This window comes from Pandoraea commovens (genome assembly GCF_902459615.1).
Classification (GTDB): domain Bacteria; phylum Pseudomonadota; class Gammaproteobacteria; order Burkholderiales; family Burkholderiaceae; genus Pandoraea; species Pandoraea commovens.
The window spans coordinates 1,320,565-1,378,235 of sequence record NZ_CABPSA010000001.1 but is presented as its reverse complement, the minus strand read 5'-3'; the positions used below and the strand labels follow the sequence as shown (position 1 = coordinate 1,378,235).

At 60.6% G+C, this 57,671-nt stretch carries 48 protein-coding genes and 1 tRNA gene (2 of these 49 only partly in view); 28 read left to right on the top strand and 21 right to left on the bottom strand.

Annotated elements, in window-relative coordinates:
* Both PCO31010_RS06010 and PCO31010_RS06005 read right to left on the bottom strand, forming a co-directional pair.
* A protein-coding gene (locus tag PCO31010_RS06010) for a hypothetical protein (RefSeq protein WP_150663377.1) crosses the window boundary here: on the bottom strand, positions 1–504 show its beginning. 516 nt of this gene lie to the left of the window's left edge; the window shows 504 of its 1,020 coding nt (coding positions 1–504); it begins with the start codon at positions 502–504; its stop codon lies off the left edge, out of view.
* Between the two features lie 396 nt (positions 505–900).
* Positions 901–1,767 carry a CsgG/HfaB family protein gene (locus PCO31010_RS06005; RefSeq protein WP_150663376.1) on the bottom strand — a complete coding sequence of 289 codons (867 nt, stop codon included), beginning with the start codon at positions 1,765–1,767 and terminating at the stop codon, positions 901–903.
* A 504-nt stretch (positions 1,768–2,271) separates the two neighbouring features.
* On the opposite strand from PCO31010_RS06005, the gene PCO31010_RS06000 reads away from it, so the two are divergent.
* Positions 2,272–2,481, top strand: a complete 210-nt coding sequence (locus tag PCO31010_RS06000; RefSeq protein WP_150663375.1) for a DUF805 domain-containing protein — start codon at positions 2,272–2,274, stop codon at positions 2,479–2,481.
* Between the two features lie 98 nt (positions 2,482–2,579).
* On the opposite strand, the gene PCO31010_RS05995 is transcribed toward PCO31010_RS06000, so the two are convergent.
* Positions 2,580–2,654: transfer RNA gene (locus PCO31010_RS05995), tRNA-Arg, on the bottom strand.
* Positions 2,655–2,825: 171 nt separating this feature from the next.
* Between PCO31010_RS05995 and PCO31010_RS05990 the strand changes: the two genes are divergently transcribed.
* The 6 genes from PCO31010_RS05990 (at position 2,826) to PCO31010_RS05965 (ending at position 12,551) form a co-directional block, all read left to right on the top strand.
* Complete coding sequence (locus tag PCO31010_RS05990) at positions 2,826–3,890, top strand: site-specific integrase (protein ID WP_150663374.1); 1,065 nt, start codon at positions 2,826–2,828, stop codon at positions 3,888–3,890.
* 498 nt (positions 3,891–4,388) lie between these two features.
* The gene (locus PCO31010_RS05985) at positions 4,389–7,457 is read left to right on the top strand and encodes a type I restriction endonuclease subunit R (RefSeq protein ID WP_150663373.1); all 3,069 of its coding nucleotides are present in this window, start codon (positions 4,389–4,391) and stop codon (positions 7,455–7,457) included.
* Positions 7,447–8,748, top strand: a complete 1,302-nt coding sequence (locus PCO31010_RS05980; RefSeq protein ID WP_174984380.1) for a restriction endonuclease subunit S — start codon at positions 7,447–7,449, stop codon at positions 8,746–8,748. Before PCO31010_RS05985 ends, PCO31010_RS05980 begins: the two co-directional genes overlap by 11 nt.
* The gene (locus PCO31010_RS05975; protein WP_246184456.1) at positions 8,745–9,911 is read left to right on the top strand and encodes an AAA family ATPase; all 1,167 of its coding nucleotides are present in this window, start codon (positions 8,745–8,747) and stop codon (positions 9,909–9,911) included. The genes PCO31010_RS05980 and PCO31010_RS05975 overlap by 4 nt, the downstream gene beginning before the upstream one ends.
* 49 nt (positions 9,912–9,960) lie before the next feature.
* The gene (locus tag PCO31010_RS05970; protein ID WP_150663371.1) at positions 9,961–11,580 is read left to right on the top strand and encodes a type I restriction-modification system subunit M; all 1,620 of its coding nucleotides are present in this window, start codon (positions 9,961–9,963) and stop codon (positions 11,578–11,580) included.
* Positions 11,581–11,900: 320 nt separating this feature from the next.
* Positions 11,901–12,551, top strand: a complete 651-nt coding sequence (locus PCO31010_RS05965; protein ID WP_150663370.1) for an HNH endonuclease — start codon at positions 11,901–11,903, stop codon at positions 12,549–12,551.
* Between the two features lie 176 nt (positions 12,552–12,727).
* On the opposite strand, the gene PCO31010_RS05960 is transcribed toward PCO31010_RS05965, so the two are convergent.
* From PCO31010_RS05960 to PCO31010_RS05895, 14 genes are all read right to left on the bottom strand, one after another.
* Entirely contained in the window at positions 12,728–12,964 is a 237-nt protein-coding gene (locus PCO31010_RS05960) for a hypothetical protein (protein ID WP_150663369.1), read from the bottom strand.
* Position 12,965: 1 nt separating this feature from the next.
* Complete coding sequence (locus PCO31010_RS05955; RefSeq protein ID WP_174984377.1) at positions 12,966–13,745, bottom strand: rolling circle replication-associated protein; 780 nt, start codon at positions 13,743–13,745, stop codon at positions 12,966–12,968.
* A 154-nt stretch (positions 13,746–13,899) separates the two neighbouring features.
* Complete coding sequence (locus PCO31010_RS05950) at positions 13,900–15,564, bottom strand: type II secretion system protein GspD (protein ID WP_174984374.1); 1,665 nt, start codon at positions 15,562–15,564, stop codon at positions 13,900–13,902.
* The gene (locus PCO31010_RS05945; protein WP_150663368.1) at positions 15,561–16,619 is read right to left on the bottom strand and encodes a zonular occludens toxin family protein; all 1,059 of its coding nucleotides are present in this window, start codon (positions 16,617–16,619) and stop codon (positions 15,561–15,563) included. Before PCO31010_RS05945 ends, PCO31010_RS05950 begins: the two co-directional genes overlap by 4 nt.
* Before the next feature lie 5 nt (positions 16,620–16,624).
* Positions 16,625–16,924 (bottom strand): DUF2523 family protein, encoded by a 300-nt coding sequence (locus tag PCO31010_RS05940; RefSeq protein ID WP_150663367.1) that lies wholly within the window; start codon positions 16,922–16,924, stop codon positions 16,625–16,627.
* A 7-nt stretch (positions 16,925–16,931) separates the two neighbouring features.
* Complete coding sequence (locus PCO31010_RS05935) at positions 16,932–18,740, bottom strand: hypothetical protein (RefSeq protein ID WP_150663366.1); 1,809 nt, start codon at positions 18,738–18,740, stop codon at positions 16,932–16,934.
* Between the two features lie 38 nt (positions 18,741–18,778).
* Positions 18,779–19,024, bottom strand: a complete 246-nt coding sequence (locus PCO31010_RS05930) for a hypothetical protein (protein ID WP_150663365.1) — start codon at positions 19,022–19,024, stop codon at positions 18,779–18,781.
* Positions 19,025–19,071: 47 nt separating this feature from the next.
* A complete protein-coding gene (locus PCO31010_RS05925; protein ID WP_150663364.1) occupies positions 19,072–19,611 on the bottom strand; it encodes a hypothetical protein in 540 nt (179 codons plus the stop codon).
* Between the two features lie 159 nt (positions 19,612–19,770).
* Positions 19,771–20,079: a cellulose synthase gene (locus PCO31010_RS05920; RefSeq protein WP_150663363.1), complete on the bottom strand. Its 309-nt coding sequence runs from the start codon at positions 20,077–20,079 to the stop codon at positions 19,771–19,773.
* A gap of 804 nt (positions 20,080–20,883) precedes the next feature.
* Positions 20,884–21,132, bottom strand: a complete 249-nt coding sequence (locus PCO31010_RS05915; protein WP_150663362.1) for a hypothetical protein — start codon at positions 21,130–21,132, stop codon at positions 20,884–20,886.
* Between the two features lie 422 nt (positions 21,133–21,554).
* Positions 21,555–22,592, bottom strand: coding sequence for a nucleotidyl transferase AbiEii/AbiGii toxin family protein (locus PCO31010_RS05910; RefSeq protein WP_150663361.1), 1,038 nt, complete (start codon positions 22,590–22,592; stop codon positions 21,555–21,557).
* Positions 22,585–23,181 carry a DUF6088 family protein gene (locus PCO31010_RS26905; protein WP_150663360.1) on the bottom strand — a complete coding sequence of 199 codons (597 nt, stop codon included), beginning with the start codon at positions 23,179–23,181 and terminating at the stop codon, positions 22,585–22,587. The genes PCO31010_RS05910 and PCO31010_RS26905 overlap by 8 nt, the downstream gene beginning before the upstream one ends.
* Before the next feature lie 138 nt (positions 23,182–23,319).
* Entirely contained in the window at positions 23,320–24,030 is a 711-nt protein-coding gene (locus PCO31010_RS05900) for a hypothetical protein (RefSeq protein ID WP_150663359.1), read from the bottom strand.
* Between the two features lie 8 nt (positions 24,031–24,038).
* The gene (locus PCO31010_RS05895) at positions 24,039–25,874 is read right to left on the bottom strand and encodes a 3'-5' exonuclease (protein ID WP_246184455.1); all 1,836 of its coding nucleotides are present in this window, start codon (positions 25,872–25,874) and stop codon (positions 24,039–24,041) included.
* A gap of 2,257 nt (positions 25,875–28,131) precedes the next feature.
* On the opposite strand from PCO31010_RS05895, the gene PCO31010_RS05890 reads away from it, so the two are divergent.
* From PCO31010_RS05890 to PCO31010_RS05825, 14 genes are all read left to right on the top strand, one after another.
* Positions 28,132–29,334, top strand: a complete 1,203-nt coding sequence (locus PCO31010_RS05890) for a porin (RefSeq protein ID WP_150663358.1) — start codon at positions 28,132–28,134, stop codon at positions 29,332–29,334.
* Between the two features lie 185 nt (positions 29,335–29,519).
* Complete coding sequence (locus tag PCO31010_RS05885) at positions 29,520–30,320, top strand: GntR family transcriptional regulator (protein ID WP_150663357.1); 801 nt, start codon at positions 29,520–29,522, stop codon at positions 30,318–30,320.
* A 20-nt stretch (positions 30,321–30,340) separates the two neighbouring features.
* On the top strand, positions 30,341–31,555 hold the full coding sequence (locus tag PCO31010_RS05880) for an ABC transporter substrate-binding protein (RefSeq protein ID WP_150663356.1): 1,215 nt from the start codon (positions 30,341–30,343) through the stop codon (positions 31,553–31,555).
* A 4-nt stretch (positions 31,556–31,559) separates the two neighbouring features.
* A complete protein-coding gene (locus tag PCO31010_RS05875; protein WP_150663355.1) occupies positions 31,560–32,432 on the top strand; it encodes a branched-chain amino acid ABC transporter permease in 873 nt (290 codons plus the stop codon).
* Between the two features lie 22 nt (positions 32,433–32,454).
* Entirely contained in the window at positions 32,455–33,471 is a 1,017-nt protein-coding gene (locus PCO31010_RS05870) for a branched-chain amino acid ABC transporter permease (RefSeq protein WP_150663354.1), read from the top strand.
* Positions 33,464–34,240 (top strand): ABC transporter ATP-binding protein, encoded by a 777-nt coding sequence (locus PCO31010_RS05865; protein WP_150663353.1) that lies wholly within the window; start codon positions 33,464–33,466, stop codon positions 34,238–34,240. Before PCO31010_RS05870 ends, PCO31010_RS05865 begins: the two co-directional genes overlap by 8 nt.
* Positions 34,237–34,947, top strand: a complete 711-nt coding sequence (locus PCO31010_RS05860) for an ABC transporter ATP-binding protein (RefSeq protein WP_150663352.1) — start codon at positions 34,237–34,239, stop codon at positions 34,945–34,947. The genes PCO31010_RS05865 and PCO31010_RS05860 overlap by 4 nt, the downstream gene beginning before the upstream one ends.
* A gap of 4 nt (positions 34,948–34,951) precedes the next feature.
* Positions 34,952–36,220 (top strand): 3-isopropylmalate dehydratase large subunit, encoded by a 1,269-nt coding sequence (locus PCO31010_RS05855; protein WP_150663351.1) that lies wholly within the window; start codon positions 34,952–34,954, stop codon positions 36,218–36,220.
* Between the two features lie 47 nt (positions 36,221–36,267).
* The gene (locus PCO31010_RS05850; RefSeq protein WP_150663350.1) at positions 36,268–36,798 is read left to right on the top strand and encodes a LeuD/DmdB family oxidoreductase small subunit; all 531 of its coding nucleotides are present in this window, start codon (positions 36,268–36,270) and stop codon (positions 36,796–36,798) included.
* Positions 36,792–38,492, top strand: coding sequence for a hydantoinase B/oxoprolinase family protein (locus PCO31010_RS05845; RefSeq protein WP_150663349.1), 1,701 nt, complete (start codon positions 36,792–36,794; stop codon positions 38,490–38,492). Before PCO31010_RS05850 ends, PCO31010_RS05845 begins: the two co-directional genes overlap by 7 nt.
* A complete protein-coding gene (locus PCO31010_RS05840; protein ID WP_150663348.1) occupies positions 38,489–40,540 on the top strand; it encodes a hydantoinase/oxoprolinase family protein in 2,052 nt (683 codons plus the stop codon). Before PCO31010_RS05845 ends, PCO31010_RS05840 begins: the two co-directional genes overlap by 4 nt.
* A 22-nt stretch (positions 40,541–40,562) precedes the next feature.
* Positions 40,563–41,180, top strand: a complete 618-nt coding sequence (locus PCO31010_RS05835; RefSeq protein WP_150663347.1) for a cysteine hydrolase family protein — start codon at positions 40,563–40,565, stop codon at positions 41,178–41,180.
* Positions 41,177–42,601, top strand: coding sequence for an FAD-dependent oxidoreductase (locus PCO31010_RS05830; protein ID WP_150663346.1), 1,425 nt, complete (start codon positions 41,177–41,179; stop codon positions 42,599–42,601). Before PCO31010_RS05835 ends, PCO31010_RS05830 begins: the two co-directional genes overlap by 4 nt.
* Positions 42,598–43,473 (top strand): isocitrate lyase/PEP mutase family protein, encoded by an 876-nt coding sequence (locus PCO31010_RS05825; RefSeq protein WP_150663345.1) that lies wholly within the window; start codon positions 42,598–42,600, stop codon positions 43,471–43,473. Before PCO31010_RS05830 ends, PCO31010_RS05825 begins: the two co-directional genes overlap by 4 nt.
* Before the next feature lie 168 nt (positions 43,474–43,641).
* Here the strand turns inward: PCO31010_RS05825 and PCO31010_RS05820 are convergent, their stop codons facing one another.
* Positions 43,642–44,865 (bottom strand): CaiB/BaiF CoA transferase family protein, encoded by a 1,224-nt coding sequence (locus tag PCO31010_RS05820; protein WP_150663344.1) that lies wholly within the window; start codon positions 44,863–44,865, stop codon positions 43,642–43,644.
* 288 nt (positions 44,866–45,153) lie between these two features.
* Here PCO31010_RS05820 and alaS point away from each other — a divergent pair, with 288 nt between their 5' ends.
* The 5 genes from alaS to PCO31010_RS05795 all read left to right on the top strand — a co-directional run bounded on the left by alaS (position 45,154) and on the right by PCO31010_RS05795 (position 51,580).
* Positions 45,154–47,778 carry an alanine--tRNA ligase gene (gene alaS, locus PCO31010_RS05815; protein WP_150663343.1) on the top strand — a complete coding sequence of 875 codons (2,625 nt, stop codon included), beginning with the start codon at positions 45,154–45,156 and terminating at the stop codon, positions 47,776–47,778.
* Between the two features lie 208 nt (positions 47,779–47,986).
* A complete protein-coding gene (locus PCO31010_RS05810; protein WP_150663342.1) occupies positions 47,987–49,240 on the top strand; it encodes a YbfB/YjiJ family MFS transporter in 1,254 nt (417 codons plus the stop codon).
* A 56-nt stretch (positions 49,241–49,296) separates the two neighbouring features.
* Positions 49,297–50,067, top strand: coding sequence for a class II aldolase/adducin family protein (locus tag PCO31010_RS05805; protein WP_150663341.1), 771 nt, complete (start codon positions 49,297–49,299; stop codon positions 50,065–50,067).
* A gap of 105 nt (positions 50,068–50,172) precedes the next feature.
* On the top strand, positions 50,173–50,376 hold the full coding sequence (locus PCO31010_RS05800) for a 4-oxalocrotonate tautomerase (RefSeq protein ID WP_425494998.1): 204 nt from the start codon (positions 50,173–50,175) through the stop codon (positions 50,374–50,376).
* A gap of 211 nt (positions 50,377–50,587) precedes the next feature.
* On the top strand, positions 50,588–51,580 hold the full coding sequence (locus tag PCO31010_RS05795; RefSeq protein WP_246184480.1) for a threonine aldolase family protein: 993 nt from the start codon (positions 50,588–50,590) through the stop codon (positions 51,578–51,580).
* Between the two features lie 9 nt (positions 51,581–51,589).
* Here the strand turns inward: PCO31010_RS05795 and PCO31010_RS05790 are convergent, their stop codons facing one another.
* On the bottom strand, positions 51,590–52,885 hold the full coding sequence (locus PCO31010_RS05790; RefSeq protein WP_150663529.1) for a chloride channel protein: 1,296 nt from the start codon (positions 52,883–52,885) through the stop codon (positions 51,590–51,592).
* 264 nt (positions 52,886–53,149) lie between these two features.
* Here PCO31010_RS05790 and PCO31010_RS05785 point away from each other — a divergent pair, with 264 nt between their 5' ends.
* Entirely contained in the window at positions 53,150–53,680 is a 531-nt protein-coding gene (locus PCO31010_RS05785; protein WP_150663339.1) for an NUDIX domain-containing protein, read from the top strand.
* A gap of 136 nt (positions 53,681–53,816) precedes the next feature.
* Positions 53,817–54,044 (top strand): sulfurtransferase TusA family protein, encoded by a 228-nt coding sequence (locus tag PCO31010_RS05780; RefSeq protein ID WP_039402727.1) that lies wholly within the window; start codon positions 53,817–53,819, stop codon positions 54,042–54,044.
* A 118-nt stretch (positions 54,045–54,162) separates the two neighbouring features.
* On the opposite strand, the gene galU is transcribed toward PCO31010_RS05780, so the two are convergent.
* Together galU and PCO31010_RS05770 are read right to left on the bottom strand one after the other, a co-directional pair.
* Positions 54,163–55,050, bottom strand: coding sequence for a UTP--glucose-1-phosphate uridylyltransferase GalU (gene galU, locus PCO31010_RS05775; protein WP_039397316.1), 888 nt, complete (start codon positions 55,048–55,050; stop codon positions 54,163–54,165).
* Positions 55,051–55,079: 29 nt separating this feature from the next.
* A protein-coding gene (locus PCO31010_RS05770; protein ID WP_150663338.1) for a valine--tRNA ligase crosses the window boundary here: on the bottom strand, positions 55,080–57,671 show its 3' portion. It continues 270 nt past the right edge of the window; only the last 2,592 of its 2,862 coding nucleotides appear in the window; the start codon falls outside the window, past its right edge — the gene reads right to left on this strand; its stop codon occupies positions 55,080–55,082.

Sequence of the window (57,671 nt, the reverse complement as noted above, 5' to 3'; positions counted from 1 at the left end):
GAGGCCGTGTTGTGCGGCGGCGGCCAGCCGGTCGCGCCAATGTCGTGCGGGGACGGTGGCTACGCGCAGAAACGGCCGTCCGGCGTGCGCATGTGCGGCTTGCGGGCCGAGCGTGCGCGCGAGCGAGGCGAGCGGGCAGCGCAGATCCCAGTCCGAGACGTCGCGCGGCATACGCGAAAGCACGACGACGCGCTCTCCCATCGACCATTCGACCAGACGCCGCGTGTTCACCGGTCCAACAAAGCCGACCTTGCCGAAGCGTGCGGACGCGACTTCCAGATGCCTGAGCTGGCTGACCAGATCACTGTCGTGCTCGTTGCCGATGACCAAAAGATGCTGATGGAGCGTATCGCCGCCCCCGGACCAGTTGGGCAGCGGGCAGTCTGGATGCGGGCTGAGGGCTGCGCCGACCTGAGCCCAGGCGTGGGCAACGGCGCTGGCGGCGGGGGCGTCATCGGCGTTGGGTGTCGTAAGTGGGACAGCGCGCTGCGAAGGCTTCGTCATACGAATCCTGGCATCGAGAGAGAACAAGGAATAGCGGGATTGCGCGGTCGGGCGGCGGGCGCGGCGACGCAACACCTACGAAACACCTGGGTCGTGCTAATGAATGCTTAGGTACCGCTCAGGTAGAGGCTAGGCAAACGGCTTGGGTGACGCGCAAGCGATGGCTTAGGCAAAAACGTAGGCAGCAACTTAGGCACTTTGGGGGGAGGGCACGTGCGGAATGATAGTGGAGCGGAGATTGGCGGTTAGGCGGTTGCCTTTGCCGACGAGGCCAATCCATTTGCTGGACGGCAAAATATTTGAGGTTTGAAGCGGGTGGGGCCGGGGGGACATAAAACCGTCCCTCAAACCTGCCGAGGAGACAGGTTTGAGGGACGGTCAATCGCGCAAGCGTGATTACTTCTTCCTGCGCACGGCCTTCTTGGTCGGTGCGGGTGCGTCGTCGTCCTGGACGGTGAGTTGACCGCCCGTGCCGAGGCCACCGGCGACGGTTTGTTGCTTGTAGTTCTTCACGGCACGCACGACGTTGTTGTACGAGTCGGTGAATGCGGCCACGATGACCTTGCCTTCGGCGGTGTTCGAGTAGCCGCCGAGCGAGCCACCGGCCGAGCTGCCGACGATGCGACCGAGGGCGCCGAAGTCCATGGCGGTGGCGCTGCCTTCAGCGGCGGCGATCTGGACGCTGGAGCGGTTGTCGATAACGGTCAGCATGGTGCTCGCTTCTTTCGAGTTCATGCTGCCGGCAAGCGCGCCGATGGCTGCACCGATGCCGCCGGGCAGAAGACCGGCGATGCTGGCACCGGCACCCCCGGCGTTATTGTTCGTGAAGGTGATCGACGGGCTCAGCGCGTAGTCGGCGGAGACCATCTTGCCCTTGCCGAAGTTCGACTTGTTGCGCAGTTCGCCGGACTCTTGCAGGGCGCGCTCGCCCATGATCGTGTTCATGCCGCGGCCGCGATCGACGATCACGAAGCAGTTCGACTGCTGGACGAGTAGTTTGAGTACGGGGACGGTCGAGCCGAGCTTGTACTGGCCGGTCAGCACGCCGTACCAGGGGGCGGAGGTGTCTTCGATGACCGCCATGGTGCCCAGTGGGCGATCGCACTTTTCAAGCGTTTGGTTAGCGTTTTCGGAGTTCGCGCCGCCGGCGGATCCGGTGGCGGCCGTTTTGGCGCTGCTGCTCCCCTGGTTCATGGTCGAGCAACCCGCCATGATGCCGGCTGCAAGCAGCAGGCCGGTGATTTTTACGAGATGGTGTGCCATTTTCCTAGTTCTTTAGAATGTTGTTCTGGAAATTGGCGGCGCTGCCGCACCCGCTTTTGCAACGGATTTGGCCCAGTCGGTGACGCCGCCTAATGCCAGGAGTCCAAAAAAGCAGGAGTGAAATCGATTTACGGTAGGACTCCTATGCTGAAATGCTCCGTAAGAACATTCCGCGCCGCATGCTAGCACGGGCGCAAAGTGCGTATGACCTATCAAAAATAGTGGGGATTACGAATGGATTAAGGCACTGCTTTCGTTAGTCTTAGGTAAGGATTAGGGGAAAACCATAAGGCGACGGGTTGCTGGCGAGTTGTGGGCGTGTTGGGGCATGATTTCGTATGGAATCATGACAATTCGATGGCCGAATTGGCGGCGGATGTTGCGAGCGAAGCAGGTGAGAAAAAGCGAAAAACAGGCGAAAAAATGGCCTCGCGCAGCAAATGTTCTGCGAGACAATGTGCAGCATTCACCGTAGTTTCACGACGCTAATAAACGAGGAGAGTTATGGGCCACCTAAGCATCTGGCATTGGCTGATTGCGTTGCTGCTCTCGATATTTTTCCTGTATCCCTATGCGCGCATTATTCGCCGCGCGGGATTCTCGCCCTGGTGGGTGCTGGTCGCTTTTGTGCCGCTTCTCAATTTCGTGATGATTTGGGTGTTCGCATTTGTCCAGTGGCCGGCGTTGGAAAAGAAGTCGAGCGCTCCTTACTGACGCCTTGGTACTACAGCGTTTGCGAAAGCAAAAAGCCCCGTCCGACGAACGCCGGACGGGGCTTTTTGCTAAATCTTATGAAACGTGGGACGCAAAATTGGTCCCCCCGACAGGAATCGAACCTGTATCTAGCGCTTAGGAGGCACTCGTTCTATCCATTGAACTACAGGGAGAGACTGGATTCTATCCACTGGCGAGACGTCCTTTGAAATCAAAGGCATCGCCTTATTCCACGGGGCTTTCCGGGCGGTAGTGACACCCCTACAGTATCACTCCAGATCACTCCGCAACCTGCTGTTTCACGTCGCCGTTGCTACACTTTTGCTACAGCAAGGAGGGCGACAGTGGCATCGATTGTGCAGATAGGAACGCGTTGGCGCGCTCAGGTCCGACGCGAGGGCAAGAGTATATCAAAAACGTTTCGGACAAAGGCGCAGGCCTCAACATGGGCACGCGAAATTGAGGTAGCGGTTGATGAAGGCCGGAATCTGGACAAGGTGTCGGCTAAGACGCTGGTGCCGTCGATCATTGCGCACTACCGGGTTTTGCGTGAGGAATCGAAGCGGCCGGTGCGGGCAAAGTCTACGGAGGATTACACGTTGAAGCAGTTGGCGGAGCACTTCAACGGGGTCACGATAGCTGAGCTCACGCCGAAGACGCTTGTGAAGTTCGCTCAGGCACGGCATAGGGCCGGGGCGGGGGCGGCTACCGTGAATATGGATATCTCGAAGCTCGGGACGGTGCTGCGGCATACGGCGAGTTTCTTAGACTTCGACTTGCCGGATGTGATTGGCAAGGCCCGTCCGATGCTTCATCACCTGAGGCTGATCGGAGCTGCGGGGAAGCGGGAGCGTCGGCCGACGGCCGATGAGATCACGAGGATCGTGGCGTGGGATCGGGAGCATCCTGAATACACGTTACCGCTGGCTGATGTCATTGAGATCAATGGTCAGTCGGGGTTCCGGCGCGGCGAAATTTTCCGCATCGAATGGCGTGATCTGGATGAGATCAACCGGATGGTGCTCGTGCGTGATCGCAAGGATCCGCGCAACAAGGTAGGGAATCATGAGTGGGTGCCGCTGATCGGGACATCGTTGGATGTGATCAAACGGCAGCCCAAGGTTGATGGCGAGCATCGCATCTTTCCGTTTTCGCCTCAGACAGCCAGCAAGTATTTCAAGATGGCGTGCGACGACAAAGGCATTCACGACCTGCGCCTACACGATCTGCGCCATGAGGCAACAAGTGCGCTATTCGAAGCGGGGTGGGGCATCGCCGAGGTCGCTGGTGTTACCGGCCATAAGGACTGGCGGCATTTAAAGCGCTACACAAACCTTCAACCTGAAGATCTCGCAGAGAAGGGAAAACTGCTTCCGTTCAAGAAAATTCGTTGCGTCAATGGTTCGTAGTGGGGGCGCGTTCAGAAGTCGAGGCCGTGGATCACTGATCTGAGAAAAATTAAGGCAAGTCGGCGGCCAAACAACGCGAACACCAGGGCCGTTAAGGATGGATGCCTGAACTCCCCGTTGCCCGACGTGAACCGGCAGGGAGAACGAGGTGCCCGACAGGCGAAAGGTTGTCTCGGCTAGAATAGAGGGCTAATAACGGCAAGTCATAAACAGGTGAAAGAGTAGGGCCTAGAAACGTTCTTCGACTGAGTCCGCGCTAAGTCTTTCGTTCGATGACGAGCCGTGGCGCGTTATGCCGCAAGAAAATCGTTAACGGATGCGGATTTGCGAAGTCGGCGCTCGCCCTGAGCCCGTGCGTCAAGGACTCTCACGACACCTGAGCGGAACGTTGGCTCTCACACTGAAGAACTTATAAGTAGCACATCCCAACGGACATAAACATAACGACCTGCCACTCGCATTGCCTTCCAATACATAGCCAACGCACGCTCCTCCCCCATGCCTTCATCCAAGTTCACCTACGATCAGCCATCCGGAACGCCGCGCCCGGTTGTCAAAGAAGAGCACATCGAATACGGCTTTCTTGGCAAGCTTCAGAGCTTGAAATACGAATGCCGCGACGACATTCGTGATCGCGCCGCGCTGGAAAGGAACTTCCGGGAGAAGTTCGAGGCCCTCAACCGCGTCAAGCTGACTGATGCTGAGTTCGCTAGGCTCTTGGATGAAATAGTTACCCCGGATGTCTACACCGCTGCCAAGACCCTGCGCGGCATCAATGCCTTCACCCGCGACGATGGCACGCCGTTGAACTACACGCTAGTGAATATCAATGACTGGTGCAAGAACCACTTTGAGGTCGTTCGCCAGCTCCGCATAAATACCGACAACAGCCACCACCGCTACGACGTTCTCATTCTCATCAACGGCGTGCCTTGTGTGCAGATCGAGCTGAAAACGTTGGGCGTGAATCCGCGCCGTGCAATGGAGCAGATCGTCGAATATAAGCACGACCCGGGTAACGGCTACACCAAGACGCTGCTCTGCTTCATGCAGCTGTTCATCGTCAGCAACCGCGATCGCACCTACTACTTCGCCAACAACAACGTCCGTCACTTCGCCTTCAATGCCGAGGAGCGTTTTCTGCCCATCTATGAGTTTTCAGGCGAGGACAACCGCAAGATCACCCAACTCGACGAGTTCGCCGAACACTTCCTGAGGAAGTGCGATCTAGGCCGCACCATCAGCCGATACATGGTGCTGCTTGCGGGTGAGCAAAAGCTCATGATCATGCGGCCGTACCAGATCTATGCCGTGCAGCACATCGTCAAGTGCATTGACGAAGACAACGGCAACGGCTTTATCTGGCATACCACGGGCAGCGGCAAGACGCTTACCTCATTCAAGGCTGCTACTCTGTTGAAAGCAAACGACCACATCCGCAAGTGTGTGTTCGTCGTGGACCGCAAAGACCTCGACCGCCAGACGCGAGAGGAGTTCAACAAGTTCCAGGAGGGCTGCGTCGAAGAAAACACCAACACCGCGGCCCTCGTGCGACGTCTGCTTTCTGAGGACTACGCTGACAAAGTCATCGTCACCACTATCCAGAAGCTCGGCCTGGCGCTGGACGAGAATAGCAAGCGCAACAAGCAGCGCACTAAGAACGGCCAGGCCACCTATAAGGAACAGCTCGAAGCGCTGAAGGACGAACGCATCGTCTTCATCTTTGACGAATGCCACCGGTCCCAGTTTGGTGAGAACCACAAGGCCATTAAAGCGTTCTTCCCTAAGGCGCAGCTCTTCGGTTTCACCGGTACACCGATCTTCGAGGCCAATGCCACGTTGCAGAAGGTCGAGGACACCCAAGCCTCGATGCGAACCACGGCCGACCTCTTCCAGAAGCAGCTTCACGCTTACACGATCACCCACGCCATTGAGGACGGGAACGTCCTGCGCTTCCACGTCGACTACTTCAAGCCCGAAGGCAAGAACCCACCAAAGCCCGGCGAGGCCATAGCCAAGAAGGCCGTCATTGAGGCCATTCTTTCCAAGCACGATGCCGCCACCGGCGGACGCCGCTTCAATGCCATCCTTGCGACCGCGTCCATCAACGACGCCATTGAGTATCACGCGCTGTTAAAGACGATACAGGCGGACAAACAGGCCGCTGACCCTGACTTCAAGCCATTGAACGTCGCATGCATCTTTTCGCCGCCTGCCGAGGGCGACCCGGATGTGAAGCAGATCCAAGAAGACCTGCCGCAGGAGCAGGTAGACAACGAAGAAGACCCTGAGGGCAAGAAGGCCGCTCTCAGGGCCGTTCTCGCCGACTACAACGCCCGCTACGGCACTAACCACCGCTTGAGCGAGTTCGACCTCTACTACCAGGATGTGCAGAAGCGCATCAAAGACCAGCAGTGGCCCAATGCCGACTACCCGGCCGCGCAGAAAATCGACATCACTATCGTGGTGGACATGCTGCTCACTGGCTTCGATTCCAAGTTCCTGAACACGCTCTATGTGGACAAGAACCTCAAGCACCATGGTTTGATCCAGGCGTTTTCTCGCACTAATCGTGTGCTCAACGGCACGAAGCCCTACGGCAACATTCTCGACTTTCGCCAGCAGCAAGACTCGGTCGATGCCGCCATCGCCCTCTTCTCCGGCGAGAAGACCGGTGAGCACGCGCGGGAAATCTGGCTCGTGGACAAGGCGCCTGTGGTCATCCAGAGGCTGGAGACCGCAGTGCAGAAGTTGGACGACTTCATGACGTCGCAGGGCCTTGTCTGCACACCATCCGCCGTAGCCAACCTAAGGGGCGATGAGGCCCGCGCTGCCTTCATAAGTCATTTCAAGGAGGTTCAGCGACTCAAAACCCAGCTGGACCAATACACCGACCTAAGCGAAGACAACATAGCCGCCATCGAACAGGTGCTGCCCGATGAAAACTTGCGCGGCTTCAAAGGCCAGTATCTGCAAACTGCCAAAGAGCTCAGAGCGCAGCAGGGCAAAGATGTCAAGAAAGGTGATGGCCCCGGCGACGATCACCCCGTCGACCAGCTCGACTTCGAGTTTGTCCTCTTCGCTTCCGCAGTCATCGACTACGACTACATCATGGGCCTCATCGCCAAGTTCTCCGCCAAGGGGCCCGGCAAGGCCAAGATGACCCGCGAGGAACTCATCGGGCTTATCAGCGCCGACGCCAAGTTCATGAACGAGCGCGATGATATAGCAGAATACATCGCCACGCTTCAGGCAGGTGAGGGCCTCTCTGAAGCCGCCATCCGCGACGGCTATACCCGCTTCAAGGCGGAGAAAAGCTCCAAAGAACTAGCCGACATCGCAGCGAAGCACGGCCTCACCGCCGCCGCCCTTCAAAGCTTCGTGGACGGCATCCTCGATCGCATGATCTTCGATGGCGAGCAACTCAGTGACTTGATGGCCCCACTCGACCTTGGCTGGAAAGCCCGCACCAAGGCCGAACTCGCCCTCATGGATGACCTCCATCCCCTCCTCACCAAACGCGCCGGTGGCCGCGACATTTCAGGACTCAGTGCGTATGAGCAATAAAGCCAAAGCGACCGCCACGAAGGAAGAGGCAATACCCGCACTAGTGCCGAAGCTGCGATTTCCGGAGTTTCGAGAGGGTGAGGGATGGGAATACGCGCCTCTTGGCAAGTTGCTGATGAAAAGCCCTGACTACGGCGTGAACGCTGCCGCAGTGCCGTTTACTGAACGGCTACCACAATACTTGCGAATTACCGACATCTCGGAAGATGGCACATATCTCAGCGCCCAAAAGGTTTCGGTTGATCTCGAACCAAAAGATGAAATCTATTTGGACGACGGGGATATCGTTCTTGCGCGCACAGGAGCAAGCGTCGGAAAATCATACAGATACCGAAAAGCGGACGGCAGATTGGTCTTCGCGGGCTTTTTAATTCGAGTTAAGCCGAATCCAAAACGGTTGGTTTCCGCATACCTCGCCAACTTCTTGACGACGGAGCAGTATTGGAAATGGGTCGCAGTTACGTCAACGCGCAGTGGGCAACCCGGCATCAATAGCGTCGAATACAGTGCGCTGGCTATTCCTTTGCCGCCTGATGTCCCCGAACAACAAAAAATCGCCGAATGCCTGAGTTCGGTGGACGAACTGATGGCCACGCAAGCGCGGAAAGTGGAGGCGCTCAAGACCCATAAAAAAGGGCTGATGCAAAAGCTCTTCCCCCCTAAAGGCGAAACCCAACCCCGGCTCCGTTTCCCTGAATTCCAAAACGCTGGAGAGTGGGGCGATCAGTCTATTGGAGATTTCGGAAAGGTGGTCACCGGAAGCACTCCCAGTACTGCGCGGCCCGAATTCTATGGCGGAGGCATCCCATTCGTTTCGCCTGCGGACATCTCAGGCATGCGGTTTGTCGATCAAACCAAGGCTACTTTGACTGCAGAAGGCTTTGCGGAAACTCGGCCCATCAGAGCAGGCAGCATCCTTTTTGTGTGCATCGGCTCCACTATCGGGAAGGTGGCCCAAAGCATTTATGACTGCGCAACGAACCAACAGATTAACGCAGTTGTCCCCAACTCCAAGCACTCGGATAATTTCGTTTACTTCGCTCTTTCATTTGCCTCTGAGCGCATCGCGTTACTGGCAGGAAGGCAGGCGGTTCCCATTATCAATAAGACCGTGTTCTCTTCGGTGCGGCTCCTCGTTCCGAAGCTCGACGAACAACAACGCATCGCATCGTGCCTGAGCAGCCTCGATGCCCTGATCACCGCCGAAGCCCAAAAGCTCGAAGCTCTAAAATGCCACAAGAAAGGGCTGATGCAACAGCTTTTCCCATCCCCGGAAAGATCACAGACATGAATCATGAAACCCTCGCCAAGGAATTAGCTGGTGCCAAAGAGCGGGTCACGTTGATCTATGCTTTCAACGCAACTGGAAAGACGAGACTGTCTGTTGCGTACAAAAATGCCACAAAAAGTGGCGACGGCAGCCACGTGGGTGTCTACTACAACGCATACAGCGAAGACCTCTTTGTTTGGGATAACGATCTTGAGAATGGCGAAACAAACATTCAACTCGACATTCGAAAGAGCAGCTTGAACCGCTTTCACAGCTCGCTCACAGAGGACGACATACGCGACAAGCTCAACCGCTTTCGTCCCAACTACCGATTCGACTTCATTCCTCACGAGAATCCTGAGGACGGCATCAGGTCCGTGATGTTTTTCCACGAAGTCGCTGACCCGACTGACTCGAACAAAATCTCCAAAGTGCCGTTCAAGATTTCGCGAGGAGAAGAGAGGATTTTTGTATGGTGCTTCTTTCTCGCGCTTTTTGAGGTCGAAGGATGGGCGGGCAAGCAATCCTCCCACTTCTTTATCGATGATCCCGTTTCTAGTTTGGACGATCACAACATCTTCATCACTGCGGCCACGATCTACGATCTGATCGAAGAGCATCATGAGAAGAGAAAATTCGTCATCACCACGCACCACATAGGCCTCTTCTCAATATTGTCGGACATGCTGACGAAGGGGGAAAAGGCTTCCAAGTTCAAGAAGCTAACCCGAGTCTGCACCCTAAGCTTGAGGAACGAAGAGGTTTCGCTGGAAAGCTCCCGGAACGATGTGTTCCTCTATCACCTCCGGATTCTCCAAGTGTTGGATCACGCGTACGCAGCAAGTGAATTAAAAGCCTACCACTTCGCCCTTCTCCGACAAGTTCTGGAGAACGTCGCGTCTTTCCTCGGGGTGGGGCAATTTGGTTACGTTCTCAAGCAAATTGGAATCGACGATGAGGACGAGGTGGCAACCATCATTAATACCTTATCCCACAAGAAGGTCTATTACTTCGAATCTGATCACCTTAAAGCAGATTCGCTGGCGACTTTTGAAAAGGTCTTCGTCGGAGTAAAGGAGAAGTATCAGTTTGTGCTCCACACGCCTGCAACAGCGGTTGAAGCTCCTCTCTCCCAAAAGCCTGCGGTAGAAGCTCCGCCAAGATCTGCCAGGGAAGCGGTGTAAAGGACCGCAAAGAAGACTCTTAGGAAAGTCCTACAAAAGCGACAAAAGCATGAGCGAAACCAATCAGAAACAACTAGGCAACACTCTCTGGAGCATCGCCGACCAATTGCGCGGGGCTATGGATGCGGACGACTTCCGCGATTACATGCTTTCTTTCCTCTTTCTGCGCTACCTCTCCGAAAACTACGAGACGGCAGCAAAGAAGGAATTGGGCCGGGATTACCCCGATGTGGGCGGCGACACCCGCAAGGTGCCGCTGGCGCTCTGGTATGCGAACAACGTGGACGACACCCCGGCGTTCGAGAAACAGATGCGCCGCAAGGTGCACTACGTAATTCGGCCCGAGCATCTTTGGCACAGCATCGCCAACCTGGCCCGCACCCAAGACTCAGATCTGCTGAACACGCTGCAAGCGGGATTCAAGTACATCGAGACGGAATCCTTCGAGAGCACGTTTCAAGGTCTGTTCTCCGAGATTGATCTGAGTTCGCCCAAACTCGGCAAAACCTACGCCGACCGGAACGCTAAGCTCTGCGCCATCATCCAGAAGATCGCGGAAGGGCTGGCGGAGTTCTCCACCGACATCGACGCGCTAGGCGACGCCTATGAATATCTGATCGGCCAGTTTGCCGCAGGCTCCGGCAAGAAGGCTGGCGAGTTTTACACCCCGCAGCAGATTTCCGACATCCTCTCCGCCATCGTCACGCTGGATAGCCAGGAACCCAAAACCGGTACCAAGAAGCGGCTAGAAAGCGTGTTGGACTTTGCCTGCGGCTCGGGCTCGCTGCTGCTCAACGTGCGCAAGAAGGTGGCCAAGGCAGACGGCACCATCGGCAAGATCTTTGGCCAGGAAAAGAACATCACGACCTACAACCTCGCGCGCATGAACATGCTGTTGCACGGGGTAAAGGACACGGAGTTCGAGATATTCCACGGCGACACCCTGCTCAACGAGTGGGACATGATGCGGGAGCAGAATCCGGCGAAGAAACCGAGCTTTGACGCCATCGTCGCCAACCCGCCTTTTAGCTACCGCTGGGAACCGACCGATGCGCTGGCCGATGACGTACGCTTCAAGAGCCACGGGCTCGCGCCCAAGTCCGCGGCCGACTTCGCTTTCCTGCTGCACGGCTTCCACTACCTCAAAGACGAAGGTGTGATGGCCATCATCCTGCCTCACGGCGTGCTGTTCCGAGGCGGGGCGGAAGAGCGCATCCGCACCAAGCTGCTGAAGGACGGACACATCGACACGGTGATCGGCCTGCCCGCTAATCTGTTCTATTCGACCGGCATCCCTGTCTGCATCTTGGTGTTGAAGAAGTGCAAGAAGCCGGACGATGTCCTGTTCATTAACGCAAGCGGGCCGGAACATTTCGAGAAAGGCAAACGGCAAAACCAGCTCAAGCCCGAGCACATCGCCAAGATCATCAAGACCTACCAGTTCCGGGAAGAGGAGGCGCGCTACTCGCGCAGGGTGGAGATGGCCGAGATCGAAAAGAACGATTTCAACCTGAACATCTCTCGCTATATCAATACGGCGGTGAACGAGAGGGAGATTGTTCTGGACGAGACTCACCAGGATCTAGTGGAGATTGAAAGGGCGATTGCGGCGGCGAAGGAAAAACATAACTCTTTCCTGCTGGAACTAGGTTTGAAGCCGTTGCCATAGAAGTTCACATTGACTTTTCCGTGCCCCCTCGACATGGTGTGGAGTCATTTGCTGCGTCTCAACCGCTTCAAGCGTCGGCTACCAATGCGCATCCCTGTGTAGTGTCCCGATCTCGCGAACGGTAGGCGGCTGCTTCCGGCGCTATGTCGGCGGGCGAGGGGGCGGGGATCAGTCTGTCGTTAACGTCCGTTGACGGTTTCCGACCCGACGCGGGTTATTCGGTCTTTATTTTCTCGTTGCGCTCGCCAGATGATCGACCAATTCATACTGCCGAAGCTCCAAATGGTTGAGCGCACACATCAAAAAAGTCGGCGGCGGCGATGACTCCGTACAAAATCAACATACATGACATCTTTACCGCGTTGCAGGAGCTTGGTGGGGAGGCAACCTACTCGGATATTCAGGGGAGAATTCTGGAGAAGTATTGTTCTGGGAAAGTTCCTCCCAGTTACAAAGACAAATCGACGTTTGATGCCACCATTCGTCGGAAAGTTGAGGATTATTGCCCGCAGTCGAGGGATTTTGACGCATCGAGGTTCGAGCCCAAGTTTCACCGAGTTGCACGGGGAAGGTACAAAATTATCGGCCCCGGTGAATCGGGGTCGACAATTTTTTTTGAGGAGCAGCAGGCAGATTTCGTTTTGCGGATTCAGAAGTCACTCGTCGATTCGCAGGTGTCCCGAGCGCGTCGCCTGAAAACCGCAGTGAAGGCGCCGACCAAGGTGAGAGCAGTGACGGATATCTTCATCCGGAATGCGGACGTGGTCGCAGAGGTTCTGTTTCAAGCCAAAGGATACTGTCAGCGTTGCACAAAGCCAGCCCCGTTTCTTCGAAAGGCTGACGGCTCTCCATATCTGGAGGTTCACCACAAAGTGAGGTTGTCTGACGGGGGGGAAGATACGGTTGAAAATGCTATCGCTTTATGTCCGAACTGCCACAGAGAACTTCATTTTGGGACCGCCTCTGCGTAGAGTACGTGATAAGGGTATACGCCAACTTGTTCAGTGCCTAACTATTTCAAAAATTGTCGACCGCGACTGGCCGTTAGCTGTTTTGTGAAAGAAGCGCGCCCAGAACCCTCGGTTGTGCTGGGCGCGCCCTTCAGCACTCACCAATTGCCAAATTGGCCGAAGGTGATCTTCTCAAACTATCCATTATTGCCACGAAAAGTCGCAGCTTGCGCAATCGCATCCAGGTAGGATGCGATTGCGTCGTATGATGCGAAACGACGGCCTCCTTCGACGTAGGTTGGAACGGGGAACGTATCGGCGCTGATCTGGTTGCGAATGGTTCCTTCTGCGACGCGCAGCACTTCCGAAAGCTGGGCGACGCCAAGTCTGACGCCGTATTGTTCTAGGATGTAAGCGCGAGTAAGTAAGCTCATCTTAGTTTTCCTTCGTAGCAAGCCAAGAGCACCCCAGCCCCTGATTCCAAAATGCTTGGCAGTTGTCCAACTTCGCGCCGACCTCTTGAGCCGCCTCAAACGCCGTCACGATGGCTTTTACCGGGTCATCGCTCAAGATGTGGTCGATGGGGTGGCGCTCGGGGATCGCGATGCCGCGACTCGACCAATAGCGCTTCTCGTTCATTTTGTGCTCTGCGAAGTCCTTGGTGAGGTACTTGCCGAGATAGGCGGCGAGCTTGTGCTGCTGTCCGTTCCGCCGAAACGGATTCCGGACGTTGACGTTGCCATTGTCCTCTCCAACGATGGATATCCAAATCGCACGTAGCACGCGGTAGTTCTGTCGTCCCTTCACCGCGATGTGCAGATGCCACGCGCCACGCTTCTGACGTTCCGGGACGGCCACATACTGGAAGTCCTGAATCTTGTTCAAGCGACGGCGCAATGCGTCGAAGTGGCGCTTGAGGCGCTCCTTGTCCTGCATGTTCTCGCGGTAGGTCAATGTGATCATGCGATCAGCCCCGATTGCCTTACAACGCAATCTGACCTGTCGCTTGGCTCGTTGGGCTGCCGCAATTTGGTTATCTTCCGAATTTTCAGATTCGCCGCGCTTCGCTCTCGGCATCGCGTGAAGCGCTTGAGCGCCCATGTAGCGGTCGAATCGGGTGACTGTGACCTCCACCTGACCCGCTCCAAAATTCCGCCCTCTTACAAGCCACTCCCTCCGGAAGGCGGCATCGTTCCCTAGAATTGGTTCCTGCATGGCAGATCCTCCTCTGTCATGTGTCATTGCGGAGAAAGTCTTGGCCCCGGTGTATTTCTGCCGGGGCATTTTTTCATCCGGACTCAGATGTGTTCGTGCCTCGATTGCGTAGGCTTTGCTACCTCCTTTGACGTTGAGTGTTACGGATATAAATTTAGGGCGCGCTTCGCGCGCCCCCGCCGTCCTCGACCCTGCGGGCGGCGGTGGTCGCGCGAAGCGTCCCTTCTTCATCACGCGCCGCCACGTTGCCAGCAAGGGCGGAAGGGCGGTCTTCAATGAGGGGATGTGTGGTAGGCGGAAGCGCTTCGGCTGACGGCAGTGGTGCTACCCGCTGCTCGGCCGCGCGAGCCGCGCTGAGTCGCGCGTCAACGGCCCGGACGTTGCAGTCGCGTCCGTGCGCCTTGGCTTCGGCATCCGCGCCGACACTCCCGACGCTAGACGGTCTGACGCGCTCCACCTGGAGGACAAGGAGGATTTCCGTGTTTGAGGATGTGTCGGAGCGGCTGTCGAGGAATCTGGGTAGGAAAGCTAGGCCGGTAGCGTTGTCTGATGCCTTGTTGGTCGTAAGTCCACCAATGAGGATGACGTCGCCGTCCTGAGTGCTGATTTCCGTACTCACTTCCCGCGTGTTCAGCGTTGGTGACTTGTTGACGCCCGTTGTCGTCTTCACGAAGTCGCTGATTTGCTGCGAGACGTGCAGATCGATAACACAGTCCTTTACCGTCGGTCTTAGCTCGAAAATGACCCCGGACGAGTGGTATTCCACCGACTGGACCGGTTCACCGCCGCCGCGAGGGTAGGACACTGATTTGAGGACAGGCACCTTTTGCCCCACGGTGAGCTTGCCGCGTGCGCCGGAACGAATGCGCAGATTTGGGCTGTTGATGACCTGAAATCGTGTGTCTTTCGATAGGGCGGAGAAAACCGTGTCAACGTCGCCAGCTCGAATCCGAACGGCATTGCTGAGCTTCTCTCCGCTCATTTGGATCGACAGCCCCAAACCTTTCGACAGCAGATCCAAGGCGAGCTGGAACGCAGAGCCATGCTCTGTAGATTGCGTGACTTCATACGCCGTAGCACGCACGGCGACCTCACCCACCGGGGTATCGACTTGGGGCAACAGGCCTTGAAGCGTGACGATTTCGGCCCGCGTTCCACGGAAGACGAGCGTGTCGCCTTTCTGGTCAATGAGCATTGCTGCGGACCCGTCGGGAATGTTGCCGCCTGCTCGACTGTCAGGCGGCGCGGTCACTTCACGGTTCATCGTGAACTGGCCTCGAAATACTGGCCTCACAAGATTCGCGAGATAGGAGGAGTCGCGGTACTGTGGGCGATAAACGTAAGTGGCTCGAAGCTCTGCCAAGTCGTCGACGCTTGATCGCTTTGATACGAAGTCGATACCGTGTCGTTGTTCGATCCCGAATCCGAGAGAGTCCAGGATGGTCGCGAGGAACTGGCGCAGGTTTCCGCGCTTCGCATCGAACCTGACGGAGACCGTTCGCTGGTCGTTGAGGACGTCCGGGGCAATGACGTAGGGTGTCTTGATGACTTCGCTGTACAGCAGCGAGACGAGCTGCCCGACATTGACGAACTGAAAATCAAAATCCCCGGCTGACACGCGGTTGATGCGGCTTAGCGTTGGTGTCTTCCTGACTCTCCCCGACGGATGCGGGCGGCGCTCGACGTTGTCCCAGACCTCCGGACCGTCATCGTGAAGCGCTGGCCCCCTGTAGTCGATTGGTGCGGGCACCATACGAAGTTCGTCCGCGAAAGTCTGGGCAGCGCCAATCAGTAAAGCTGCAACGATGATTGGTTTCATTGCGTCTCTCCGAACAGGCGAGACGAGGGCTTCTGACCGGACCACGTGGTGACCACTTGGCCATCGACTTCACCGACGATCGCGAGACCGCTATTTCGGAACACCAGTGGAGATTCGACGCGTAGCCGCCCGGTGTTGTCGCTGAGCACGACATAGCGCATGCCCGCGACCGAATACTGTCCTGTGACCCTCCATCGCTCGCTGAACGACGGCAGGCGGGGTGTGTACTCCAATGGCGTGCCTGCAGGGGCCGATGGCGTGGCATCTGGGCTAGCCGTGTTGGTAAGCGGCTCCTCAGTTTTCGGATGAAAGAACCGCCAAAGAAATACGCCGATGCCGATCCAGCAGCACAGGAAGAAGGCGGCTGTCATCCATAGCTTCGGGCTTCGCAGCATGTTCTGACGAGCATCTATCGCGCGCTCTTTCCCTTTGCCGCCTGCATAGGATTGATACAGAGGGAAGACCGCCTTGTCGTACGTCATGGTGCTGCTGCCGAGCCGCGCAGCTTTGGTAAGTCTGCTACCACCAAACATCTCAAGGCGATAGCGATTGCCCAGTCCCAATTCCTTCAGTTTCTTCGTGACGAACGTGACTTCAATCACTGAGCGCAGTTGCCGATGGAGATCCGTGATGGACTGGATCATCAATGCGACATCGCAGGACAGTCCTGTGTCTGGGTGGACGTAATGCCTGTGCATACGGAAGAAGCGCATATGTCCCGGGCTGATCTTGTGCGAGACGGACCAGAACTCCCACGCCTCATCTATTGCCACCAGATCACCCGGTCTGACCATTGACTCAACGTCTGGCCTCGTCTCGTCGGGAAAGAAGTCGTCTTTGAGAACGTCCGAATTTGAAATCGAAATCACCGGCCCCAAGCTCTCCGGCTCAGCCTTCTTGACGTCTATGCAGTAGGCGAGAATGGCGTCCGAGTTGATACCGTCAATGTTGGTCACTACGCGACGACCAGCCAACACGGCTGGCACGATGACATTGCCGACCACTTCATAGCTTTTCCCCGACCCCATAAGGCCTGTGTACGCGTTGATTGCCATAGCGCTTACCCGATGATCGGCAGTCGCCGAATTAAGAAGCGCGCCGCGACGGAGCTAATGACCATCGGAACGCCTTCCGAGGCGGCGAATAGATCGAGCCAGTACCAGACGCCATTAGGGATGCCTGAGAAAGCCTCGTTGAGCGTGGAGACCTTCGGGAAGAAGCTGCTCGACTTGATGGCCGCGACGAGTTCGGTGACGACGTACCAGAGCGCGAAGAATGTTGCCCACTTCACAACCGACGAACGGAACATGAAACCGAGTAGGGCGTTCAGCGCGAAGCCGATGATGGTGAATAACGACATAGCGACCTCAGGCAGACAAAATAATTAGAAGCGCCATGACTGCGAACGCAGCAAGCATGACCTGGCGGAGTTGTGGTCCGATGCGTTCCGCAATCTCGCAGTGCGCGTCGATTGGGATCGAGTGATCGAAGACATTAAGCGTCGTGCGCGGGCAGCTCCCACCGTGTGACGGCATCGTCCATGAGTTGAAATCGGACGTGAGGCCGACCAATGGGTCGAGAATCATTTTTGCGGTGGGCGGTTCTTCCAGTTTCGGCGGAGCGACTGCTGGCACATCACCCAACTCGACTTCAACCTTGACCCGATTGCCGATGTCGACAGTTGGACGATTGATGACGTTGACGTCCTGCACGCCGTCGGTGTTCTTATCGCGGTTCTTGCTTGGATCTGTCGCTTCGTCGGGATCATTCGCCTTGTCCGGATTCGGTTCTGTCACGGGCTTAGGCCGTACTTGCGGATCGGTTTCCGGGTCTATCTGTGGGTTCGGATCTTGTCTTGGTCGGATGCGCGGTGATATCGGTACTTTCTTATCGTCCGGCGGATTGGCGGGTTCGATCACATCCCCGATGTAAGGGACTTTGCGTGGATTCCGTTTGATCCAGACTTCAACCTCTTCCTCAGTGACTGGCTCCGTGTCCCGGTAGGGCAGCCCCACGTAGTTGGCCGTTTCCGCTGCCTGCTGCCAAGACTCATCGATGATCTCGGCAAGCGTCTTGGGGCTGATGGGCATTTTCAGGATGTTGCTGTTCATGTCTGCAACTGCCGCATCCAGATTGGGATACACCTTCGCCGTTCTGACCCGATTCAAGCCCCGAAAGGCGTCGCGGGTAATGCGGAACACATCCGGATTGAGCTGTAGCGTGACCCACTCGTATTTTTCGAGGCAGGAGGGCGGAGCGTTCCGGCAAAAGAGATGCTTGTTGGTCCACATGCGTTCAGCGAAACCCGCGAATTCGCCATCGGCGTCAAACGTCTCGATGATTCGCAACTGCGGGTCTGGATCGCCTGGACCGAACTCCCAACGCGTCCGCAGTTCTTCTAGCTCTGCGATTGAGTTAAGCGGGATGCGGATGGCGTGCTCTGAATATTCGACAGAGATACCGGTGGACACCGACGGGGCTAGTGGAAACTGGTGGCATGCCACCTGTGTACGCTCGGGCGAGCATCCGGCCGTTCGATAGACGTGCGCACGGAGGCGTCTCAGGCGCTCGAAAAGTGGTTCGCCGGTGGGGGAGGTTTCAACTCCGGGGTAAGGCGGCAACGTGACGGGGTTTTTCTGCGGAACTTTGCTTACCACTGCGATGGAGCCATCGTAAGTCTGCCCGATGGCGACTTCGGAGGCCCCTAGTGTTGCAATCAACTGAGTGCCCATGCCACCGATACCGAGTCCCACGAGGATCGTTAGCCAGACCGGAGCACCTGCGAGCGACATACCAACACCGGCGGCTGTCGAGACCACATTAAGTGCCGTGCTGTTTGCGGAGATGGTTTCCAGAGTGGCGATGACGCGAGCATCGTTGGCAGCAAAACCTCGGGAAGCGGCAATGCGCGTAATGACCCCGGCTATTGCGCGATTCATCGCGAAGTTGGCGACAGGGAGCGCTTGTGCCGCGACGGGTTGCTGTGAAAGAAGCGTCAGGAGAGCGAGCGCGACTATCGTTCGCGGCATCGTCATCCCCTCAAACCTTGTACGACAGCCCATCCGCATACGATTCCCCAAATGAAGAAAGCCAGATCCCACAGTTCTTGCGATGGCATGTTGTTTAGCGTTGTCCGTTGCAAGTGATGCAATGCGCAGCAATTCACGGCCGAGCATCCGACACGCGCGCTAGGACGCTCGGCCTCACGTGGTGCTTACCCCTTGATTACTGAGAGGACGATCTTCGCGCCGCGCAGCGTGCCGTACACCGTGGCCAGTGCCAATGCGACGGCAAGGATTGCAGTGGACGTCGAACCCATGCTGATGCCGGACGTCAGCGAGGAAAGGTCCGGGCCAGAGGCCTCTCCCGCTGCATTAGCAAAGCAGGATGCAGTAGCCAGGGCGACGCCGATGCTTGCTTGCGCGCTGATCGATTGGAGTCGTTGAAGTGCCTTCTTCATAGGTGTTTCCTCAAGTTGAAATGCCGGGAAGCGCCCGGCGCGCTGGCTCACCCTCGGCGGATGAAACCGAGCAGTGCGCCTACATGGGCACTCACGAACCAAAGTCCGACGACGGTTGTGAATGCCAATGTCCAGAAGCCCGCCAATTGGCTTGCGTCGAGAGAGGTGGCGGGCATGTGATTGAAACCCGTCGTCGGATCGACGGAGACCATCGCGAACTGCTGCCCGTTCTTGGGAGGGCAGAGTTCGCGGCCAATTGCAGTTGCCGTGTCTGGCGAATGAGCGGGCTTGCAGGCAAGCACACGGATGCTGTGGCTTGTCATGCGTAGGCCTTGCGGCTGCGCCGCTTGCGCGTAGCTGAGTGAACCGGCGCGGAACGCATATAGCCGTCGTAGCCCAAGATTCGGGCCACGAGCGAGCGCGGGGTCTTGCATAAAAATTGATCGCCGTTCGGACGCGTCCAAACGATGCCCCTCCCAAACCCGATCAGACGTCGAAGCGGCAACTTGAGGCGCATCTTTCGCAACGACCGACGCAAAGTCGGACGAGAGCGTCGCAGACGCCTTGATTTGCGGCGTGCTGGGCATGAACCGCCGAGTCGGCTGTGTGACAACTGCTGAAACATCGCAACCCCCGATATCCATCACGGCGAAGCGTTATGAAGGTGTGAAAAATCTGGCGGGGGGCCGGATGTGTGAGGCGAGGAGCGCTCGTCTATGCGAAGGCGCAGCGCGATCTGAACAACTTCACGCGGTTGCCTTGCTGGAAGCGGTGGGGCGTGTATTACTTGCGTAGGGGTGCAGCGCTACAATGCGCGGCACTAGGTGACCATCCATCGACTGTGTGAAGGCGAATTCTGCGAGGTATTCGCCTTTGGTCGTTTCTTTGAGACCGTCGGGCAGCATGACGCGCCCAACGACGGCTTGATCGCCTTCGCTTGTCGATTGGTAGAGCACGCACTGTGCGGTGCGCATGTCGTATGGACGGCCGGTCTTGCTTGAGATGCCTTCGAGTCGCGTGACGTCGATGATGATGAGCTTTTGCTTGCTGGTCATAAGGTCTCCGCTTGCGAGTGAACGGTAGGCACGTGGGCCGTGCTACCGATGTCTATGAACTAGACACGTCTAAAGTGTAGGTTTTCATGTCTGAAACGTATTTGGGGAAATTCCGATATGCGTGAACGTATCTGCGAGTTGATCGCGCATGTCACCGCCCCTGACCGATGTTGGCGGGACATGGAGGACTTCACGGGTGTTCCGTCGAAGCGATGGCAGAACGTCGCCCGCGATCTTCAGCGACCGACTTCCGAAATGTTTGAAGCAATTGGAAAAGTCTGGCCTCAGTTTGCGTACTGGTTGATGACGGGACAAACTGACGAGGCCAGCGGGCACATCTCGCCCGCGCTGGAGCAGATGGCTCGGGACTTAAACAATCATCGGAAGGCTGGGTAGTCGCAGCCAAGGTGCTAAACCGTTGGATGCAGCGGCGTGAGCCGCGTTGACGTTTCATGAAAGTGTCCCCAACATCGCGTTGCGGTGTGCTATGCCGATTCGGTGCTGGGGGCGACTGGAAGTTGTTCTACTTGATGTCGTCGCTTTACGTTGGAAGGTGTACGGCGAACGCTGCTTGGTACTTCATCCCATCAGCGTTCTACGCGGTTGAGCCGCTAAGGAAAACAGCAAGATCGTTCATCGGCTCCTGGCAAACTGCGGGTTAGAAGTATCGCGAACCCTCGGGACCGCTATTCGGTTGCTGTTGCGTTCGTGGGGCGGCAGCGCATCGTGCCGCATTTGTCGGCGCAGAAAACAAAATGCCTCTCGCAATGAGAGGCATCAAGTGCGTAGTGAAGCGTAACGACTTCAAGAAAGCAGGAGCGGTGCGTTTCCTGCAAAACTCAGATCGTCATCTAACTGCTGCGTGACATCGAGAACCTCGTCAGCGAGGTCGCCCAACTGCTCGAAGTATGCGCTGGTGAATTCTGAGGGAATGGCTTCCGCACTTTCTTGATTGGCCGCGACCATGCAAAGCGCGACGAGTCGTTCGGAAAGGCAGTGCAACTTGTCGAGGGAGTCGCGAACCGGATTGGGAGTAGATACGAGAGGGGTCATGCTGTGTCCTCATGCTAACCGTTTCAATCCTGCCCCTCGTTAGACGAGAGGGGGCGGGCAGGCACTGGACTGGGGTAGCGGACCGCAGTTCTGAGGCGGCACACCCGAAGGTGTCCCTGCCCAGGCCTGCCCATTGATTAGGCATGCGTGAGGGTGCACACGAAGCCGCGATGCACTGCGGCTGTGTGCCCACACAGAACTAATGGGCCGCTACGCCCGGTCACGTTTGGGACGTGACGAGAACAAGCTTACAGAGACCGCACGCAGGCAACAAGAACGCGGGCGGCAAATTATGTGCGATGGGCAGGAATTCGGATTGGTCTTAGGCGAAGGTAAGGATATTTCCCCCGCAAGCGCTATTTGCGTGCCGGTATTGAGGTTACGCAAAGTTCTCGGCCGTCTACTCGAAGCGTTTTTCGTACTCAGGCTGCGTATGTGTCCGCAGCAGTGCGATTCAGAATGTCCTGAATGGTCCCGCATCTAAGCATCAACTCGTCGAACGTCACGTTGCTTTCGACCAGAACGTCGTCTTCAATCATGGCGCTGTAGTCCGTCCAAAGCGCGTCCCTTGCTGGCCCTTCCGGCACGATTCGCAGACCTCCTGACACGGCCTGTTGATAATCAATCACGTTTCCATCGCTGTCTTTCTCGATGAAGAAGCAGGACTTGTGCTCAGCCACCATCGACGCGACACCCATGTCCGCAAGAACGTTATCGAATTGATTGCTGGCGGCAATCGACATCAAGTCGTGCCAGTGGCGCGCATAGCGCTCGCCTCGGATTCTTCCTTGCGCGCAATAGACGTGGGCAGCGGTTGCTTTTTCCCAGAACGTCCGGGACAAGTTCATGACGAGTGGGGTTGCATCAGGGAATGAGACGCTATCCAAAATCCCGTCCATGTCGCACCGCACGGGCATTTCGGCGTGGGGCTCTCCGGTCGCGCGTCCGCCGAATTCCAGTCTGACGACTGGGGCGACATACCCCGTTCCGCTTGCAAGCGCCGGGTAACGGAGCAAAACGGTGTCCGTGCAGTCTTCGGCAAGTCCGACCGTTGCGTCGAGTCCTTCGCGGGTGAGGCCGTCGCTGATAACAGGGAGCACCTGTTCATTGATCCACGTAGGAAGTGCGCGCCGGACGGCGGCCGTCCATTTGCTGGACTGGCTGCGGCTTGATGGCAGCGATGTGCCCTCAGGGACCAGATCCGGGATCAAGCGGCGGATGTCGTAAGTGAGGTCAACGTCTTCGGAGAAGCGATCAATGAGTTTGTAGGCCTTGGATAGAGATGTTCCACCCTTGAAGGTGAGGTCCGTTGCTAACGCCGACGTGAACAGCGCGCGCAAGACCCACACCACCCATACGTCCTTTTCCAACAGATGAGGGGGCCTGCCGGTCTGCGCGCTGGAAAAGACTAAGGCTTCGTATTGCTCGTCCGTGCTGAGATCAAAGTAATACTCAGCCACGCAACGATTCCTGTCCTATTGCCTTTGCCATCCAAGATGGAAGGGCCGCGCGTGCAGATGTGAGCGTGTTCCAGTCGTCTGCCGACAATCGCTTATGGAGCGCGCTTAACGACTTGGTCACGTGGGCTTGGCCCATCCATGCCAGTGCGCGTACCGCATCTCCTGCTGACCCGCTTCCCAGCGCAAGCATCCATTGAGGTGCATGCTTTATTGCTACCACCGACCGCCCGAGCCGAAGCGTTCGGCTTCGCCCTGACGATAGAAATACCTCCCGAGTGGGGACCTGCTGCGTCAATCCGAGGGCATTTGCCGAATTTGCGCCGTGAGACACCACGACTTCGCCAGACTTCTCCGCGAACGCACGTACAACCTTTTCGGGTGCCGGTGGGCGAGTGCCAAACCTACCCGAAATCGGTGAAACGTACACGCCACGGGCCACCCGAAGAAGCTCGCCAGATTTCGTAAGACGCGAAAACGCTTGATCAATAGCCGCTCGACTTCCCAAATGCAGGAATTCCTTAGGCGACAGGACGCTGCCCTCAGAAAGCGAGCTGGCGTGCAGGCGAATGGTTTCGGGTAGCTTAGTCATCGATGAGGTCCATTTTGTCAGATATTATACTCTAGTTTCTGACATTAAATTCGAAGCTTCCGAGTCGTGATGGCTCGCTCGCCTGCTTTGCGACTCACGCGAGTGAGGTCATTGCGCTTGGCATCCCAATTTCTCGGCTTAACCGTCGGCTCGCTTGCGAGCAGTGAGGCTGTACTCGAGCAACGCAATCGTACGATCCATTTCTTGCGTCAGCCCATAGCCGAGCAGATTCAGAAAGTGGAACGCTGGCACAAGCAACGCAAAGCTCTGTACCCATGCATCAAGATGCCCCCATGCCGGGATCATGAGCATTGCAAAGGCAACAAGGGCGGGGAAGAAGCCAATTTTGTCCAACGCCCCCGCCAGCATCATCCCTCGCTTCTCAAATGCGTTGCGCTGATGTCGGTAGTGCGCAAGCACATACTCGACAGCCTCACCGTCACACTCCGTCAACTCCAGTACCATCGGCAGGTCCAATGCCATGTCGTCATCTAATGAATCGAGCAAAGGCGAGAACGGCGTTCGGTACAACGCTCGAAAGAACGGGACGGAGAGCACGACGGGGGAAATGAGCAAGGCAATTCCGAGCAGCGTGACCAGTATGCTCATGGCAAGGACGGTTTGGGCCAGCGCAGGGCTCTCGAAGATGCGGCTCACGATAGCGAGCACCACGCATTCAAGCAGGCCAATCACGCCTAGGGTGCGGACCAGCTTCTCGGCATTCTCCACACGTGCTACCCACCGGCTTTTGTGGCGCTCTGGGCGTTTTCGGGTAGTCAGCCTTCGGACAATCCCTTTCACCTGGTCAAGATCCTGCCTGCGAATTGTTGGACGAACACGTTGATCCATACGGCCTTTCAGTTCGCGGTGGGTTGTGGGGCTGCTGGAAACAGCTTCTTCATGAACAGGGACTCGCCGCTGCCCGTCACCACCAGTTGATGTGTGGCCCGCGTCGCTGCAATATAGAACAGCCGCGCCTCCTGTTCGAGATCGGCTGCTTCAGCCGACAGCAACCCCACCCCAGGGATCGCAACAAAGGGGTATTCGAGTCCCTTGCTGGCATGCATGGTCAGCACCGTCACCGCATCGGCAGTCGGTGAATAGGACTTCTTGTCACGTTGCTGCCATTGGTATGGAATTTTGGATCGAACCAATGAATCGACACAGGTCTGCCCTACCGACCAGGTGCGATAGACGATTGCCATGTCCTGCCAGGCAACCCCTTGTTGATGAGCTTGCGCCAAACAGCGAGCGATCTCAACCGCCTCGTCTTTGATGGATGGCAGCTTGATGAGCTGTGGATTGGGCCCGTCACGTCCACAGCTAACCGGACGAATCAGCGGCACGCCATCGTCATCGGTGGCCTTCGGGTCTAGGATGTCCTTGGCAATCAGCGCTGCCAGTTCGAGAATCTGCCGGGTATTGCGGTAGTTGATCTTAAGAATCGTCGTGCGCCCCTGAGCCTGCACTCCGACACTCTTGAAGCTGAAACCCCGGTGGCTTGACCGCTTGAAGATCGACTGCGCATCGTCATACAGAACCAACAGGTGATTGCTCTCGGGCGATACCATCTGCACCACGAGCTTAAACCAATCCGGCTCAAAATCGTGCCCTTCATCAATCAACACGGCGCCATACTGATTGCTTGGGATATGTCCACGGTCGACACTGTCGATCACGCGCTGGACTAACGCTGGAAAGAATGCCTCTCCTTCCGCACTGGGACGAGGCTGGTTGTAGGTCTTTAGTTGATCGAAGCACCAGCCGTGGAAGTGGCGAACGGATACCTTCTCCGACAGGCCCTTGGCCTCCATCCAGCTTTTCAAACGCTTGGACAACGGCTCACTGAAACACAGAATCAGAACGGGCTTCTCAGACGCACCCGCGAGGTACTCGGCACGGTAACCAAGAATCATCGTCTTGCCCGATCCTGCCACGCCGTGGATAACGCGGTGACCGTCCCCCAAGCTTCGTGCGAGCTGCTCCTGCTGCATGTCCATCACTGCCATAATATCTGGCAACTCAGGCTCATCGCCAAACAGCTCCTGCTGCTTGGACGAGACGCGAATTTCTGGAAAGAGAATCCAGCGCACCCGGTCGATCTGCGGCAGGGTCAACTTATCTCGAAACCGATACGAGAACATGTTCCACAGGCGTTCCTGAAAACGCTCTGCATCCACCGATTCAGTCATCTCATCGGAGCAGATCACACGTTCCGGCGGAATCGCATTATCCAACTGCCCTTCCACGAACTGCTTACGCGTCATGAACGGAAACACCACACCGTACGCCCACGGAAACCGCAGCTTCCCTTGATGCGGGTGCCCCAGCGAATTCACAAGCTGCGGATCGCGCTCAAGGGCGCGGATGATACCCGTAACGTAGCGCCTGGCCTGTTCAAGCGGATTGGTGACCTCTTTCGGACCAAAATCACCGTGGATGATCCAATCGCCTGGCGTTGCAACATTGATGGTGCTTGGTCGCCAATCCTTCACTTCGAGCACAAGCAACCCATGTGATGGGTGCAGGATTACAAAGTCCGGATATTTGTCGAGCGAGGCGATTCGTACGTCGTACCAAACTTTGTAATCGTCATCTAGCTTCTGTTCCAGTCGTTCGGCAAGGCGCTTCTCACCCGGGCACATTCTGCCAAGACAAGAGGAGAGCGAAGGGACAATGGTTGCAGTTGCCATAAACCGAGATTGTATAAGTTAGGTGCACTAATCTACCACGTACCAAAAGACTTACTGATGCGCTTTGTAGTGGTCAGCCCATCCCGGACGGCACGCTGATTCAGGAGTGGGCCGACCACAAGGGCTTTGTGCACACGGATGGCAGCAACACGACGACGATGGCGGTGACTTCAGGAGGCAAAGACGCGTTGGCGCAGGGGGGGCGCTTCCGGGCAGAAAGTGGCCTTTAGCATCCCGCACATTGAAGGTCCGCTTCTGGCCGGAAAGGGATGCCATCCGTGACGCGTTGGGTGCTCGGGAAAGTCCACCGCCACTTGCTCTCCGCGAGGCGAACAATGCGCAGCCCAACCTTGTTCGGCATATCTGTATTGCTGCACCAACGATTTGAGTGCTCGGAGAGCTAGTGCGTATGCCGCGCGCTTTTGGTTTGCTCCAACGGTTAAACCAATAAGGAAACGTCTGAGATTTGGCGCTCGGGAAGGCGGGGCAAAATGCTCATAAATTCTGGATTTCGAGCGCCCAAATATGGAAGATTCAGCCCCAAAAACAAAGCCATTTCCACAGCCGTATACACAACCCGCCGCGCATTACAAGTGCTACAAATTTGCTACAGCAAATTCGAATTCCCTTGAGAATCAGTTATTTATCTTGTCATTCTATTAACTGAACTACAGGGAGAGACTGGATGTGATCCTGCGGGACGCAATAGCATCGTTCTTGCAGGTACGACGTGAGGGCAAGAGTATAGCAAAATCGTTTCGGGCGAAGGCGCAGGCATCCACATGGGCACGCGAAATTGAGGTGCCGGCTGAAGGAGGCTGGATATGGTGTCGGTCAAGGCGCCGCTGCCGGCGATCTTTGCGCACTACCGGGAGCGGGGTGGCTACGGTTAATGCTGCCGCTTGGCTCGTTGGGCCGCCGCCATTTGGTTATTTTCCGAATTTTCGAATTCGCCGCGCTTCGCATTCGGCATCGCATGAAGCGCCGGAGCGCCCATGTGGCGGTCGAATCGCGTGACTGCGGCCTCCACCTGACCCATCCCAGATCGACCCACTCCCTCCCAAAGGCGGCATCGTTCACTACACTCGGTTCCTGCATGGCAGATCCTCCTCTGTCATGCGTCATCGCGGAGAAAGTCTTGGCCCCGGTGTATTTCAACCGGGGCCTTTTTTTCATCCGGATTTCCCCGGGAGCTAACGACTTGGTCACGTGGGCTTGGCCCATCCATGCCAGAGCACGTACCGCCTCTTTCGAAGAATCCGAGTCGCCGTGGTGCGTTCGCTTGCTTTGCGACTCACGCGAGTACGGTCATTGCGCTCGGCATCCCAATCTTGTGGCTTTAAGGAGGTCGATATTCGCGACAGAATCAAAGAGATCGTCGACACGGTTGTCCCGCGCCATCGCAGGTTCAAGGCGCTAGAGGAGCTGAGTGGACTGCAAGCGCAGACCTGGCGCAGCATTTATGAGGGACGTCAACGTGCGACGGAGGAGGCGATTCTCGCACTTTGCAAAAACTGGCCGAAATACGCGTATTGGCTGGGGACAGGAATGACTGATGAGGATCACGGTCATTCGTCGCCGATATTGGAGCGAGTGAGGCGTGATCGCAAGACGTTACGTAATTCGGGAGACCTTCGAATGAAGTGAGTGCGAAGGAGATCCCGGGCAAAGGGTGGTTGTGCCGCGAATCCGAATTCCCTGCGAGCCTATTCGATGCTCGCCTACGCGGCCGGGTCGGATCACTCCCATCGAAACTTGATCCAACTCCCACAAGATTGACGGCCTATCTACGCATTTCCATCGAGCAAAACGCCGCGCTGACGATGTCTCAGGAATTTCCCGATAGAACAACCGGGATTGGCATTTGTTCCATTGACGCTACAAATTGGCCCTCCTAGAGTCGTCGCCATGATGACTCGTTCCTCCCTGCCTATGCTGACGTCCGCCCGTATGCGAGCGGCACAGCGCGTTCATCGCGTGCTGCGCGAGTAACTCGCCGCCTCTCGGCGCGTGCGTGCGTTCACCGCGTTTGTCACGTTCATCCTTTGTGACAAATCGCATCCGACGCCGCCGCGCTCACCCCATTCGCCCCATGCCGGACGACGCGCCACTCGTGAGCGCGCCGCGGCGTCGTGCGCCCTCGCGATTCGATACGTGACGCGAGCGAGTCCAAAGCAACACCGGACTCGTCGCAACGGTCGACGCACGGCGTCGTGGGGCGCTGTTTTCCTCAACAACAAGAAAGACGCCCAACCTCATGACGCACTCCTCGCGCAAAACGTCAAAACTGCTGCCTTTCACTGGTGCTGCCGGTGCGGCCAGTGCCGCCAGTGTTGCTCTACTCCTCGCAAGTGTCGCTGCACCCGCGCACGCCCAGTCGAGCGTCACGCTCTACGGCCTGATCGAATCGGCCATCGTCTCGCAAAACCACGCCAGCCCCACTGGCGGACGCATCTACTCCGTCAATCAGGCCGGAGAAGGCTTCCTCTCCGCCAGCCGCTTTGGTCTGCAAGGCATCGAAGACCTCGGCGGCGGGATGAAAGCCCGCTTCGTGCTCGAGAACGGCTTCAACTCGCAAGCCGGCACCTTCGATCAGCAAGGTCAACTCTTCGGACGTCAGGCGTTCGTCGCGCTGCAAGGCGGATGGGGTGAACTCGCGTTCGGGCGTCAATACACCGGGGCCGTCGTCGCCATTTCGATGGTCGATCCGATCTTCATCGGTGCACCGCCCACGAACTCGTGGCTCGTCTTCCTGACAGGTCAGCGCTACAACAACGCACTCACCTGGACGAAGAAGTTCGGCCCGTTCGGCGTGAACCTGCAATACGCGTTCGGTGGCATCGCCGGGCAAGGCTCCGCGCGTTCATCCGCATCGGGTGGTGTGTCGTGGGAGCAAAACGGCAACGTCTTCACCGGCCAGTTGCAGCAGACGCACGACTCGCAAAGCCGCACCGCGAAGACGTGGTCGCTCGGCGGCAAAGTCAGCTACGGTCAATGGAAGTTTCATGCGGACTACCTGCAAAGCCAGCGCGATCCCGGCTTCGACGTGACCAACGGCGGTGTCGACTACGCGTCGATCACCAACATGAGCACGGCCGCCACACCCACCACCGTAGCCGCCATCGGCTCAGTGTTCTCCGCCGCTCGACGCGATCAGTTCTTCACACTCGGTGCGACCTATCTGCTCAGCCCGTCGTGGCAATTCATCGCCGCCTATATGTACAACAACACCACGGCGGTCAATTTCAGCGGCAAGCGCCAGACGCTCTACGGCGTCATCGATTACTTCCTCTCGAAGCGAACCGACGTCTACTTCGCCACCGCCTACGAGCGCGTCGACGGCGGCTGGAGCGGTCTGTTCGGCACCACGACCACTAACTGGACCGGCGGCAACGGTGTGAAGCTCAACGGTTTCGATAACCAGATGAGCTACTACATCGGTCTGCGTCACCGTTTCTAAACGGTCAAAAACGAAGCGGCGCAGCATCCAAAAATGCTGCGCCGCAACCTTGAAACCCTTGCTGTACCTGAGTTTGCAGGCGATCAAACAAATATCCCGAGCCGCTTAGGTGTTTTCCCGATAGGACATTTTGTCTGTACCTTTGTTCTATTGACCGGACATTATGACACTTCCAGAATCGCCGCATGGATACCCCACTTCCGCTTCCGAAATACCACCAGATCTACCTCGTGCTGCGTGAACAATTGCAGGAGGGGCGCTTCGATCAGGACGGTGTGCCCGGCGAGCATCTGCTAGCCGATCAGTTCAGCGTTGCGCGCATTACGATCCGCAAAGCGATGGAAATGCTTGTGGCCGACGGTCTCGTCGTGCGTCGCCCGGGACTCGGCACCTGGCCGCTGCATGCCGGTCAGCGCACCGGTGGAGGCAAGATGCCCGGCATTTCCCGGGAAAAGGCGCACCTCACGGGCCTGCTCGAAAACATCGTCAACATGGGTCTGCGCACGAGTGTCGCTGTGCTCGAATCGTCGGTCGTCGGCGCGAGCGACGCGGTCGCCGATGCGCTGACGCTCGCGCCCGGTGCCCCTGTCTACAAGAGCATTCGTGTGCGCAGCACGCAAGCCGGGCCGCTGTCGTACATCACCACGCACGTGCCGCAGGACATCGCGCAAATCCGTCGCGAAGAACTCGAACGCAAACCGCTGCTGATGCTGCTCGAAGAAGCGGGCGTCGAGCTGGGCGGGGCGACGCAAACCATTTCCGCGCGTCTGGCCGATGCCGTCGTGGCGCGCCATCTCGATATTGCCGTCGGCTCCGCGCTGCTCGCGGTCACGCGTCTCGTGCGCGACGTTGCCGACCGTCCGGTGCAACTGCTGCAAGGCCTGTATCGCCCAGATCGCTACCAGTACCAGCTTCAACTCTCGCGCGTCGGCGACATCGACGCCAAGGTCTGGGTCAGCGAAGAACTGTCCGCCCAATTCCACTGAACACGTCCGGAGAATCATTCATGAGTTCGCGTCGCACGTTTCTGCGTCAGTCCACCGCCATGGCCGCGCTCGCCGCTGCCTCCACCAGCACCCCGTGGCTCGCGCGTGCTGCCGGCAAGCCGGTCAAGATCGGCGTGCTTCACCCCGTCACCGGTGCACTCGCCTATTCGGGACAGCAATGCCGTCTGGGCGCGCTGCTCGCCATCGACGACATCAACGCGGCGGGCGGCATCAAGTCGCTCGGCGGTGCACCCATCGAAGCCATGCTCGGCGACGCACAATCGCGCCCCGAAGCCGGTTCGGCCGAAGTCGAGAAGATGAACGAAGCCGGTGTGTCGGCAATTCTCGGTGCCTACGCCTCGGCCATCTGTCTGGCAACGACGCAAACCGCCGCGAAGTATGGCCTGCCGCACGTGGTGGATGTCGGTGTAGCCGACCAGATCGTCGAGCGAGGCCTGACCAACACGTTCCGCTTCGGTCCCGGCTACCGCATGTGCTCGCTGCGCGCCGTCGACGACCTTGCCGCGTTGAATAACGCCGCAGGCAAGCCAGCGAAGACCGTCATGATCGTGCACGAGGAGTCGCTCTTCGGCACCGGCACAGCGGCGCTGCTGCAAAAGGAATTGCCCGCGCGAGGCTTCGAGATCAAGGAAGTCATCAAGCACGCGAACCCCACGCGCGACTTCAACAACATCGTGCTGCGCATGCGCTCGGTCAACCCGGACATCGTGATTCCGGCGAATTACTACAACGAATACGCGCTGCTGCTGCGTGCGATGAAGCAGCAGAAGGTGCGCCCGAAGGCGATCTACTCGGTGCTGGGCGGCGCGGCGTCGAGCTACAAATTCCTGAAGGAATTCCCGGATATCGCCGACGGCATCATCGACTGCAATCACTGGTTCAACCCGAAAGACCCGCGCGTGGCGTCGCTCAAGAAGCGCGTGGAAGCGAAGGGCGCTTACTTCAGTTACGAAGTGTTCATGACGTACACGGCCATGATGCTGCTGGCCGACGCCATCGAGCGCGCCAAATCGGTCGACCGCGCAGCCATCACGGCGGCGCTCGCGTCGAGCACGTTCAAGGATCACATCATGCCGTACGGTCCGACCAAGTTCGTGAACGGTCAGAACACGGGCGCGCAGCCGCTGCTCACGCAGGTCTCGGGCGGCGACATCAAAGTGATTCTGCCGGACACCTATCGCCAGGTCGCACCGGTCTTCCCGCTCAAGGCCTGACGCAATGTTAGATCCGGTCATTCTGCTCTCAGCCGTGCTCAACGGGCTCACGACGGGCGCGGTCTACGCGCTCATCGCGCTCGGCCTGACGCTGGTCTATGGCGTGCTGCACATCATCAACTTCGCGCACGGTGCGGCGTTGATGGTGGCGCTGTACGCCGTCTGGCTGCTTCGCGAGAAGCTCGGCATCGATCCGTACGTCGCGCTGCCGTTCGTCACGCTGGGCATGTTCGCGCTCGGCTACGCACTGCAACGCGTGGTGATCGAGCGCGCCAGCCACGGCAAGGACGAGAACATTCTGCTCGTCACGCTGGGGCTGGCCATCGTGCTGGAGAACCTTGCGCTGGTGGTGTTCAAGTCGGATACGCACACGATCGATACGCCGTACACGCTGGCTACCGTCGACATCGGCCCGGTCATGCTCGCGTTGCCCAAGCTGATCGCGTTCGGCGGAGCGCTTGCCGCTGCCGCCGTGCTGTTCTGGATCATGCGCTCGACGGATCTGGGACGCGCGATTCGCGCAGTCGCGAAGGAGAAACACGGCGCGAAGCTCATGGGCATCGATGTGGAACGCGTGTACGCGCTTTCGTTCGGCATCGGCATGGCCTGTGTGGGCGCTGCCGCGTGCTTCCTGTTGCCCACGTATTACGTCAATCCGCAGGTCGGCGGCGGCTTCGTGCTGGTGGCGTTCACGATCGTTGTGCTCGGGGGCATGGGAAGTTTCGTCGGCGCGCTCGTGGGCGGTCTGCTCATCGGTGTGGTCGAGTCGCTGGGTGGCCTGTGGCTGGGCGATTCGCTCGGCCAGATGGGCATCTTCGCCATCTTCATCATCGTCGTGCTGCTGCGCCCGCAGGGGCTCTTCGGCGCACGCGCCTGACGGAAGACGGCGGGAGAAAAAAATGAAAGATATTCGGATGATCGTGTTGTTCGGTGTCGTGATGACAGCGTTGCTGTTCACGCTCCAATCTGGCGTGTGGTTGTCGTTCCTCATGATGACGTTCTACACCGTGCTGCTTTCCCAGTCGTGGAACATTCTCGGCGGGTTCGGCGGGCAGTTGTCGTTCGGCCACGCGCTGTTCTTCGGCGTCGGCGCTTATGCGCAGGCGATCGCGCAATTGCAATGGGGCTGGAACCCGTGGCTCGCCATGCCGTTCGCGATTGCGGCGGGCACGGTAGTCGCCGTATTGCTCGGTGCCGTGACGTTCCGCTACGGCCTGAAGGGTTCGTACTTCGCGCTCGTCACGCTGGCGTTCGCCGAGGTGTTCCGCATTCTGGCCGTGTCGCTGCCGTTTACTGGCGCAGGCGTCGGTCTGATGGTGCCGCTGCGCCAAAGCCCGGGCAATCTTCAGTTCGCCTCGCCGCGCGGCTACGCAGCGCTGCTGCTCGTGTTCGTGATGGCGGCCTTGCTGGTCACCGCCTGGCTGCGTCATTCGCGCTTTGGTGCATGGTTGCAAGCGGTGCGCGACAACGAGAACGCGGCACGCGCCGTCGGCGTGAATCCGTTGCGTGTGAAGCTTGGCGCGATTGCGCTCTCGGGCGCGTTCATGAGTGCGGCGGGTATGTGCTACGTGCAAATGTTCCAGTACATCGATGCTGGGATCGCTTTCGGTTCGACGATTTCGGTCGAGGCGCTCGTTGGCGTGATCGTGGGGGGCATGGGCACGCTCTGGGGCCCGGTCTTCGGTGCGGCCGTGTTGTACACCCTCGGCGAGTTCACTCGCAACCTGTTCGGCGAACTGCCCGGCCTGTCGATGGTGATCTACGGCGCCGTGCTGATCCTGATTGTCATGTTCCTGCCGCGTGGCATCACGGGCGCAGGCGCGTCGGTGCGCCGCTTGCTGGGCATGGATGGGAAGAGCCGCGCCGCGCATGGCGCGCAGCCGACGACGTCGCGCGAGGAGAAGGCCCGTGTCTGACATTTTGTTGAGGGCCGATGGCTTGTCCATCACGTTTGGCGGTCTCAAGGCCGTGCAGGACGTCAGTCTCGACGTCAAGGCCGGTACGCTCACGGCGCTCGTGGGTCCGAACGGCGCAGGCAAGACCACGCTCTTCGGTCTGCTCTCAGGCTTTCTCACGCCCACGGCCGGCCGCGTCGAATTTCAGGGGCGCGACATCACCGGTCAGGCACCGTACGACACGGCGCGTCAGGGGCTGACGCGTACGTTCCAGATCGTGCAGCCGTTCGGCGCGCAGACGGTGCGCGAGAACATTGCCGTTGGCGCGCATCTGCACCAGCGTGACCGTCGGGCTGCGTTGCGCGAGGCCGAGGAAGTCGCGCTGCGCACCAATCTGCAAGCGCAGCTCGACAAGCCAGCGGCGGACCTGACCGTGTGCGGGCGCAAGCGTCTAGAACTGGCCCGCGCACTAGCGACCAAACCCCGTCTCTTGTTGCTCGACGAAGTGCTCGCGGGCCTGAACCCGAGCGAGATCGATGAAGTCATTCCGGTCGTGCGCGAGATCGCGGACAGCGGTGTGACGGTGCTGATGATCGAGCATGTGATGCGCGCCGTCATGAGTCTGGCCGAACACGTGTGGGTCCTGGCGCAGGGCAGGTTGATTGCGGCAGGCACGCCGCGTGAAGTGACGTCCGACCCGGTTGTGATCGAAGCCTATCTGGGGCATGGCACCGCCGCGCGGCTCGCCGCTCAGTCGGGTGCGCCGATGGCGATGGGAGGTGTGCAATGAGCCATCTGCTCGAGGTGGAAGGCCTGCATACCGGCTATGGCCGCGTGGAAGTGCTGCGTGGCGTCGATCTGACGGTCGGCGAAGGCGAGATCGTGGTGCTGCTCGGCAGCAACGGCGCGGGCAAGTCCACGCTGAACAACACGCTCTCCGGCATCAATCCTGTGTGGTCGGGACGCGTGCGCTTCGACGGTCACGATCTCACCGGCCGCCATTACCGCGACGTCGTCAAAGCCGGGCTGATTCAAGTGCCGGAAGGGCGTCGCATCTTCCCGAACCTTAGCGTGCGGGAAAACCTGGCGCTGGGCGCGTTCGCACGTGGTCGCGCGTCGCGCGAGCAGGGGCTCGAGCGCATGCTCGACCTGTTTCCGCGTCTTCGCGAGCGCATCGATCAGGCAGCGGGGACGATGTCCGGCGGCGAACAGCAGATGCTCGCGATCGGACGCGGTCTGATGGCCGAACCCCGTCTGCTGATCCTTGACGAGCCGTCGCTCGGCCTCTCGCCGCTCATGGTGGAAGAGCTGTTTTCGCTGATCTCGCGTCTGCAACGCGAGGGCCTGTCGATCCTGCTGGTGGAGCAGAACGTCGGCCAGTCGCTGGAGACCGGTCAGCGCGGCTATGTCCTCGAAAACGGTGCGATCCGCCATCGCGGCACCTGCGCAGAATTGCTCGCCAGCAGCGATCTGCGCCGGGCCTACCTCGGAATGTAAGGGAATGACTGTGCCTCAAACTCTGACGCAAAAGCTGCTGGCAGCGGCGTGTGGCCGGGACGAAGTCGCCGTGGGCGAGATCGTCACGTGCGGCGTCGACCTCGCCATGTTCCACGATTCCAGCGGTCCCCGCCGCTTGCAGCCGATGCTCGAATCGCTCGGCGCGCAACTGTGGGACAAGTCCAAAGTCGTGCTCGTGATCGATCACTACGTGCCGGAAACCGACGACGAATCGCGCCGTATCGTGCGCATCGCCCGCGACTGGGCGAGTGCGCAACAACTGCCCAACGTCTACGACTCAGTAGGCATCTGCCACGTGGTCGTGCCCGAACACGGTCATCTGCGTCCAGGCATGTTCTGTGTCGGCGGCGATTCGCATTCGCCCACGGGCGGTGCGTTCGGCGCGTACATGTTCGGCATCGGCAGCACGGAAATGCTGGGCGTGGCGGTGTCCGGTGAAATCTGGGTGAAAGTACCCGACACGATTCAGATGCGCTGGGACGGCAAGCTCGCCGACGGTGTGACCGCCAAGGACATGATGCTGCACATGATCGGTCGCTTCGGTATGAACGGCGGACGCTATCAGGCCATCGAGTTCTGCGGCGAAGCGGTGCGCGCCCTGTCGATGCAGGAGCGCATGACGCTCTCGAACATGAGCGCCGAACTCGGTTCGCAAGTCGGTCTGATCGCACCGGATACCACGACCGTTGAGTATCTGCGCGCGGTGGGCGTGACCGATCCTATCGACGTCGACCGCTGGCAGAGCGATGCCGGTGCGCACGCTGAAATGCATACCTTCGACGCGAGCACGCTCGCCCCGCAGGTCGCCGCCCCGCACAGCCCGGCCAACACGCGCGCCATCGACGAATTTGCCGACGTGACGGTGGACGTCGCTTATCTCGGCGCATGCACCGGCGCGAAGCTCGAAGACCTGCGCGCAGCGGCGCGTGTGCTCAAGGGACGCCGCGTCGCCGACGGCATGCGCTTTGTCGTGGCCCCGGCCTCGGCGCGCGATCAGGCGCAGGCCGCGCGTGAGGGCGTGATGGACGTGCTGGTCGACGCTGGTGCACAAGTGCTCGCCAACACCTGCGGCGCATGTGCGGGCTATGGCGGCTCGATCCCCGAAGGGGCGACGGTGCTGTCGAGCACCGCACGCAATTTCCGCGGCCGCATGGGGGCAGAGACGGCGCAGGTCTACCTCGGTTCGCCATACGCCGTGGCTGCGGCCGCGCTTACCGGGCGTATCGCCGACCCGCGCGGACTGCTCGCCTGAGCGCCTGTCCGACTCATCGACGATTCCTCGACTTCCTCACTTCTGACATGACAACGCCAACGTCTTCTTCCGGCCGAGCGTGGCGCGTCGGTGCCGACATCGACACCGACGCGCTCGCACCCGGTGCCTACATGAAGTTCGGCATCGACGAAATCGCCCGCCATTGCCTGCACCGCGTGCGTCCCGAGTTCGCAGCCGATGTGCGTCCGGGCGATGTTCTCGTCGCTGGTCCCAACTTCGGCATCGGGTCGTCACGCGAACAGGCGGCTGCCGCGCTCGTGCATCTCGGCGTGCGCGCGGTGATCGCGCCGTCGTTCAATGGCCTTTATTTTCGCAACGCCTTCAACGTGGGGTTGCTGCTGCTGACCTGCGCCGACGCACAGCGCATTGCCGAGGGCGAAGCCCTCACGCTCGCGCCGCGCGACGGTTACGTCGAACAGGCCGATGGCAGCCGGCTGACTTGCGAGACTGTACCGGGGTTCCTCCTCGATATGGTCGACGCCGGTGGCCTGCTCAATCTGCTCAAGCAGCGCAGTACGGCATCCCCATCGACATCTCACGGAGTTTCTTCATGCTAGATCCCGTCACGCTGGCGGTCCTGAAAGGCCGGCTGGAGCAGATCGCCGACGAAATGGACGCGACGCTCTACCGCAGCGCATTCAACCCGATCATTGCCGAGGCGCACGACGCCTGCCACGGCATCTACGACGCCACCACCGGCGCAACCCTCGTGCAAGGCAAGTCGGGCCTGCCCGTATTCGTCGGCGCGATGGCGTTCGCCGTACAGGCGGCCGCACGCGCAGCGTCCGAGCGCGGCGGCATGGTCGAGGGCGACGTGTGGCTCTTCAACGACCCGTACGAAGGCGGCACGCACGCCAACGACTTCAAACTCGTGCGTCCGGTGTTCCGCAACGGCAAGCTGTACTGCTTCCTTGCCTCGGCGGCGCACTGGCACGACGTGGGCGGCGCGGTGCCCGGCAACTACAACCCGGCCGCGACCGAATGCTGGCAGGAGGCCGTGCAGATCCCGCCGGTGCGCATCGTGCGACGCGGTGAACTCGATCTCGACGTGCTCGCCATTCTCAAGGCCAACACGCGTCTGCCCGACAGCCTGTGGGGCGATCTGAACGGTCAACTCGCGGCGCTCGAACTCGGTGGACGTCGTCTGTCGGATCTGCTCGACGAGTACGGCGACGGCACGGTGCAGGACGCGCTCGGTCAGTTGCGCGAGCGTGCCGTCAAGCTGATGCGCACCCACGTGGCGGCGCTGCCCGACGGTGAGTACGTCTATGAGGACACGCTGGATAACGACGGTGTGCGCGACGAGCCGCTCACGATTGCGCTGCGCATGCGCGTCGAAGGCGACTTGCTCACGCTTGATTTCACCGGCACGTCCCCCGCGTGCATGGGACCGGTCAACATCTCGCGCGCTACTGCCATTGCCGCTTGCTACGTCGCGCTCAAGCACCTGTTCCCGGATGTCCCGGCCAACGCCGGTGTGCTCGACGCGGTGCGCTTCGCGCTACCCGAAGGGTTGCTGATCTCGGCGCAACGTCCGCGTCCGGTCGGTGGTTACACCGAAACCATTCTGCGCATGATCGACGTGATCTTCTGCGCGATGGCGAAAGCCGCACCCGAGCGCGCGATGGGGCAGGCGTACGGCACGATCAACGCCTTGTCGATTGCCGGGTATCGCACCGACGAAGCGCGACGCGGCCAGCGCTGGGTGATGTTCAGCTTCTTCGGCGGCGGTCACGGCGGGCATATCGACGGCGATGGCCTGTCGCACGGTAACGCGCCGATCTCGACGGCGACGATTCCGCCCGTGGAGATTCTCGAAGCAGCGTATCCGGTGCGCTTTACGCAATGGGCGCTGCGCCCCGATTCGGCGGGCGACGGCGCGCATCGCGGCGGTCTGGGTGCCATCTACGAAATCGAGTTGCTCGAAGACAGTGCGGAAGCGTTCGTGTTCGGCGAGCGTGGCCGTTCCGCGCCGCAAGGGATCGCGGGTGGCGAAGCATCGGTGCCGAACGTCTTCCGCTACCAGAACGAAGGGCAATGGCACACGCCGCCGATGGCTTCGAAGATGCTCGGCATCAAGCTGACGAAGGGTGAGCGGGTACGACTGGAGACGCCGGGCGGCGGGGGGTATGGGGCACCGGCGCAGCGCGACGAAGCGGCCCGCGCGCACGACCGTGAGATGGGCTACGTGACGACACAAGCCACCGTGCAAGGTGAGCGCGGCGCGACCAAGAAGGAGCAACAGGCATGAGCGAAGCAGCAACGATTGTCGGCGTCGACGTGGGCGGCACTTTCACCGACTTGTTCGTCCTCGACGAAGCGGCCGGTGTGGCGCGCATCGTCAAGGTGCCCTCCACACGCGGCGAAGAAGCGCGCGGTTTCATGAACGGCATCGAGCGTGTCGATACGCAAGGGCGCGGGGCTGCGGCCATCGCGACCATCGTGCACGGCACGACCGTCGGCACGAATGCGCTGCTGGAGCGCAAGGTGGCGCGCACCGGGATCATCACGACGTCGGGCTTTCGCGACGTGCTGGAGATGCGCCGCCGCGACCGTCCCGCCACCTGGGGGTTACGCGGCAATTTCACACCGATCGTGCCGCGCAATCTGCGTCTTGAAGTCGACGAGCGCGTGCTGGCCGATGGCACAGTGCACACCGACGTCGACATCGCGCAGGTCGAAGCGGCGGCGCGCGCCTTGCTCGAAGCGGGCTGCGACGCCGTGTGTGTCTTCTTCGTCAACGCGTACGCCAATCCCGTCAACGAACAACGCGCGGTCGCAGCGGTGCGCGCGCTCTGGCCGAACGGCAATGTAACGGCGGCCACCGAAGTGCTGCCGGAAATTCGCGAGTTCGAGCGTTGCTCGACAGCCACGCTTAACGCCTCGCTGCAACCGGTGGTGGGCAGCTATCTGACGCGTCTGGAGAGCGACCTGAAGGCGCGTGGCTTCGGCGGGGAACTGCTCGTCGTGCAAAGCAACGGCGGCATCATGTCGCGCCAGACGGCCTGCGACGTGCCGGTGCGCACGGCGCTCTCCGGCCCGGCGGCTGGTGTGATCGCGTGCGCGGCCATCGCGCGTTCGGCGGGCTTCGCGAACGTGGTGACAGGCGACATGGGCGGCACGTCGTTCGACGTCTCGCTGGTTGCGAACGGTGAGGCCTCGCTCGCAGCGCAGACGTCCATCGAATTTGGGATGGTGGTGCGCTCGCCGATGATCCAGATCGAGACCATCGGCGCGGGCGGTGGCTCGATTGCCTCCGTCGACGCGGGCGGGCTGTTGCAAGTCGGTCCGGAGTCGGCGGGCAGCGTACCGGGACCGGCGTGCTACGGACGAGGCAACACGCGCCCGACCGTGACCGATGCCAACGTGCTGCTCGGCCGGATTGCCGCGGATCGTCCGCTGGGCGGCGGATTGCTCGCCAAGCTCGACGGCAACCTCGCCTTGCAGGCCATCGATACGCACGTGGCCAAACCGCTGGGCCTCGATGCCTATGCCGCTGCGGAAGCGATTCTGACCGTGGCCAATGCCAAGATGGCGGGCGCGATCCGTCTTGTGTCTATCGAGCGTGGGCACGATCCGCGACAGTTCGCTTACATGCCGTTCGGCGGCGGCGGCGCGCTGCACGTCTGCGCGATGATGCGCGAAGTCGGCACGACCACCGGCATCGTGCCGCGTTATCCGGGGGTGACGTCTGCGCTCGGTTGCGTGATCGCGGACATGCGTCACGACAGCGTGCAGACGCTCAATCAGCCGCTCGCTGCGCTCGATACGGACGACCTCGCCGAGCGTGTGGATGGGCTGGCGCAAGCGTGTCAGGCGCGTCTGGATTCGGCCGGTGTGCGCTTCGACTCGGTGCGCGAGATCATCGAACTCGACATGCTCTATGTGGGGCAGAGCCACACGGTGCGCGTGCCGGTAGCGCGCGAACGACTGGATCGGGACGGCATTGCCGCCGCTTTCGAGACTGCCTATCGCGACGCCTTCGGCCGTGCGCTCGACGGCATTCCGGTACGCATCATGAACCTGCGTTACGCGCGCATCGGTGTGCGTCCGAAGTTCGACCTCGCGGTGCTCGCACCGCAGGCGAACGCGATGCCCGAGCCGCTCGGCAGCCAGCGCGTGTATCACGCCGGACAGTGGTGGGATGCGGTGCGTTATGCGCGTCTCGACCTGCCGGTGGATGCGAGCGTCGCCGGTCCCGCGATTCTCGAACAGTCGGACACGACGATCTGGCTCGAACCGGGATTCTCCGGGCGCGTCGATGCGCTGGGCAACCTGCTCATCACGCGCGACGCCTGATGCCCGCGACAGGAGCCATGACATGAGTCAAACCTCTTTGCTCGACCCGGCGCGCACGGCACTCGTTATCGTCGATCTGCAAAACGACTTCATCACGCCCGGCGGTGCGTACGACCGGGGTGGTGCCGCAACACCTGAAGCGCAAGCGTTGCCCGCGCGCGTCGGGCCGATCGCGCAATCGCTCAAGGCCGCAGGCGGTTTTGTCGCGGCTAGCCAGTTCACGTTGTGGCCGGACGCGAACGGCGAGCCGATGATTTCGCCGCATCTGAAGCAATTGCGGCCGTTCCTGCGCCGTGGCGATTTTGTCGCGGGAACGGACGGTCATGCCACCGTGGCGGCGCTGGCGAAGCACGTCGACGTGTCGGTCTGGAAGGTGGCGTACTCCGCCTTCTTCAACACGCAACTGGACTGGGTGCTGCGACGTGCCGGTATCGACACGGTGGCGGTGTGCGGCATCGTGACCAACGGCGGCGTGGCGAGTACGGCGCGCGATGCGCACATGCGCGACTACCGCGTGCTGGTGCTCTCCGACGGATGTGCGGCACCCACCGTCGCCGCGCACGACGCCGCGTTGGCCGACCTGCGCACCGTTGGCGAGATCGTGACCTGCGAGGCCTTTGCAGGCCGCATCGCGTCATGAGCGGTCCTACGACACCGGTCGTTCGTCAGGGGCGGCCGCCGGTGGACGATCTGCCGCAAATCAGCGTGGTGATCGTGGGGGCAGGCGCATGCGGCCTGACTGCCGCGCTGGTGCTGCAAGACGCGGGCATCGACTGCGTGCTGCTTGAGCGTGACGCCATTCCCAGAGGCTCGACGGCACTGTCGTCGGGCTTCATTCCGGCGGCGGGCAGCGCGGTGCAGCGCGCGCTCGGCATTGATGACAGCGCTGCGCAGTTTGCGTCCGACGTCATGGGGAAGACGGAAGGCACGGCGGCGGCGCATCTGGTACGGGCGTATTCGGAGGCGTCCGGTCCGGCGATGGATGCGCTCGCGCGCCACGGGCTGACGTTCGACATTCTCGACGGCTTCCTTTACCCCGGCCACAGCGTGCGGCGCATGCACAGCCTGCCCGAGCGGACCGGTGCGGCGTTGATGGCGGCGCTCGAGCGTGCCGTGCAGGCAACCGACGCTCACGTCATGACGAAGACGCTGGTGCGCGAGCTGTGGGTGGATGCGTCGGGCAAGGTGCAGGCGGTTGGTTGCGTGCGTCCGGATGGCGCGATGGAATACCTCGGCTGCGACATGCTGCTGCTCGCCTGCAACGGCTTCGGCGGTAATGCCGGGTTGCGTACCGAACTGTTGCCCGAAATGGCACACGCGGTGTACGGCGGCCATGAGGGCAACGACGGCAGCGCCTTGCTCTGGGGGCGGGCGCTCGGCGCGGCAACAGCCGATCTGGGCGGCTATCAGGGGCACGGCTCGTGGGCGAGTCCGCACGGCGTGCTGATCTCGTGGGCCGTCATCATGGACGGCGGGGTGCAGATCAACCGGGAAGGGCGGCGGTTTCATGACGAAACGCACGGCTACTCGGAAGCGGCCGTGCACGTGCTCGCACAAACGGATGGCATCGCCTGGAATGTGTTCGACGCGCAGACGCTCGCACTGGCGCGCACGTTTCCCGACTTTCAGGAAGCCGAAGCCGCAGGTGCGCTCAAGACCTGTGCCGACCTCGACGCGCTCGCCAGTGTCATCGGCTGCGACGTGGCGACGCTGCGCGAAACGTTGGACGGCGTCGCGCCCGGCGTGAATGCCACCGATGGCCGCCGGTTCAGGCGCTCGCTCGTCGCGCCGTATTACGCAATTCGGGTCACGGGCGCGCTGTTTCATACGCAGGGCGGACTCGATATCGACGCCGCCTGCCGGGTGCTGCGTCCCGACGGATCGCCGATGCCCAACCTGCTCGCCGCAGGCGGTGCAGCGCGCGGCGTGTCGGGCAATGCAGTGTGGGGCTACCTGTCCGGTAATGGCCTGCTCTCGGCCGTCGCGGGCGGCTACATCGCGGCGAATACGATGATTGGCTCACTCGCCGCCATCACGAACACTCAGGAGATTTCTTCATGACGGCTTCGTCATCTGTCCAACTGTCGCTCCGACAGCGCCTCTCGCAAGGTGTGCTGCTGGCGCCCGGCGTGTACGACGCCTTGTCTGCCCTCATCGCCGCACAGTCCGGCTTCGAGGCCCTGTATCTCTCGGGGGCATCGATTGCCTATACGCGGCTCGGCCGCTCCGACATCGGTCTGACCACGTTCCCGGAAGTCGAAGACACGGTTGCACGGATTGCCGAGCGCGTGTCGGTGCCGGTGATCGTCGATGCCGATACCGGTTTCGGTAACGCGCTCAATGTCAAACGCACCGTGCGTGGTTTCGAGCGGGCGGGGGCGGCCATGATCCAACTGGAGGATCAGACGTTTCCGAAACGTTGTGGCCATCTCGATGGCAAGGGCGTGGTGCCTGCTCAGGAAATGGCGGGCAAGGTGCGGGCGGCCGTCGATGCACGGCATGACGCCGAGACGCTGATCCTCGCACGCACCGATGCGATTGCCGTCGAAGGACTCGACGCCGCACTGGACCGCGCTGAGCTGTATCTCGAAGCCGGGGCCGATGCGCTTTTCATCGAAGCGCTGCGCACGACCGAGCAGATGACTGCGGCCTGCGAGCGCTTTGCCCATCGTGTGCCGTTGCTGGCGAACATGGTCGAAGGCGGCAAGACGCCCGTGCAAAGTGCGCAGGCACTCGCGGATATCGGCTTTCGCATCGTCATCTTTCCCGGTGGCACCGCGCGTGCGGTGGCGCATACGTTGCAGGGCTATTACGCCAATCTGCACGCGCAGGGCACGACGGCGGCATGGCGCGACCGGATGCTCGATTTCGACGGTCTGAACACGGTGATCGGTACGCCTGAACTGCTGGCCGAGGGCAAGCAGTACGAGTGATTCGTGACGCCAGGGAAAGAATAGGGACGTCTACGATGACGGTGTGACGTCCGTCAGGGTCTCGGCGTGGAACGTGGGTAGCGCCGGAACACGGGGCCTGTCGCGATGAGATTCGCGACAGGCCCTTTTTGCATCAGGCAGACTGCCCGGATGGCGCTTGAGTCGGTCTCACACCACACCATCGGTACGCAGGCCTGCGATCTTCACATCATCAAAGCCGAGCCGTTCGCGCAGGATCTCGTCGCTATGCTGGCCGAGCGTTGGCGGGGCGGTGCGCGCGAGCGGGGGCGTCTCGCTCATCTTCATGGGGCTCGCGACCAGTCGCGACACACCACCGGACGCGTGCGGCAACGCGACTTCCATGCCACGCGCCTTGACCTGCGGGTGTGCGAAGACTTCGGGCAGCGTGTTGATCGGGCCGCACGGCACGCCGGACGCTTCGAGCTTGTCGATCCAGACGTCCTTGCCGAACTTGCGCACCATTTGCGCGAGCAGCGGCACTAGCGTCTCGCGGTGACGGACCCGCGACGGGTTGGTGGCGAAGCGCTCGTCGTCGGCCAGCGCTGGCTCGCCACCGGCCTCCACGAACTTGCGGAATTGCCCGTCGTTGCCGACCGCGACGATGATCCAGCCGTCGTCGCCCGTCTGGAAGGTCTGATACGGCACGATGTTCGGATGCGCGTTGCCCCAGCGCACCGGCGCTTTGTCGCTGGCCAGATAGTTCGTGTTCATGTTCGCCAACATGGCCACCTGCGTGTCGAGTAGCGCCATGTCGATGTACTGACCCACGCCGGTGCGGTCGCGGTGGGTGAGGGCGGCCATGATCGCGAGACTCGCGTACATGCCCGTCATCAGATCGGCAATCGCTACACCGGCCTTTTGCGGGCCGCCGCCGGGCAGCGCGTCGCGCTCGCCGGTGATGCTCATGAAACCGCCGATACCCTGCACGATGAAGTCGTAACCTGCACGCGAGGCGTACGGGCCGTCCTGCCCGAAGCCGGTGACCGAGCAGTAGACGAGATCCGGCTTGACCGCTTTGAGCGAGGCGTAATCGAGGCCGTACTTGGCCAGTTGTCCGACCTTGTAGTTCTCGACGACAACATCGCTCTGCGCAGCCAGCGCCTTGACGATGGCCTGTCCTTCCGGTCGGGAGATGTCGAGCGTGAGCGAGCGCTTGTTGCGGTTTGCCGCGAGGTAATAGGCGGCTTCGGCCGTGTCGTGGCCATCGGCATCGCGCTGGTAGGGCGGGCCCCAACTGCGGGTGTCGTCGCCCACGCCGGGACGCTCCACCTTGATCACGTCTGCGCCCAGATCGGCCAGATTCTGCGTGGCCCACGGACCGGCCAGCACACGCGAAAGGTCCAGTACCCGGATATGACTCAGCGCACCCATCGTTCGCTATCTCCTTGTGTTTCGATTTGTCTTCGTTCGTCCGGGGCCTCGTTTGACCGACGTCGATTCGTCAACGATCGTTGGCTCGAACATGTTGCGGAACATTGTTTTGCAATGCGGAACTTGTGAGTGAGAGTCTACGGCGCACGCGCGGTGGCTGACCAGCGCCGTTTCGCACTGCGGTTAGCGGCGGGACGCTGTGGAGAGGTCGATTTCCCGTATAATCAAAAGTTTGCAAAATACCCCGCCAGGCTTTGCCTGCCCGGTCCCCACGCTTCCACGCAGCCTATGAAAGTCGCAGACATTCGGGAAAAATTCCTAAACTTCTTCGAGTCGAAGGGGCACACCATCGTGCGCTCGTCGAGCCTCGTGCCGTCCAATGACCCCACGCTGCTGTTCACGAACTCCGGCATGGTGCAGTTCAAGGACGTCTTCCTCGGACTCGAATCGCGCCCGTACACGCGCGCGACCACGGCCCAGCGCAGCGTGCGCGCCGGCGGTAAGCACAACGACCTCGAAAACGTGGGCTATACCGCCCGTCACCATACGTTCTTCGAAATGCTGGGCAACTTCTCGTTCGGCGATTACTTCAAGCGCGAAGCGATTCAGTACGCGTGGGAATTGCTGACGACCGTCTACAAGCTCCCGAAGGAAAAGCTCTGGGTCACCGTCTACAAGGAAGACGACGAGGCCTACGACATCTGGGCGAAGGAAGTGGGCGTGCCGGCCGAGCGCATCATCCGCATCGGCGACAACAAGGGCGCGCGTTACGCCTCGGATAACTTCTGGCAGATGGCCGATACCGGCCCGTGCGGCCCGTGCTCGGAAATCTTCTTCGACCACGGTGAAGACGTGTGGGGTGGCCCGCCGGGATCGCCGGAAGAAGACGGCGACCGCTACATCGAAATCTGGAACCTCGTGTTCATGCAGTTCAACCGCGACGAGCAGGGCAATATGACGCCGCTGCCCAAGCCGTGCGTTGACACCGGCATGGGGCTGGAGCGTATTGCGGCCGTGCTGCAACACGTTCACAGCAACTACGAGATCGACCTGTTCCAGCACCTGATCAAGGCCGCCGGTCGTGAGACGGGCGTGACCGACCTCAATGCGAACTCGCTCAAGGTGATCGCCGATCACATCCGTGCGTGCTCGTTCCTGATCGTCGACGGCGTGATTCCGGGTAACGAAGGCCGTGGTTACGTGCTGCGCCGTATCATCCGCCGCGCGATCCGTCACGGTTACAAGCTCGGCTGCAAGAAGCCGTTCTTCTACAAGCTCGTGCCGGATCTGGTCGCCGAGATGGGCGTTGCCTATCCGGAACTGGCGCAGGCGCAGCAGCGCGTGACCGACGTGCTCAAGCAGGAAGAAGAGCGCTTCGGCGAGACCATCGAGAACGGCATGGAAATTCTCGAAGGCGCGCTGGCCGATCTGGCCAAGAAGGGCGTGACCACGCTCGACGGCGAACTGGCATTCAAGCTGCACGACACCTACGGCTTCCCGCTCGATCTGACGGCGGACGTTTGCCGCGAGCGCAGCATCACGGTGGACGAAGCAGGCTTCGACGCCGCGATGGCGCGTCAACGTGAGCAGGCGCGCGCCGCAGGCAAGTTCAAGATGGCGACCGCCCTCGAATACACGGGCGACAAGACGCGCTTCGAAGGCTACGACAAGCTCGCGCTCGAAGGCGCGAAGGTCACGGCTTTGTACGTCGACGGCACCAGCGTGGCCAAGATGACTGCTGGTCAGCAAGGCATCGTTGTGCTCGACACGACGCCGTTCTACGCCGAGTCGGGCGGTCAGGTGGGCGATCAGGGTCTGATCGTCGCCGGGGCTGCGCGTTTCGGCGTGTCGGACACGCAGAAGATTCAGGCCGACGTGTTCGGTCACTACGGTTCGCTGGAATCGGGTGAGCTGAAGGTCGGTGAAGCGGTAACGGCGCAGGTCGATGCCGTGCGTCGCGCGCGCACCGTGCGCAACCACTCGGCGACTCACCTGATGCACAAGGCCTTGCGCGAAGTGCTGGGTGGTCACGTGCAACAGAAGGGCTCGCTTGTCGACGCCGACAAGACCCGCTTCGACTTCGCGCATAACGCTGCGATGACGGCCGACGAAATTCGTCGCGTGGAAGATATCGTGAACGCCGAAGTGCTGGCGAACGCGCCGACGCAAGCCGCGCTGATGTCGTTCGACGACGCGGTCAAGGGCGGCGCAATGGCGCTGTTCGGCGAGAAGTACGGCGACGAAGTGCGCGTGCTAGACATCGGCACATCGCGCGAACTGTGCGGCGGTACGCACGTCTCGCGTACGGGCGATATCGGCCTGTTCAAGATCGTGATGGAAGGTGGCGTGGCCGCCGGTATCCGTCGCGTGGAAGCGATCACCGGCGATAACTCGGTGCGCTTCGTCCAGACGCTCGACGACCAGATCAACGAAGCAGCTGCCGCGCTCAAGACGCAACCTGCAGAACTGAGCCCGCGTATCGCGCAGGTGCAGGAGCAGGTCAAGTCGCTGGAGAAGGAACTGGCGGCGCTCAAGTCAAAGCTGGCATCGAGCCAGGGCGATGAACTGGTCGAGAAGGCCGTCGACGTGAGCGGTCTGAAGGTGCTGGCCGCGCAACTCGAAGGCGCCGACGCCAAGACGCTGCGCGAGACGATGGACAAGCTCAAAGACAAGCTGAAGAGCGCAGCTATTGTGCTGGCTGCCGTCGAAGGCGGTAAGGTCACGCTGATCGCCGGTGTGACGGCGGACGCGACGGCCAAGGTCAAGGCGGGCGAACTCGTCAACTTCGTCGCTCAGCAGGTCGGCGGCAAGGGCGGCGGTCGTCCGGACATGGCGCAGGCCGGTGGTACCGACCCGTCGCAACTGCCGCAGGCGCTCGCTGGCGTGCAGGCATGGGTGGCTGGCAAGCTGTAATGGGGCGATGACGGGGGTTATCTCTCGTTTCACTCACGCCTGATTCATCAAAACGCGCACTTCGGTGCGCGTTTTGCATTTCAGGCCGGTCGGCGCGCGCTATTGCCCTGCCGGGGGCAGGGGCACCGTCACCTTCGGCAATGGTTTGCATGTAAAGTATTTGCCACGATTCACGTCAACTTCTTTCGCCTGCGGGCCAGCCATCGCCATGCCAGCTACTCTCGCCGATTCCGACCGTGTCACGAAGCTGCGTCAACCGTCGCCGGAGCGCGCGGCCTGGCGCATCGCGTTGTCGTGCATGCTCGCCTTGTCGATTGCGATGGGGATCGGCCGCTTCGCTTTCACGCCGATGCTGCCACTCATGCTGCATGAGCATCTCACCGACATTCAGCACGGCAGTTGGCTCGCGTCGCTGAACTATGCGGGGTACTTCATCGGGGCGTTGTCGTGCATGTGGCTGCACTTCACGCCGACGCTCCTCATTCGCTTCGCACTCGCCGCCACGGTCGCGCTGACGTTGGCGATGGGGCTGATGGAATCGTTCGTCGTGTGGGCGATCGTGCGCACGCTCGCGGGCGTGATGAGCGCATGGGCGATGGTGTTCTCGGCGGGGTGGGGCTTTCGCAAACTGGCCGAGCTGCGCATGCCGAGTCTCGGTGGTGTGATCTTTGCCGGGCCCGGCGCGGGTATTGTGGTGACGGGCTTGCTCGCGAGCCTGAACGATGCGCTCGGCTGGCCTGCGCGCGGCGGCTGGTTGCTGTGCGGCGTGCTCGCGCTGGGGTTGCTGGCCGTCATCTGGCGGACGTTCGTGGCCGATGTACCCGTGGCCGTCGATGCGACCAAGTCGGCCGACGCTGCCAAGTCTACGGCCGCCACCGCCGCGCCCTCGATCAATCACGGCAGCGGCGAGAGCGTGATCCCCGTCACGATCCTGTACAGCTTCGCAGGCTTCGGCTACATCATCACGGCGACCTTCCTGCCGGTGATCGCGCGTCAGGCATTGCCCGGCTCACCGTGGCCCGACCTGTTCTTCCCGCTGCTCGGTCTGATGGTGATTCCGGGAGCCATCATCGGGGCACGCGCGCCGCTCGCGTGGGATAACCGTTTGCTGCTCGCGGTGTGCTACGTCATGCAAGGGCTGGGGGTGGGCATCGGCATCGTGCTGCCGAACGTCGTGGGCTTCGCGATGGGGAGTGTGCTCGTGGGGCTGCCGTTCACGGCGATTACGGTCTACGCGGTGCGCGAGTGCCGACGTTTGCGTGGGGACAATGCCAATGGTCTGATCGGGCTGGTGACGGCATCCTATGGCATCGGGCAGATCGTCGGCCCACTGGTGGCCGCGCCGCTCGTCGCCGCGACCGGCGGATTCACGACGGCATTGCTGTGTGCCAGCGGCGTGCTGGCGCTCGGGGCTATCGGTTTCGTGTGGGACTGGCGTCGTTCGCTCGAACGCGCGCCCTGATACGACAACTCCGGTAGGCCTTCGCTTGAATCTTCGGACTTTCCTCAGAGAAGCGTATGTCTTTTACCTTGAAGGCGGGCCGAAAGGCCGCCACTGTTATGAGCGACGAAGAGCGTCAGGTGCGCATCGATCTTGCCGCCTGCTATCGCCTCGTGGCGCTGAACGGCTGGGACGATCTCATCTACACGCACATCTCCGCGATGGTGCCGGGCGAGCCGGGGCACTTCCTCATCAATCCGTTCGGGCTGGCGTTCGACGAAGTGACGGCGTCGAATCTCGTGAAGATCACGATGGACGGCGAGATCGTGGGCGAGAGCGCGCACCCCGTCAACGTGACCGGGTTTGCGCTGCACGGAGCGGTGCACGCGGCGCGCCCGGATGCCGTTTGCGTCATGCATCTGCACAACACGGCGGGTATCGCCGTATCCATTCAGCCGCATGGCCTGCTGCCGATTTCGCAGCATGCGCTGCGCTTTCACGAGCGCATCGGATATCACGACTATGAAGGGCTGGCGTTTTCACCGTCGGAGGGCGAGCGGCTGGTGACGTCGCTTGGCGTGCATCCCGCGATGTTGCTGCGTAATCACGGCACGCTGACCGTCGGCCGCACGGTGGCGGAAGCCTTCGTGCTGATGGCGACGCTCATCAAGGCCTGCGAGATCCAGTTGCAGGCGCTGGCGGGCGGCGCTGCGCCGAATTTGCCGAGTCCGGCGGTGCAGGACAAGACGGCGATTCAGCTCGAAGACGGCGGCGCGATCGAGGGCGTGCTGGAATGGCCTGCGCTGCTGCGCAAACTCGATAGAATAGACGCCTCGTTTCGCGATTGACCGTTCGATGGAGGGCGCACGGACTTGTTGTCTGCGGCGCTCGGGCAGGGCATCGGAAACGTCCGGCAGCGCTACGCCGCCGGTTCCAATAACGACATCAGGAGATTGATCGCAATGCCAACGTTTCACGTCGAGATGTTCGAAGGGCGCACCGTCGAGCAAAAGCGCGCGTTCGTCAAAGCCGTTACGCAAGCCGCAGTGGAGACGATCGGTTGCACGCCGGGGTCCGTCGATATCATCATCACCGACATCAAGCCGGAAAACTGGTCTACGGCAGGCACGCTCTGGTCGGATCCGCGCCCCGAGTGAGCGCGCGAATCTGAAGTCGCAAATCTGTTAAGCCGGTGTCCGTCACCGGGCTGTCTGAAGCGGGAGCGTTGTGTGGCGTTCCCGCTGTCTTGAAGAGGTCGTCATGTCGCAAGCTCCGTCCGTTTCGAATACTGAGATCACGTCCACCGACGCGGCACAAACGCCGCAGCACTTCGCGTCCGACAACTACGCGGGGATTTGCCCCGAGGCCATGCGCTATCTGGTCGAGGCGAATGCCAGCGGTCACGAAGTGTCATATGGCGACGATACGTGGACGCAGCGCGTGTGCGACGGCATCCGGCAACTCTTCGACACGGACTGCGAAGTCTTCTTCGTTTTCAACGGCACGGCGGCCAACTCGCTTGCGCTGGCGTCGCTGTCGCAGTCCTATCACTCCGTCATTTGTCACGAACTGGCACACGTCGAGACGGACGAGTGCGGTGGTCCGGAGTTCTTCTCCAACGGCGCGAAGCTGCTCACCGCACGTGGTCGCGAAAACAACGGCAAGCTCACGCCAGACGCCGTCGAGGCCGTCATCAATCGCCGCTCGGACATCCACTTCCCGAAGCCCAAGGTCGTCACGCTCACGCAGGCGACGGAGGTCGGGACCGTCTACTCGGTCGATGAGGTCAAAGCGATCTCGGCGGTCGCCAAGCGCCGCAACCTGCGCGTGCACATGGACGGCGCACGCTTTGCCAACGCGGTGGCGACGCTCGGCTGCCATCCGGGCGACGTGACCTGGCGTGCGGGGGTAGACGTGCTGTGTTTCGGTGGCACGAAGAACGGTTTGCCGGTCGGCGAGGCGGTGGTGTTCTTCAACCGCTCGCTCGCAGAGGATTTTGCTTATCGCGTGAAGCAGGCGGGGCAGTTGGCCTCGAAGATGCGTTTCATCTCCGCGCCGTGGCTCGGCATGCTGGAGAACGACACGTGGCTGCGCCGTGCACGGCATGCGAACGAGATGGCGCAGTTGCTCGCGAGCCGCATCCGCGACATTCCCGGCGTATCGATCATGTTCGAGACGCAGGCCAACGGCGTGTTCGCAGAACTGCCGCCGCATGTCATCGAAGCGCTACGCGCGAAGGGCTGGCGCTTCTATACGTTCATCGGCGCAGGCGGCTGCCGCTTCATGTGCGCGTGGGATACCCGTGTGGAGACGGTAGAACGTCTGGCTGCAGATATCCGTGCGCTGAGTGTGACGGCGTAGCAGTTTCGATCAAGCCTGACGCGGCGCAGGCACCGTAGGCGTCAGGAAGCGGTGCGCCAAAGTGTGATAGAACGACGGCGCGATGGTCTTCGAGACCTGCGTCGACAGCAGTGCGACGGCCATGAGCGGAATCACCATCTGATGGCCGTCGATCATCTCCATGACGATCACAAACGACGTAATCGGCGATTGCGTCACCGCCGCCAGATAGCCGACCATACACAGCGCGGCCATCGCGGGCAGCGGTATCACGGACGTCACGTGCGCCATCACATTCCCCAGCCCGGCACCAATCGCCAGCGACGGTGCGAAGATCCCGCCGGGAATGCCAGACAGATACGACACGCACAACGCGGCAAACTTCAGCACGGCGTAAAACGGCGAGAGCGCCGCGTGCGACTCAAGCAAACCCCGCGCTTCGGCGTAGCCGCTGCCGAACGTGGTGCCGCCTGAGACAATGCCGATCACCGCAATCGCCAGACCGCACAGGAAGGCGAAGCGCACCGGGCGCGCGCGACGCAAATTGACCAGTTGCGCGGGCATCCATCGCGGCACGTTAAGCATCAACCAGCCGAAGAGTCCCCCGGCCACGCCCGTCAGCACACTGGCGACGATGAGCACCGGGATGAGTGCCCAGTTGAATTCGCTGATGGCCTTGATCTGGCCGAAATAGAGATAGTTGCCCTGCAGGCCGAGCGCCACGACGCCGGAGAAGATGATGGCGGTAATGAGTGTGCCGCTGCTGCGTGCGACGAAGCTGCGGCTCAGCTCTTCGATGGCGAACACGACGCCCGCGAGCGGCGTGTTGAACGCTGCCGCCAGACCTGCCGCTGCCCCGGCCAGTGTCAGTTGACGCTCGATGTGCACGCTGCTGCGGCGATACCCGCGTCGCATGGCGTACATCAGCGATGCGCCGATCTGCACGGTCGGGCCTTCGCGGCCGATCGTGAAGCCGCACAGAATGCCGAGAAACGAGATCGCGATCTTGCCGAACATGATGCGCAGCGTCAGCAGCGATTTCGACAAACGCGAGTCCTGAAGCGTTGCGATCACCTGGGGAATGCCACTGCCCTCGGCACCCCGGAAGAACTTTTGCGTCAGCCATATCGCCAGCGCGGCACCGAGCGGGGTGACGATCAGCGGCAGCCAGAAGCCATGCGTCAGCATGCGCTGGAATAGCTCGAATCCGAAGTCCACCAGCTTGGCGTAGGCCACCGACACCAGACCGACGAGCACTGCGCCGAGCCAGAACACACCATAGTTGTGCCACAGACGACGTGAGCGGCGCACTCCACGTTGGGTCAGCCGGGTGGATAGCGATTTAGGCGACGTGGCAGGAGCAGCGGGTGAGGGCGATGCAGACGGCGAGGACGACTGAGGTGGCGTGTCGGACGCGGGCGGAACGTTCGGTGGAATGTCAGTCACGGGGCCGTGATCGAAAATTGAAAGACGTTCGGCGATTATACGCCACGGCCTGTTTGGGCTTGGTCCGGACGCGTCTCGGAATTTGCCGAATATGCAGCGCGTCATGAGTTCATTTAATATGTTCGGATTCGCTGAAGAACGATCATGAACGAACTCATTTTTTGTCCCCGCTGTGCCTCTGCGCTCGATTCTCGCGAGGTCGCCGGGCGTATTCGCCGCGCCTGTCCGGACGCGGCCTGTGGTTTCGTCCACTGGGACAACCCGCTGCCGGTCGTGGCCGGGCTCGTGGAATACCGTGGCCAGATTCTGCTGGCACGCAATGCGGCGTGGACCGAAGGCATGTTCGCGCTCATCACCGGCTTTCTTGAGCGCGACGAGACCCCTGAAGACGGCATTCGCCGCGAAATCAAGGAAGAGACGAATCTGGAAGCCGATGCGATTTCACTGCTCGGCGTCTACGAATTCATGCGCAAGAACGAATTGATCATCGCGTATCACGCGGTCTGTGACGGTGATATTCAGCTCTCGGAGGAGCTGGCCGAGTTCCGGCTCGTCGCGCCGCATCAAGTGCGTCCGTGGCGCGCAGGGACCGGGCACGCGGTCGCCGAATGGCTACGACGGCGCAATCTGCCGGTCGAATACGTCGAATCGGCGCGGATGTCGATTGCTGGATGACGTACGGATGCGCCGATGGGCCGACGCGCTGAAACGGGCGTCGGCGGGAGCGTTCGGCGACGACTACGGTAGAATCGCGATTTGCGGGGCCAACTCCGCAACAGATTCGAACAAGACCGAAGAGAGGGACATGAGCATGGAATTCCAGAAAGAAGTCGACGCGAGCGGCCTGAACTGCCCGCTGCCGATCCTGCGTGCCAAGAAGGCGCTGGCGGAAATGCAAAGCGGCGAAGTGCTGCACATCATCGCCACCGATCCGGGCTCGGGGCGCGATTTCAGCGCCTTCGCCAAGCAAACCGGCAACGAACTGCTCGATACGCGCGAAGATGGCAAGACGTTCCACTTCTGGATGCGCCGTCGCTGATTGACGGTGGGTGTCGTCAGCGTCGATTGCATCGATGCCAACGCCCTAGCGGTACAGCAGACACAAAAAAACCGACGGACATGCCGTCGGTTTTTTTATTTGCGCAGGTGACAGACGCTCAGGTCAGGTCGCCCTGCACATCTTCCTGCAGATACTTGCGGAATGCGTCCTTCAGTTCCGGGTGACGCAGAGCGAACTCCACCGTCGCCTTCAGATAACCGAGCTTGCTGCCGCAATCGAAGCGCTTACCGTCGTAGCGATAGGCGAGCACGACTTCGTCCTGCATGAGTTTCTGGATGGCGTCCGTCAGTTGGATCTCGCCGCCCGAACCCGGATCGATCTCGCGGATGCAGTCGAAAATACGCGGACGCAGCACATAACGGCCAACCACGCCCAGATTCGACGGTGCATTTTCCGGCGCCGGCTTCTCGACGATGTCCGTCAGTTTGACGATCGCCTTCTCGCCCCAGTCCGTGCCCTTGACGATACCGTACGAGCGGCTTTGCTCGATGGGGATCTCTTCTACGCCGATGATCGAGTTGTGATACTGGTTGTACAGATCGACCATCTGCTTGAGCACCGGCGGCTGGCCGTCGAGCAAGTCGTCGGCAAGGATGACGGCGAACGGCTCGTCGCCCACCAGCTTCTCGGCGCACAGCACAGCGTGGCCCAGACCCAGCGCTTTCGGCTGACGCACATAGAAGCAATCGATGTGCGGCGGCTTGATCGAATGCACGACGTCGAGCAGCGCCTGCTTGTTCTTCGCTTCGAGTTCGGCTTCGAGTTCGAATGCCGTATCGAAGTGATCTTCGATGGCGCGCTTGTTACGGCCTGTTACGAAAATCATCTCGGTGATGCCAGCCGCTGCCGCCTCTTCCACGGCGTACTGAATCAGCGGCTTGTCCACGACCGGCAGCATTTCCTTGGGGCTCGCCTTGGTCGCCGGCAGAAACCGGGTGCCGAGCCCCGCAACGGGGAAGACGGCTTTGGTCACAATGGCTTTCATTAGTATCTCCCTGATGAATATTGCGCGTCTCAGGCGGGCAGGCGGGCGAGTTGTGCCTGCAATTTGCCGAGTACCGCTTCAAAGTCGACTAATCGTTGCTTCTCAAGTTCCACAACGTTGGCTGGGGCGCGCGCCACGAAACTCTCGTTGGAGAGCTTGCCGTGGCATTTGGCGATCTCGCCTTCGAGGCGCTTCACTTCCTTGCCGAGGCGTTCGCGCTCGGCCGCAACATCGATTTCGACCTTCAATGCCAACTTGTTTGCACCCACCACGGCGAGCGGCGCGCCGGCGGCCTGCGCGTCGAGCGCGGCTTCGTCGGCCAGCACCTGCACTTCCGAGAGTTTCGCCAGCGTTTGCAGATACGGGGCAATCGACGTCAGGAACGGCACATCGCCCGCGACCAGCAGCGGCACGCGTTGCGCCGGCGACAGGTTCATTTCGCCGCGCAGGTTACGGCATGCATCCACGGCGGCCTTCAGTTGCTGCATCCAGGCTTCGTCGCTTTCGTCGATCTTGCTGGTATCGGCGACCGGATACGGCTGCACCATGATACTGGCTTCGCCCGGCGCCTTGTCGGCCGGATAGCGGCCAGCCAGCGGGGCCACCTTCTGCCACAGGGCTTCGGTGATGAACGGAATGATCGGGTGGGCAAGACGCAGCACCGTTTCCAGCACGCGCAGCAGCGTGCGGCGCGTGGCGCGCTGTTGCGCCGGGGTGCCGTTCTGAATCTGCCACTTGGCCAGTTCGACGTACCAGTCGCAGTACTCGTCCCACACGAATTTGTAGATCGCGCTGGCGATGTTGTCGAAGCGGTAGTCGGCAAAGCCCTTCGCAACGTCGGCTTCCACGCGCTGGAGCAACGAGACGATCCAGCGGTCGGCGCGCGAGAAGTCGAGCTGACCCTCCGGGCCGCAATCGCCCACGCACGGCGCGAGACCGCAATCCTGACCTTCGCAGTTCATCAGCACGAAGCGCGTGGCGTTCCACAGCTTGTTGCAGAAGTTGCGATAGCCTTCGCAGCGCGCGAGATCGAAGTTGATGTTGCGGCCAAGCGTGGCCATCGATGCGAACGTGAAGCGCAGCGCGTCGGTGCCGAACGGCGCGATGCCCTCCGGGAATTCCTTGCGGGTCTTCTTCTCGATGGTCGCGGCTTGCTTCGGGTTCATCAGACCCGTGGTGCGCTTGGCGAGCAGGGCGTCGAGCGACACGCCGTCGACGATGTCGATCGGATCGAGCGTGTTGCCCTTCGACTTGGACATCTTCTGGCCTTCGGCGTCGCGCACAAGGCCGTGCACGTACACGGTCTTGAACGGCACCTTGCCGGTGAAGTGCGTGGTCATCATGACCATGCGCGCCACCCAGAAGAAGATGATGTCGAAGCCGGTCACGAGCACCGACGACGGCAGGAAGTGCTTCAGTTCCGGGGTTTCCTGCGGCCAGCCCAGCGACGAGAACGGCACGAGCGCCGACGAGAACCACGTGTCGAGCACGTCTTCGTCGCGCTTGAGCGCACCGGTGGAGCCGGCGGCACGCGCTTTCTCGATGGCTTCGGCTTCGGTGCGGGCGACGAACACGTTGCCTGCGTCGTCGTACCACGCCGGAATCTGATGGCCCCACCAGAGCTGACGGGAAATGCACCAGTCCTGAATGTTCTCGAGCCACTGGTTGTAGGTCGTCGTCCAGTTCTCCGGCACGAACTTGATCTCACCGCTGCGCACGACGTCGAGCGCAGTTTCGGTGATCGACTTGCCGGGGTGGAACGTGCCTTCGGGGGCTGGCTTGCTCATTGCGACGAACCACTGGTCCGTGAGCATCGGTTCGATGACCGTGCCCGTGCGGTCGCTGCGCGGCACCATCAGCTTGTGCGGCTTGACCGATTCGAGCAGGCCCAGCGCGTCGAGGTCGGCGACGATCTGCTTGCGCGCGTCGAAACGATCCAGCCCCTGGTACTTTACGGGCGCGTTTTCGTTGATCTTCGCGTCGAGCGTGAGGATGTTGATCTGCGGCAGGTTATGGCGCTGACCGACAGCGTAGTCGTTGAAATCGTGTGCCGGGGTGACTTTCACCACGCCCGTACCGAATTCGAGGTCGACGTAGTCGTCGGCGATGATCGGGATTTCACGGTCCGTGAGCGGCAGCTTGGCCGACTTGCCGATCAGGTGCTTGTAGCGCTCGTCTTCCGGGTGCACCATCAGTGCGGTGTCGCCCAGCATCGTTTCCGGACGCGTGGTTGCGACCGTGAGCGTGCCGGAGCCATCGGCGAGCGGGTAGCGGATGTGCCACAGCGAGCCTTCTTCTTCCTCGCTGACCACTTCCAGATCGGACACGGCTGTGAGCAGCGTCGATTCCCAGTTCACGAGACGCTTGCCGCGATAGATCAGACCCTGCTCGTACAGTGCGACGAACACATCGCGCACGGCGCTGGACATCTTCTCGTCCATCGTGAAGTACTCGCGGCTCCAATCGATGGAAGCCCCGAGACGGCGCACCTGACGCGTGATCGTGCTGCCCGACTGCTCCTTCCACTCCCAGACGCGTTCCGTGAACTTCTCGCGGCCGAGGTCATGGCGCGAGACCTTCTGGGCGTCGAGTTGACGCTCGACGACGATCTGCGTGGCGAT

Excerpts from the sequence above, each read along its gene's own strand:
- PCO31010_RS06005 (WP_150663376.1), bottom strand. The coding sequence starts at position 1,767 with ATGGCACACCATCTCGTAAAAATCACCGGCCTGCTGCTTGCAGCCGGC.
- PCO31010_RS06000 (WP_150663375.1), top strand. The coding sequence starts at position 2,272 with ATGGGCCACCTAAGCATCTGGCATTGGCTGATTGCGTTGCTGCTCTCG.
- PCO31010_RS05985 (WP_150663373.1), top strand. The coding sequence starts at position 4,389 with ATGCCTTCATCCAAGTTCACCTACGATCAGCCATCCGGAACGCCGCGC.
- PCO31010_RS05980 (WP_174984380.1), top strand. The coding sequence starts at position 7,447 with ATGAGCAATAAAGCCAAAGCGACCGCCACGAAGGAAGAGGCAATACCC.
- PCO31010_RS05975 (WP_246184456.1), top strand. The coding sequence starts at position 8,745 with ATGAATCATGAAACCCTCGCCAAGGAATTAGCTGGTGCCAAAGAGCGG.
- PCO31010_RS05970 (WP_150663371.1), top strand. The coding sequence starts at position 9,961 with ATGAGCGAAACCAATCAGAAACAACTAGGCAACACTCTCTGGAGCATC.
- PCO31010_RS05965 (WP_150663370.1), top strand. The coding sequence starts at position 11,901 with ATGACTCCGTACAAAATCAACATACATGACATCTTTACCGCGTTGCAG.
- PCO31010_RS05960 (WP_150663369.1), bottom strand. The coding sequence starts at position 12,964 with ATGAGCTTACTTACTCGCGCTTACATCCTAGAACAATACGGCGTCAGA.
- PCO31010_RS05955 (WP_174984377.1), bottom strand. The coding sequence starts at position 13,745 with ATGCAGGAACCAATTCTAGGGAACGATGCCGCCTTCCGGAGGGAGTGG.
- PCO31010_RS05950 (WP_174984374.1), bottom strand. The coding sequence starts at position 15,564 with ATGAAACCAATCATCGTTGCAGCTTTACTGATTGGCGCTGCCCAGACT.
- PCO31010_RS05945 (WP_150663368.1), bottom strand. The coding sequence starts at position 16,619 with ATGGCAATCAACGCGTACACAGGCCTTATGGGGTCGGGGAAAAGCTAT.
- PCO31010_RS05940 (WP_150663367.1), bottom strand. The coding sequence starts at position 16,924 with ATGTCGTTATTCACCATCATCGGCTTCGCGCTGAACGCCCTACTCGGT.
- PCO31010_RS05935 (WP_150663366.1), bottom strand. The coding sequence starts at position 18,740 with ATGCTCGGCCGTGAATTGCTGCGCATTGCATCACTTGCAACGGACAAC.
- PCO31010_RS05930 (WP_150663365.1), bottom strand. The coding sequence starts at position 19,024 with ATGAAGAAGGCACTTCAACGACTCCAATCGATCAGCGCGCAAGCAAGC.
- PCO31010_RS05925 (WP_150663364.1), bottom strand. The coding sequence starts at position 19,611 with ATGCCCAGCACGCCGCAAATCAAGGCGTCTGCGACGCTCTCGTCCGAC.
- PCO31010_RS05920 (WP_150663363.1), bottom strand. The coding sequence starts at position 20,079 with ATGACCAGCAAGCAAAAGCTCATCATCATCGACGTCACGCGACTCGAA.
- PCO31010_RS05915 (WP_150663362.1), bottom strand. The coding sequence starts at position 21,132 with ATGACCCCTCTCGTATCTACTCCCAATCCGGTTCGCGACTCCCTCGAC.
- PCO31010_RS26905 (WP_150663360.1), bottom strand. The coding sequence starts at position 23,181 with ATGACTAAGCTACCCGAAACCATTCGCCTGCACGCCAGCTCGCTTTCT.
- PCO31010_RS05900 (WP_150663359.1), bottom strand. The coding sequence starts at position 24,030 with ATGGATCAACGTGTTCGTCCAACAATTCGCAGGCAGGATCTTGACCAG.
- PCO31010_RS05895 (WP_246184455.1), bottom strand. The coding sequence starts at position 25,874 with ATGGCAACTGCAACCATTGTCCCTTCGCTCTCCTCTTGTCTTGGCAGA.
- PCO31010_RS05890 (WP_150663358.1), top strand. The coding sequence starts at position 28,132 with ATGACGCACTCCTCGCGCAAAACGTCAAAACTGCTGCCTTTCACTGGT.
- PCO31010_RS05885 (WP_150663357.1), top strand. The coding sequence starts at position 29,520 with ATGGATACCCCACTTCCGCTTCCGAAATACCACCAGATCTACCTCGTG.
- PCO31010_RS05880 (WP_150663356.1), top strand. The coding sequence starts at position 30,341 with ATGAGTTCGCGTCGCACGTTTCTGCGTCAGTCCACCGCCATGGCCGCG.
- PCO31010_RS05875 (WP_150663355.1), top strand. The coding sequence starts at position 31,560 with ATGTTAGATCCGGTCATTCTGCTCTCAGCCGTGCTCAACGGGCTCACG.
- PCO31010_RS05870 (WP_150663354.1), top strand. The coding sequence starts at position 32,455 with ATGAAAGATATTCGGATGATCGTGTTGTTCGGTGTCGTGATGACAGCG.
- PCO31010_RS05860 (WP_150663352.1), top strand. The coding sequence starts at position 34,237 with ATGAGCCATCTGCTCGAGGTGGAAGGCCTGCATACCGGCTATGGCCGC.
- PCO31010_RS05855 (WP_150663351.1), top strand. The coding sequence starts at position 34,952 with ATGACTGTGCCTCAAACTCTGACGCAAAAGCTGCTGGCAGCGGCGTGT.
- PCO31010_RS05850 (WP_150663350.1), top strand. The coding sequence starts at position 36,268 with ATGACAACGCCAACGTCTTCTTCCGGCCGAGCGTGGCGCGTCGGTGCC.
- PCO31010_RS05845 (WP_150663349.1), top strand. The coding sequence starts at position 36,792 with ATGCTAGATCCCGTCACGCTGGCGGTCCTGAAAGGCCGGCTGGAGCAG.
- PCO31010_RS05840 (WP_150663348.1), top strand. The coding sequence starts at position 38,489 with ATGAGCGAAGCAGCAACGATTGTCGGCGTCGACGTGGGCGGCACTTTC.
- PCO31010_RS05835 (WP_150663347.1), top strand. The coding sequence starts at position 40,563 with ATGAGTCAAACCTCTTTGCTCGACCCGGCGCGCACGGCACTCGTTATC.
- PCO31010_RS05830 (WP_150663346.1), top strand. The coding sequence starts at position 41,177 with ATGAGCGGTCCTACGACACCGGTCGTTCGTCAGGGGCGGCCGCCGGTG.
- PCO31010_RS05825 (WP_150663345.1), top strand. The coding sequence starts at position 42,598 with ATGACGGCTTCGTCATCTGTCCAACTGTCGCTCCGACAGCGCCTCTCG.
- PCO31010_RS05820 (WP_150663344.1), bottom strand. The coding sequence starts at position 44,865 with ATGGGTGCGCTGAGTCATATCCGGGTACTGGACCTTTCGCGTGTGCTG.
- alaS (WP_150663343.1), top strand. The coding sequence starts at position 45,154 with ATGAAAGTCGCAGACATTCGGGAAAAATTCCTAAACTTCTTCGAGTCG.
- PCO31010_RS05810 (WP_150663342.1), top strand. The coding sequence starts at position 47,987 with ATGCCAGCTACTCTCGCCGATTCCGACCGTGTCACGAAGCTGCGTCAA.
- PCO31010_RS05805 (WP_150663341.1), top strand. The coding sequence starts at position 49,297 with ATGTCTTTTACCTTGAAGGCGGGCCGAAAGGCCGCCACTGTTATGAGC.
- PCO31010_RS05795 (WP_246184480.1), top strand. The coding sequence starts at position 50,588 with ATGCGCTATCTGGTCGAGGCGAATGCCAGCGGTCACGAAGTGTCATAT.
- PCO31010_RS05785 (WP_150663339.1), top strand. The coding sequence starts at position 53,150 with ATGAACGAACTCATTTTTTGTCCCCGCTGTGCCTCTGCGCTCGATTCT.
- PCO31010_RS05780 (WP_039402727.1), top strand. The coding sequence starts at position 53,817 with ATGGAATTCCAGAAAGAAGTCGACGCGAGCGGCCTGAACTGCCCGCTG.
- galU (WP_039397316.1), bottom strand. The coding sequence starts at position 55,050 with ATGAAAGCCATTGTGACCAAAGCCGTCTTCCCCGTTGCGGGGCTCGGC.